We start from the raw sequence: 57,671 nt of genomic DNA, 5'->3' as shown, positions 1-57,671 counted from the left end.
ATATCCGGTGCTGCCTGATAGATTTCCTTTCGCAAATCCACTACCGTTCCAAGCGGCAAAGTATCCTCCATTATATCCAACATGGTAACCAGCATATGCCGAAAGCTTTCTTCTGCAAAAGCAACCTCCTGGTCTTCTATGATAAGATAGTAATCTTCTCCTTCTCTTTCATATCGAATGTGATTCCCTTCATCTTCATAAAAACGATCCTTTTCTACAAAGGCCTCATAAATCTTAAGTAATGTCCCTATATTTTCAGAATACCTTTCCCCAATTTCCTTTAAGATTCCTCTTTCTAATTCCGATCTGCTCTTATCGCTTCCTAAAAACTCATTCCACAAATTCATACGATATTCTTGTGCTTTCATCCTCCACCTACTCCCTACTTATGCTCGATAACTTTTACTTTTCTATTTTCACCCCGCATAGAGTAGTATCCCCATTCCACGCTTCTGTTTTCTTCTCGTATACCTGTATAAGAAAAGACACTTTGTTCCTTAATATTTCCAAGAATTAAACCGCCCTGACTTTCTACCAAAAGAGTCAGGACTTTATTCGTCCTCGCCCGAAGCTTGGCATCCGCACTTGCAACCAAACGAATCCCACATTTCATAGCACTCACAAACAGTTGAACAATCTCTTCGTTGTCATCGATGGTCTCCATAAACTCTTGTATTACATCAATCACAATGTATTGTGATTCCCGCTGATGAGTTCCCTCTATTAGAGAATGCTCCTCTCTTTTTTCCACTTCCTTGGCAATCTCTTCGAAAAGTGTTTCATATTCCCTACGTGTTCCTCCATATAGATGCTTTGGGTACTTCTCATGTTCTCGCAGTTCCTCATTTCTGGCATCAAACAGATATACTTTCTCATCTTTTAGATGGTTTAGTATGTTCTTAATTCCATTTGTTCGTCCCATTCCCTGTCCGCCGATTAGAAGGCCTGTTCCTCTTTGAATATCCAGATACCGCACCTCTAAAGTCTCTGCATCAATACCCACCGGTATTTTGTCTGCATCCTTTTGGTATCCCGGATATCTTGGCAGCATATCGTAAGTCAGAACTTCCGGCAGTGTTGCGATTTCTTGCGCCCTCTCCTCACTGCTCTTTTGAGCGACTTCTTCAATTTTCTTTTTCAATTCCTCATTGTAATTTAACTCATCAGTAAAGGGCACCGCCAAGTAAAGCTGCATCTGATGAATCTGATCTGTTTTAATTAAGACCCTACCTTTATCTTCTTCCTGAAGACTGATTGAACTTCGCCCAATAAATGCAAAGTTTTCTCCTTCTACAAAATTAAATCCTGCAATTCGTTCCTTGAAGTTTCCTTTTGTCGCTCCCCGCATTACATTGTCTCGAGTCATCGTAACCGCCAAATAAATTCCAAGACTAGCGCCATCTCTGGACACCTTTTGAATAAAAGCCACTACCTCATCTCCTAATTCACTTACCACATCATATTGATCCACCAGAATAACAATGGCCTTCATCTTCTCTTCCTGACTCTGGTTGTAAACATGGAAATTCTGTGTCATGGTCTTTGCAAGACATCGTTTTCGATCCGCCATTTCATCTAAAATCATTTTTTGAAATTTTCGAAGCTTTTCTCCGTCATCAAATCCCATATAATCTGCTACGTGAGGCAAGCCTTTATAAGGAATTAATGCACTATTTCCTAAATCAAGAATATACATATTTAAGTTCTGAACAGCATTTTTCATTGCAAGACCAAGTATAATCTGACCTAAGAACATGGATTTCCCATACCCTGATGAGGACATATATAGAAGATGCCCTTGCTTTTCAAAGTCAAGGAAATATTCTCTTTGATCCTGTTCCTCCGGAATGTCTACTCGTCCAATTCCAAGTGTTAAATCTAAAACGTTAAATGAACTGCTGTCTCTTACTTCCTTGGTGTAAGGGGAAAGAAGAGCGCCAGGCAAGGATGGCAGCCAGGGCTTTTTCACCTCTACCGTCTCCATCCCTTGATATACTTCATGAATATGAGAGACAATTGCATCTAACTGTGTTTCTTTCATCTGGTTGCTTTCTCTTGTTCCTCCAAGGTCTTGATTAATCAGTTCACCCTGTCCAATCTCATTGATTTCATAAACCCGGTCATCTTCCTTCGCTTCCTTTGAGGCTTCCTTTTGATAGGTAGCACCACTCCATGCGGACTGAAACAGCTCATAGATTTCATTATTCCCCACCTGTAAATAAGCACGGCCGGCCTGTGTAATATTGGCTGCATCCGGTGTTTTGAGCATTTCTTTACTGTCTCCGGCATTTTGCACCTTTAAACAGAGCTTAAACTTACTGTTGGTCCAGATTTGATCATCTACTACACCACTGGGCTTTTGTGTTGCTAAAATCAAATGGATTCCCAGGCTTCGTCCGATTCGGGCTGCTGAAACCAGCTCACTCATAAATTCCGGTTGCTCCTTCTTTAACTCAGCAAACTCATCACTAATCAAAAACAGATGCGGAAGAGGTTCTTTCACTTCTCCTAAACGGAAAAGCTGATTGTATCCATTGATATGGTTTACATTATGCTCTCCAAATATTTTCTGTCTTCTGGATAATTCTGCTTTAATAGAGACCATTGCCCGCATACTTTCTGCCTTATCTAAGTTGGTGATGGTTCCAAGAAGATGAGGAAGGTCAGAAAAAAGATTCGCCATTCCTCCTCCTTTGTAGTCAATGAGCAAGAATCCCACTTCATAAGGATGAAAGTTTGCTGCTAAGGATAGGATATAAGATTGAACAATTTCTGATTTTCCCGAGCCAGTGGTTCCGGCAACTAACCCATGAGGACCGTGAGCCTTTTCATGAAGATTTAATTCCACATAATCTTCCTTTGCACGGACTCCCAAAGGTACAGACAGGGATTTGTGAGACTGATGACTCTCCCATCTTTTTTGAATCTCCAATTCGTATGGATGTTCAATTTTATATAAATCAAAAAAAGTAATCGATTCTGGTATCTGGCTTTTCATTCCCTGCTGATGCACAATACCACTGAGACGTCTTGCCATTTTCTCCAGCTCAATGTCCTCCAGATGTTGGATTGCAAACCGCTGATTCACATGCTCTCCTTGATTTAAGAGAAGTCTTCCTTCTTCTTTGTTTTCAATAAAACAAAGTGTCTTTACATTTTCCGGGAGGTTCTCCTGTTGATCTGTGGTATAGATAAAGCTATAGCCTAAGTTTAATTCTTTTTCCTGAAGATATTCCATAATGGTATGATTCACAATCAATGATGGCTCATCAATAATGAACAGAAAATGAGGGCTAAAGGTTACTGCTGCCTGCTCTTCTTCCTGTTTTTGTTTCCGTTCCTTTAAAATCTGTTGAATGCTGCCAACAATCTGATCTCTTGCCTGTTCCTTACAAATCTCTCCCGTTACATTCAGACTTTGAATCTGAAGATGAGGGTACCATTTGAGATAAGAAAACTCCTCCTGGTAACGCTGGTGATAAATCATTATAATCTGCAGATCATGGTAACTATGGAAAAAGGTAAGCTGTAAAAGCAAATATTTAATCTGCTCATGTACATTCTTTTTGTATCCAACCAATCCTAAATGAGACTTTCCCAATTCCACATTTAAGGGTAGGTAAGGTACTGCTTTATACTCCTTGGCAACTTCTTTTGCTTCCAGACTTAATTCGTCTACTTCCAGTTCCAGCTCTTTGTTATCATAACCAACCGCTACAAAGGATTCTCCTTTATAGAAACCGAGATTGACTTCCAAAAAATCCTCCTCTAAAGGTGTTCGTTCATAGAGACGGCTGCTGTACTGCTCTACCATACGCTCTATGGTTTTCGCTCTTGGATACTGATAGGCAAAAGATTCTTCTTCTTTTTTTCGTTTTTCTTTAATGGTTTTCCTCGTATTTAAAAGATATTCTCGATAAACCTCTTCTCGTCGCAGATTGGATGCTTTCATCTCTTTTCTCTGCTTGATAAAATTTTGGACAGAAAAAATGGTGGTAATCACAGTCATACCAACACTCATATAGATGTAAGGTCCTCTCTTTAACATAAATCCCATCAAAAGCGTAAATGCCATCGTACTCAGCGTCGGAACTAAGAGCGTAAGTATTCCACCCTTTTCCATACTTTGCTTCCTGGGCGGCGCCTTCAATTCGATTTTATCCTGTGTAATGGTATGAATCACTCTTGGAGAGCGCTTGTAGAAGGGATACTCCGGAAATCTTCCATCCTCCTTTGGCATAGGAGCAAGAGTTGTTTGAATGTCTTTTACTCCTTCACCCTCTATCTCGATGCGATCGGCAAAAAAAGTGAAACGAAGACCTGCAATAAGGAATTCATCTCCCTTTTGGATTTGGATACGTTCTTGGGTTACCGGCTTTTGATTGTGAAGCAGTATGCCCATCATTTCTCTTTTCAACTCCATATAAGAGCCATCTATTCTTAGGGTAATCTCCTCCCCATTTGGAATGAGGATATCTACAAATGGATCTTTTGCATTCCCTGATAAAATCATCTGTTGTTTTCGCTCAAACATCATCCCTTTATTTCTCCTCGTTATTCTCTACATTCTCTTCATACTTCTTCCCAAGTTTATTGATATTATCCTCCAAGGTCTGGATACGCTGGCTTTTTTCTTCTCCTGCTATTTTCGTGTTCGTTTCCAATAAACTCAATTCCTTCATATAGGCATACATCAATAGCTGATCATCGGAAAGAGCCTGCGCCATGTCCTGAGCCTTATCCGACTGTAAACGTCCCAAATAAATCCAGTACTCCAATTCTTTTTCATTGCTTGAGGTAGAGAGCTTTGCCACAATACTTTCTATTTCTTCTTTTTTCAAACTCTCACTTCTTGCGTAAGAGGTTGCCAGGATATATTTGGTGGATGCATCCATCTCCTCTACCTCTGTTTCCTTCATCTGGTCAATGCAGCCAACAAAGTCTCTTGCGATAAAGCTTTCATTGGCCTGAATCAATTGCCTTTGCTTTGGCAGTATCTTTAAGCTTAAATAACCCATGCCTACCAAGCATCCAATTAGAAGCACTGTTGATAGAATGGAAACTGTTGTTTTGATTCGGTTTGAACTCTTGGTAATTACAACCTTTTTTTCTTTCATCTCCTTTTGCAGGGCATCTCGCTTTTCCCTTAAAAGCCCCGCCATCTCCTCTGGCGTCTGTGCGTTTAGATAAGGAATAAAATCTTGTTCTTTCTTTAGAAGGTTGCTTCCACTTTGCAGAAGCATCGTTGTCGTATACTTCTTCCCAAGAACACCTCCCACATATGCACGATACACTTCCATAAAAGCTTCTTCATTTCCCTCCACTCCTTTGGAATAGAGGTCTCTTTGTTGAATTAAAACCAAGAAATTTTCATCATAGAAAAGATTTCCCGGTGTAAAGGAAATCTCATAAATCTTTGTAAGAGACGCCAGTTTTACCATATTAATAAGCAGACGGTATTGATTCTCCCGACTCTCACCTTTAATTTCTGTAATCGGCTTTAATCCTTCCATCTCATAATGAAAAATAAGCTCTTCCAGTTCCTCCTCATATCTTGCTGGAATAAATCCTTCTGTTTTATGTACCAGTCTTTCATAGTCGTAAAACTCTTTGGCATTTAGACTGGATTTCTTTACTCTATTCTCCATCTCTTCTGGCTCCTTTATATCTGACATAATAGGTTGTATCGACTTGTATCTAGCTCGGATATCTTATTATCAATTAGCATAATCTGATAGGAAATATCTCCTGCTACACTGGCAGCATTACTCACCCCGTTTGTAATATTATTCACTAATTCGGACATTGATTGCCTAAGGGACTTTGCCATCTCTCCTTCGAACTGAGATTTCTTCTCGATTTCTTTTGCATCACTATTCCCATTTAGTCTTTGGAATGCATTCGACCAGGATTCTCTTCCAGGCTCGAAGCTTCCCTCTACCCATGCCACATCTTCTCTCGCCCCAGTATACATCGCAATCTCATCCTCTATGTTGGCTACTTCCTGATAGATTTGCGCTACTCTTTCGGCCTCTCTTCTTTCCGCCTCTCTTCTTTCTGCATTCCTTCTTAGTTCAATTGCATCAAAATCCATATTTGTATCCTCCTTTTACCATTTTGAGTATCTTATCTTTGAAAAAATTTCAGATTCTATGTCCGGATCTTTTAAATCTCTTAATAATCCCATTAAATAGAGTGAAACAGGATATCCACTATAATATATTTCAAATTTCATATCGGATGAAAAAAGCTCTTCTTGCACTCAAATCTAACTTTGTTTAAATCTAATCCTATTTTCACAATCTTTTCACGAAAATACTCTTTCAACTGTTCCTCTTTCATCGATATTTTGTTCATAGGACTCTTGTTAAATGTAAATCTAATTAGCCAATGTTCTAATGCTGCTATATCATGTTTTATGATTTCTATTGGATTATCCAGTTCATCTATCTTTGACATAGCATAATTAAATCCAACATAGTCATTTACGTTAAAATCATAGTTCTCAAACTCTTTAATTAATCCCTTTTCTTTCATTCTTCCCTTTATTAGGGGATTAAGACTATAATCATCATACGAAACTTCTATGTATATACCATTTGATAGTTCATTCCATCCATATATCTTTAGACGTGACATGTCTATATCCTCGAAATTTTCTTACATGAAATTTATTAAATCAACCTCTTTAATAGACTTATTTCTCACATATATTCCGTAAACATCCTCCTCTGATTTTTCTGTATCTCTTCCACATAATCTAGGGGATTATGAATTCTACTTCCAGCTCTCCAGAACTAACCTTTATCTCTTCAATTTATGCTTTTTTTGATTTATAGACTTCTACTGGAATACCCCTCTCTATCATTTGCTCTACAAACCTTTGAAATGGCATATTGTCACTGAATTTAATGATGGTCTTTGTTCCTACATAAACCTTAAAACTACCACTTTTCGTGTATTTCCCACTCGTTATCATCGCAAATGTGTATCTTTTTGTGACCCCTATAAAAGATCTATATATTATCTCATCACCCTTTACTTCTACATAGTAAAGTAAGCATTCAACTAGTCCGTATAGACTCACTAAAAACATTCCTCCAAATACTACTAATATTCCTGGACTCGTTTGTTTCGTCCATACAGCCAATACGATAAGTGCACCAAAAACCACAACACCTACTCCTCCGATAATTAGTATCAGGCCACTGTTCTTTATAATATAATCACTTTTCTGTTCCATTTTTTTATTGCTCTTATGTTGTAAAATAAATAATAATCTAATTACAACAACTGCTCCTATCCATGGTAATACTCTTGCTATACTTCTCCACATAATTTCCTTCTTCTTTTATGATGCACACTTGACTTCATTCACCAATATTTTTAAATCCTTTCACAATATCCTCACTGATAAATCTACCCACCTGTGGCAAATACTCTCTCACCTGAGCATAATAAGTTCCAGCAATCGAATCCTTCTGATACCCGGTATAAGTGAATGGCTGTGGTATCCTTGGTTCATCATCTGATTTCCAAACTCTTCATACTGATTTTTGCTTTGCCTATTCTTCTAATTCAATATCCCAGTCTTGAGGTGAGCCGGTTGCATCCAAATTCTCGTAATACCAAAAATATTCCTTTTCCCCAAAATAATCATATATAATCACTTCGGTTGGTTTTTGGTTCTCTATCTTTAAATCCCTCACCTTCTCTGTTCGGCTAATACCCCAAATAAACTGTTCATCGGGATTAGCTCTAAAATCTGTTTCGAGATAACTGGTGTTAATAAATTTACGTATCAAGTTTTCATTTGTACCTATTCTTATTCCCTTTCTACTACCACTAATAATAATTATCTTCTCTGCCGCATAAACATATTGATTGTCTTCATTACTTTTTTTACTGATTTTTGCACATATTAATTCTTCAGTGTTTTTATCCTTTATTACTGTATAAAAGAGGATGGCGTTATTTTCACCTTCAAAGCGTATTATCTCCTCTTTGATATCAATCCGATATTCATATTCTTCTGCCACATTCCACAACTCCATGGCTTTATCTATTGAATCATAATATTGCGCATTTTTATGGGCTTCTTCACTTTCTTCTATTATCTGGTCTATACTCTTCATTTCCATGTTTGCAAAAGATTTATATATTCCACAAAAAAGGATTGTTAGAATGCCAAAGCCACATACAATTACTATGATTATTATATTTCTGTTTGTTTTATTCATTTATACTTCCCCTCTCTCACCCAGGAATTACAATCGCTCGTATCTTTTAGCCCCAAATATTTAGGCGCCTGCTTAAGCATTATCTCTAGTACATCAATCAAAAGTTTTACACCGCCTGTTCCTGCTACACCCACAAGTGCGGGACTAGCACAAGCCAACGCAGCACAGCCAGCTGCTACTATCGGCGCTACAATACAGTATCCTCTTACAAAATTTGTGATAGGTGAATGGCTGTGGTATGCTTGATTCTTGACTCATCATACTGATATATGTCCTCTTGTCCATTTAAAACGAAAAATCTTTTCCTTTTTAGTACTATGTACTTCCTTTGTAATTAATTAAATTTTTTCTTCACCTATTTATTCTTCTAATTCAATATCCCAGTCTTGAGGTGAGCCGGTTGCATCTAAGTTCTCATAGTACCAAAAATATTCCTTTTCACCAAAGCAGTCATATATAATCACTTCGGTTGGTTTTTGGTTTTCTATCTTTAAATCCCTTACCTTCTCTGTCCGGCTGATGCCCCAAATAAACTGTTCGTCGGGATTAAATCTAAAATCTACTCTTGAGTAACTAGTATCAATATAGTCGCGTATCAAATCTTCATTTGAACCCACAATTATTCCTTTTCTATTATCACCAAAAATCAGCATCCTTTTCCCAGCATAAACAGGTTGACTATTCTCATTACTTTTTTTACTGATTTTTGCACATATTAATTCTTCAGTGTTTTTATCTTTTATTACTGTATAAAAGAGAATGGCGTTATTTTCACCCTCAAAGCGTATTATCTCCTCTTTAATATCAATCCGATATTCATATTCTTCTGCCACATCCCACAACTCCATAGCTTTATCTATTGAATCATAATATTGCGCATTTTTATGAGCTTCTTCACTTTCTTTTATTATCTGGTCTATACTCTTCATTTCCATACTTGCAAGAGATTTATATACTCCATAAAAAAGAATTGTTAGAATGCCAAAGACACATGCAATTACTATTATTATTATTATTATTATATTTCTTCTTGTTTTATTCATTTATACTTCCCCTCTTTCACCTAGGAATTACAATCGCTCGTATCTTTTAGCCCCAAATATTTAGGTGCCTGCTTAAGCATTATCTCTAGTACATCAATCAAAAGTTTTACACCGCCTGTTCCTGCTACACCCACAAGTGCGGGACTAGCACAAGCCAACGCAGCACAGCCAGCTGCTACTATCGGCGCTACAATACAATATCCTCTTACAAGATTTGTGAAATCATGTTGAGTTGTTTTTACAGATATCGTAGCCCCTAATGGAATATTCGGCAAATCATCTAATCCAGGTATTTTCAAATCTCCTGTATGATAGGAATCCGAAATTTTACCATAAAATTCAGATTTATCCCAACTGATTTGCATCCCAAAAGCCGTTGTAACCTGTCCCTCGTTCATAGATAAGGAAGAGGATATTCCACATTTTTTCCAATCATTAAAGTTCACATTTGCTGATGCGGAAGCCTTGAATTTCCACATTTGGGGAGTACTGAAATTTACTGAATAACCTGTAAACCTTTTTTTAGTATTAATATTGGCTACTACTATATTTCCACCTTGATGCGATGTGATACTTATATTAGTTAGCTCACCATCACTATCTTCATAGTGTGTCCTCGTCACTCCAAATACATTTTGTACCATAAACTCGGTAACTTCATCTTTTAGAACCTTCATGTTTTCAATATCGGCTATACTAATATCTGGCATCCGTCCATCCCGATCCACCAAATCCATCGGCCGATTCCAACAATAAGCATAATGATTCATTGTAACTGGATATACTCCATTTCCCTTAATCACATCCTCACTGATAAACCTACCCACCTGTGGCTGATACTCTCTCGCCTGAGCATAATAAGTTCCAGCAATCGAATCCATCTGATACCCGGTATAGGTGAATGGCTGTGGTATACTTGATTCTTGGTTCATCATCTGATTCCCAAACTCATCATACTGATATACGTCCTCTTGTCCATTGGAGCTCAGTAGGTGAATTGGACTCCCCAAATCATCCTGGAAGTAGAAGAAGCTCTCTTCCTTTTTCCTTCCACTTACCACCTGGAAGTCCCAGGTAAAGCTAGTGTGTTCCTCTCCTTCACTTCTTTCCAATAAGTTATGATAGTCCTTCGTTAAGTCCAGGATATCCAAGACTTCCTTCTCTCCAACTCTTTTTCCAACCCGATGTCCCAGACCATTGTAAAGGTAGGCTGCAGATTGATTAACTTCATTATTTTTTTACTAATCTTTGCACATATCAATTCTTCTGTATTTTTATCCTTTATTACCGTATAAAAAAGAATCACATCATTTTCACCTTCAAAACGTTTAACCTATTCTTTAAATGATAGTTTCATATCTATATGCTTCTTCTTGTTTTATTTATTTATTTATTTATGCTTCCCCTCTTTCTATCTTCTGTTTGTATATCAAGCTTTTCTCTTACTTCTTCTAATGTAAGTTCAGATAAATCAATTTGGTGAGGCTCTTGACTCCAATCCTATACATCGTAATACCAGAAAAGTATATTTTATCCGCAGACTGATTTATCATAGCCGACTCATTTCTATAATAGATATTTGATTCGCCTAATAAGGAAACACATTTTCACTCTAATCGTACATACTTACTTGTCCGGTTCGTTCTGGGGAAAAGGAAGTCATATCAGCCATCATAACCAAAATAATTACTATTTCTAAATCAACCTTTTCATCAACAAATTCGATAGCCAATTCCTCGTCCTTTCTTCTTTTAGTAATTATGGCCACCTTATGTCCAGTACTTGTTTCAATAGTCCATTCATAATCTTTGCCCGGACGTTTTACGGATGTATTTCCAGCCTTATTGATATATTCAATACCATTTACCATTACTCTTTCTCTTTCCAAAATCCGTCCTACTTTGACCATATCGGAATATCCAACCAACTTATCATCTAATAAAACTTCATATTTCCGACTATAAAACCAAGCATAAATTGTATTTATCACAGGAATAAATTCCAGAAATCTATAATATTTATTTTTTTGCTTTACTTCATATCTATGGTTTATCTCAGCGTGCCAATATATATATGCCGCACCTCTATGATAGTTTGTATATGAATACATCATTGGAAAATCACCTATAAAGTATTTATAGAGACTTCCCATATCACTTTCTTCCCGTTTACGAACAATGCTATATATCTTTTTCATAGTTTATTTTCTCGTTTCTCTGATACTAAATTCATTCCTACATATGTTCCTGTAGTAACTCCTATTGCAATAACCATATCTCCATCCACTTTTGATAATATGATAATTGGAAGCATACCCAGTACAGAAATGAACATAACAATTCGAATTGTTGCAATATAGAATTTAACAAAATCAATTTTGAAAAGTTTATCAAGTACTTTGTCAAGACACCATACCACAACAATAGTCCCTACACTAGCAATAATTCCAAAGATTAATGCTAGTAAAACATATAGCCATATCCCATAATAACTAAATGATTTAATAATTATGGCACAAAGTTCAAATACAAGCACCACCATAAAACATGCAAATTGTTTTTTTCGCTTAATCCACCTCACACTCATCGTTAACTTGTCCCCTCTCTTCCCATGTGATATTAATCGCAAATCCTACCCCTTCTGAAGCTCCCATTGTAAATTCCTTTTTTTTGATATCCAAACTGGCCTTAATACCTACAGAAAAAAGATCTAAATCTGCACCTATATAAATTCTTTTGTCCAACACCTCTAATGCAAGTACCTTTCCACGTAAAGATACCAATGTCCCATACAACTTTGCTCCCACATTTTTAGTATTTATTCCTATATTGGCTCCCCCATGAACAACTTCTAATTCGAGTATCGATTGCAACAATCCTTTATTATCCTTATAACTAACTTTACCTATTCCTCCATCAACGCTTATAATGTTTAGTCCTATTGTTGAATCTTTTTTAACCTCCTTACCTATATCAACTGTACTTGGCTTAATTTTTAAACTTGGTCCTTTAACGTCACTATGATATAACACATCATCATCATACCCTCCCGGGCCATTTCCCTCGATACTATATGGCACCAAATACTCTGGATGTTCATAGAACATTATTATGTCATCATGGGTTAATCCATCCGGCATTTTTCCATCTCGATCCACCAAATCCATCGGCCGATTCCAACAGTAGGTATATTGATTCATTGTAACTGGATTTATTCCATTTCCCTTAATCACATCCTCACTGATAAACCTACCCACCTGTGGCTGATACTCTCTCGCCTGAGCATAATAAGTTCCAGCAATCGAATCCATCTGATACCCGGTATAGGTGAATGGCTGTGGTATACTTGATTCTTGGTTCATCATCTGATTCCCAAACTCATCATACTGATATACGTCCTCTTGTCCATTGGAGCTCAGTAGGTGAATTGGACTCCCCAAATCATCCTGGAAGTAGAAGAAGCTCTCTTCCTTTTTCCTTCCACTTACCACCTGGAAGTCCCAGGTAAAGCTAGTGTGTTCCTCTCCTTCACTTCTTTCCAATAAGTTATGATAGTCCTTCGTTAAGTCCAGGATATCCAAGACTTCCTTCTCTCCAACTCTTTTTCCAACCCGGTGTCCCAGACCATTGTACAGGTAGGCTGCAGATTGATTTAAGGTGAAGTTCTGTGCCTTCTCCAGACGATTCATCGCTCCGAAAGTATACTGATGAGTCAACTGGTTGTTTTCCGTTATCGCCTTTAGGTTCCCCCGTTTATCATATGCGTATTCTTTTTCCAATACACCATCCGTCTCTTTGATGAGTTGGTTCTGGCTGTTATAAGTATACTCCGTCTTCTGATTTTCTTGTATCTTACGGATGCGATTGCTCAGATGGTCATATGCGTATTCCCGGATTTTATTTCCTGCTTTTTCCACACCTAGTAAACGCCCAATAGGGTCATAGGTATAGGATAATTCTTCCTCATTCTTATGAACCTTGCTCTTTAATCCCATTTGATTGTAAGCATAAGTGTAAGAGTCTAAAACCTCTTCTCCCTTTTGATGGACGAGGCTTTCCATCTGTCCCTTTTGATTATACGCATAAGAGGTCGCAAACCCGAGATTCGATTTCTTCTCGATAAGATTCCCTCTCTGGTCATAAGCATAGGTCAGCTCTTGTTCTTCTGATTTTAATCCCTTTAAGCGCAAGCTCTTGTCATAAGAGTAGAAAACTTCTTTCCCATCGGGGTACCGGATGCTTCTTCGCTCTCCCGATGGTCCATAAGTATAAGACACTTCTTTTCCGTCCGGATAAGTGACCTTTTTCGCTCTTCCTCTGGTATCATTTTCAATTCTGGTGATTCCTCCCCAGTCTTCGATTTCTTTCAGATGTCTCAGGGCATCGTAGGACAGCTTAACTTCCTTTCCATCCTCATAAGTAATCTTTTGCAGGTCTCCCTCACGGTTGTATGCATAAGAAGTCAGGTAACCTTCTTGATCCACTTTCGAGAGAAGCAAACCTCTTGAATCGTAGTGATAGCTTTCTTCATTTCCCACTCCATCAATTACCTTTGTGATGTTCCCCATTAAGTCTCTTTGATAAGTGGTTCCCGGAACACTTTCCAATCTTCCCACTGCATCATAAGTATACGTGGTTTCATGACCTAAGGCATCTACCACTCCCACTAATTGTCCTGACGGTGAATACCGGTACGTTGTTGCATTGCCTTCTTCATCCGTAAAGCCTGTTAAGTTTCCAACAGCATCGTAGGTATACGCTCTCGTCTCTCCTTGTGCTCCTTCTATCTTGATAAGCTGATGAAGGCAATCATAATAATAGGTATAGACATACTCCTTCCGGTTCGTATAGGTCTCCACCTCTCCCACTTGATTATACGTATAGATTTCCTTCGTTTGATCCGGGTAACTTACTTCTCTTAGCTTCCCTCCAAGAGTATAGTCATACTTCGTAACGCCTCCTGCTTCATCCCAAATCTCTGTAATGACTCCGTTTGCATTGTAGGTGTATTCCCGCTTCTCTCCTTCTCGACCTTCTTCTCTTATAAGGTTTCCCATGGCATCATAAGTAAGGGTCAGGCTGAGTCCCAAAGCATCCCGCACCTCGATTAGATTCCCTTCCCCATCGTAGGCGTAGGATTCCTTTACTCCCTTCTCATCCTTTACTTCCACAAGGCGGTTTAAGGCATCATAAGCAAAGAAGGTTTGATTCCCTTCCTCATCCTTGATGCTGGTGCGGTTTCCCACTGGATCATAGGTGTAGCGAATGGCCTCTCCATTCCCATTTCGCACCCGTCCCAGAAGATTGTCTTCATTGTAAACGTATGTGGTCTTCGCTCCATTTGCCTCCGTTACCCTTGCCAGGTTCCACATCCTGTCGTAATGCAGGAGGGTTTCCCTGCCTTCCTGATCAATGATTTTACAAGGCTTTCCAAGCTCATTGTATTCTCTTTTTAAGATGGTCTTATCAAAGTCACAGATCTGAGTGACCTTGTTCCCTTGATTGTATTCATAATGACGCTTTTCACCCTTGGCATTTTCCACCTCCAATAGGTTGTCTTCTGCATCATAAGTATATTTGGTGGTGTTTCCGAAAGCATCCTTCGTTGCGATGACACGGTTCTGGCAATCGTACGCATACTCCGTGGTATCCCCATCAGCTTCTACAATGCGAAGGATGTTTCCTCTTTTGTCATAACAGAGGGTAATCTCGCCTCCGTTTGGCATCTGTATCTTTTGAGGGAGACCCGGCTTTTCGTATTGGAAGAGCTGACGGTTTCCTAAGGCATCAATGGTCTGTATCAAGTTCCCGGTTTCATCATACCGGTTACGAAATTTCTCCTGTCCTCCAATGCGTAAAGAGGTGGGAAGATTCTTCTCATTATAAGTAATCTCTGTCTTTAGCCCCAGAGGATTGATGATGCGGGTGAGGTTTCCTTTTTCATCGTAATTGTACTGAGTCTTTCTTCCCAGCTTATCCGTTACAGAGGTCTTCTGATTCAGCTGATTGTAGGTGAACTTCTCTTCCCCGTTGTGGTATACGTGACGGATATCCCGAAACTTTTCATCATGATAATAGGAAACCTGACTTCCGTTTCTCTCCGTTAAGGTTACCTTCCGCTTCTCATCATCGTAATCATAGGACATACTTCCCTCATCGGGGAATGCCTGGTGGATGGTTCTATTTCCTTCATCGAAGGTATTTTCAACCAGAGTGATTCCTCTTGGATTAATGACTTTTTGAAGCTTTCTCTTGGAGTCATACTCATATCGGTATTGATTCCCCTTTGGGGATACAACGTTTTTTAGAAGTCCCTTCTCGATTTCATAGGTAACAGTTCGCTGATTATGATCCGATACAGTCTGCAGGTATCCATCTTGCTCATAAGTAAAGGCAAAGTATTCTCCCGTTTCTTTTTCTACTTTTGCTACTGAGAGACTCTCTCCTGCATAAGTATATTGAAACAGTAGTCCTTTTTGATTCTCAACCTTTTGACACCGTCCCTTTCCGTCGAAGAAGTATTTCATTCCACCCTTTTTCTCATAAATATAGGTGTCACCGCTCTTAGATAATTCTCCCTTACTATGGTAAATAGAGAAAAGCTTTTCTTTCCCTTCTTGTAGGAGAAACCGTTCTTCCTTTCCCTCTTCCAACAGAAGAATTACTTCTTCCCCTTCAAACAGAAGGCGTACCTCATAGTTGTGGTTCCAGTCTCTTCCAAGACTCCCCTTTCGCCGATTGATGCTATTATAGAAACGCCGGAAAGTAAAAGGAACTGGGTTCTGTATCTCCAAATCCGTTTTATCATAGATAAAGTTCCCAGTACTTAAGTTTACCGGGTCCTTTGAAAAGATTGCACTGATAGTCTCTGCACCTTTTACATTGGAAAGTATAGTATCAAGGGCAGCATCTGCATCCTCCATTACTTGATTCCACTTCCTTTGCTCCACATCAAACTTCGCCATAAAGTCCGGTGAATTCAAAGAAGTAGTAACCAAGAACTCCCCCATGGAAGCAGCTCTTTCTTTAATCTGATTAATGGTCTGTGTTAATGCTTTCGTCTCTGCTGCGTACTGGGTATCCATCCTTTGGATAAGCCTGGCATTCTCACGGCAGTCATCCAGCTTGTGAAGCATCGAGTCGATATCAATTGCGTCAATTGCCTGGCGCAGTCCGCTTATGGATGTGTACGCGTTATTATTACGGACATCCGCTGGGACTCTTCCGATTACTGCCTCTACTTCCCCTGCTAACTCCCTTACATACTCCATGGCATCTTTGATTTCTTCTAACGCACTTTTGGCCTGAGAACAGGTCTCATTAATATAGTCTTGGTCAAACACTCGATCCATTCTTTTCTCCTCTCTTTCCCTCTTCCTATTTCATACTCTTTGCACCGGAAGCATCAAACTTCTTAAACTCATTGGACGCAAATAGCACACTTGTTGAAAATCTCTGCAAAAAAGTAGCGACTTCTGTCATCATTCTTTTCTCGGCTCTTTGCAGTTCTTTCAGTGCATCAGCTTCTTCACCACGGGATATACTGAAATATCCGATTAATTGATTATAGATTCCATTGATTTCTGATTGTTCCGATGCCAGGCTTGCACGGAGCGAGCTAATCACTGCTTCTATTTCTTCATAATTTACATTCAAATTTCCCATTTTTATCCCTCCATTAACAGATAGAATCGCATTCGTCAATTGATCTTTGAAAACTGTCTACTACTTCCTCATGTGTGTGATATACATTTTCCAGTTGTCCCTTTAATCGATTCAATTCTCCTATAACTCGCTGTATCTGAGGTGTAATCTTCTCTGTATCAAATGCTGCTCCTGGGCCATTTAGACCACCAATTTGGGATATTGCATTCTCCACTAAAGAAACACTATTGTTATGTGCACTTTTTAGGCTTTGTACCACGTTTGCATATTCTTCTTCACTTAATCCTACTTTATTCGCCATATTCTCCTCCCTTTTCCTCCACTACCAGGATGGCTCCCGTGTATATACCGGCCTCCTCATAAGTTTCTCTTATATCGACTTGTCTTCCTGTTTCCTTTATTCGTACTGTTTCTATATTTGATAAGGGTATAAACCCTTTTCTATTCTCATTTAATACCCCAAGGGTCGTCTTCATTCGCTGTTCTTGATTTACTCTTATATCAATTTTGTTTTCTCTTGTTGGAACCTCAATGGTTATCTTGATATTCATGGCTCTTTTTACCCTTCTTTAGTCGTTTATCGATTAAGTATAGAATTCCACCTGTCAATAAGGCTCCTAATAGAGCGAATCCAAGATTCTCTGTCAAGCTTCTTCCCTCTACTTCTGCAATTGATTCTTCCTTTACGATGCCCACCGTCTCTGCCCGCATTACTCTCTGAAAGGTGGCTTCTGTTTCCGTTTTCTTTGTTCCCTCAAACACCTGATGCATCTGAGCTGTCTTTTCTTCTTTTTCTTCTCTTTTCTTTCGCTTTACAGCTTCCTGGAATTCTTCGCTAAACACAGGGTAACCGTACTGACTCCCGAGAGACGTCGTTGTACTTCCCTGCTTTTCAATTACTTCCAAATCCAATTCAAACTCTGTTTCCATATCTTTCCCTTTCAAAAAAGAGGCTGTACTATTAAAAATACAGCCCTCTCTTTATGTTACATCTGACCTGCCATGTCCACATCAGCACCTCGGAAGTTATCAGAGATTTTCTGCATTTGCTCGGACATTTCACGAATAAGTTCACGCACTTCGTTTAAGGTCTTGCTTGCTTCGTTGTATTGCTCTACGTAACGATCACAAGTATCTGCCTCCCAAATATCCGGTAAGCCATTTACCACACTTGTCATAGTACCAATACAAGATTCAAAAGTATCACCTTGCTCGCTTAATGTTCTTGACGCATACGCCAGAGCATCATAATCCACTCTTAACATGTCTTTTCCTCCTAATTTTTTTTATAACGAAACACATAATTGTGTTGTTACCTTGATTAAAATTCTTCATTTTCCTTTGGTTTCTTGCTGATTTTATAAATCCCCCCACCCATCAAAATGAGTGCTACAGCCACAGCCAATAGTATAAGTAACGTGTTGCTTTGGCCTTCCTGTACTTGGTTTCCAGTACTTGTTCCAGTTGCGGCACCCATCGATTTCTTCTCTACTTCTTTCGGTACATCCTGACTCTCTGATTGATTGATAAGCACAACAGGTTCTGCTATAAAATCATAGACTTCCTTGTTCTCGATTTCACCGATTCGGGAATAGGGAAAGCGCGTGGTAAAATCACTGAGAACAATACTATTCGCTCGATTGCTCTCTTTTCTGGAAGCTTTCGCTCCTGCTAAACCATCCTCTAACTTTTCTTCTGATTTCTCTTGCCCTTCACGGATATTCTCCTGAAGCTTCGTGACCTGGTCACCTGTACTTGTTAACACAGCTGAAACATAAGTTTCATATTCTTTGTTTTGCTCTCCAATGGCTTTTTCCATATCTCCCTGATTTCCATTCAAGCTGCTCATGTGTCCATTAATTTCACTACTGTCTATGTAAGAAAGCAAATCGAATTTCTCCAAATTCCCAGTTAATACATTGTAACTTTCCTTCTGGTTATCAAACCCTTCCGCCAATTCATTTTCTTTTGTCTTTACATTTTGAATCTGTGGTGTTAATGCCGCCAAAGTGCTTCTTCCATTATTTCCAATTTCGACTCCATAATTTACAACGCCATCAATTTTCCCACTTAGTTCGTCCTCTTTTACACGGACCTGTGCTCCTGGCCAGCTAGGAAGACTTTCCATTGTTGGTTTCGTTATATTTATTTCTATACTTGCCGGCACATCTGGAGGTGTAATTGGTTCTGGTGGTACTTCGTGCACTTCTGTTGGTGCTTCAATCTCACTTCCATACTCATCTGTTGGTTTCGGAATTTCCGGGATGCTTGGCATCACTGGCCAACCAATAGCATCAGTACCTAACACATAGTATTCTATAGCGTCTTCTCTCGTTTCCTCTGGCTCGTCTGCAAACACTTCGTAATTATCCATTAACCGATTTACAATGGCCGCTTCTAAATCGGCCTGATAAGTGTCCAATTCGGCCTGATAGATACCCATATTTACTTGATAAGCTTCAATCGAAGCCTGATAAGCCTTTACGCTCTTCTCATAATCCTCTACTGCATCTTTATAGGCGGTTACTGCATCTACATATTCTGTGATTTTATCGGTCTCTTCAATCCAGTTTTCCTGATGCTCTTCCATCTGTCCTTTTGAATAGGCCTCCAGTCTCGTCCCCTCTTCATCCGTCACTTGAAAATCTGTTTCCAGCTCTTCAATAAGAGTCTTATAGTTCTGGATCTGTACATCTGCTTTGTCCTGCTCTTTTTTAATCTCTGTATTCTTCGCCAAGACATTAGCATTATAAGAGGATATATCAGTTTTTGCTTCCTGAGACAGACTTTCAAGCTTTACCTTCTCTTCTTCGCTGGTGTCTGCAAAACTATCTGGCAGCGTTCCAACCTCGCCTTGTAAATTACTGAGACGCGCTTCTACATCGTTTAATGTTCCTGTCGTCACCTCGGAAAGCTTCCGGATTTCATCCACTCCCATATTCCCTTCCCTTAAAAATTTTTCATAGGAAGCATCAATCTGATCCACATCACTTTGACTCTTTGCATAATAGGTCTCTAAGTTCAGCGGTGGAATATTCTTATCTACACGCTCCATTACGGGAATCACTATGGTGTCTCTTAAATCATATCCCCTAATTCCGTCTAACGTGTCCAAATCTCTTTGATCTCGTGCCATCAACGCACTGGAGGAATCTTGAATTTGATGAACTTCTTTTAGTATTGAGGAGGTATAAACCTGACTTAAGTTTCTACTAAAAGATTGATAGATCTCATATACCTCGGCAATTGCTTCTTCTCTTTCTTCTCCATGAAGTGTTGGTGCGATTGCATAGGTAAGATTGGATTTCTCCGGCTTTGTATTCAGCGAATTCACATGACTCGAAAAGGTATTTGGAATAATCAGATAACCCAGATAACTCCCCTCTTCGGTTCCTCTTCTTGCATCCTCCAGCCCAGTTACACTGATGTCCTTTCCTAAAAGATTTAAAAGGCTGCTGCCATAATTTTGTAACACCCCACCTGTCACAATTCCTTCATCCAAGTTCACCACTGCAAGCTTTAATATTTCTTTTGCCTCTGCTGCAGGTTCCTTTAACCCAGACGCCAATAGCATACTAAAGCATAGCGTAATGACTACTGCCGACCATACTCTCTTCATCCTTTTTCTCCTCTCTCAAAACAAAAAATTTCCTTCAATACTCTTTGTATATCATATATTCTGCAAATTTTATCCGTCACTTTTTAAATATATTCTATCTTCATAGTAATGTCAACAAATTATTTTATCCATATATTCTTTATTTTTTTCTATTTGGTTTTTTTTTCATATATTTCGTTTTATTACACTAAAATAAGGAAAGAGTTATACTCCTTCCTTATCATTCTAAAATCCTATACTATTGTCGCTCTGCTCCCGGCGCAATCCCAAAAATTTTGCGGTACAGCTTATAAAAATTAGCAATACTGGATACGCCACATCTTTGAGAGATATCCAATATATTGTAGTTTGTTTCTTTCAATAATTCTTTTGCCTTCTCCATCCGCAGGCCGGTCACGTATTCCTGGAAATTCTGACCCATCGTCTTCTTGAAAAAGCCTGAAAAGTAGTTGGGAGACATGCAGACTAAAGATGCCACTTCTTCCAGGGTCACTTTATTTTCATAATTATTTCGAATGTAACAAATCGCCTGCTCTATTCGGTGTATGTCTTCCCCTGCATCCTTCTTTGTGCCTCCTTGAACCTGCCGGTAATGACGCACCATAATCGTAAGAAGCCTTAAAATATCTGCCTTAATCATAAGAGAGCTTCCAGGCTGCTGAAGAATGAATTCTTCCAAAATCTCCTCCATCATCACCTTCATTTCCGACACAAAAGGTTCTTCCTTGGAAATTTTGTTCTTAAAATTACTTCCTCGTTTCAAAAAAGGGATAAGATATTCCAAATCCATCGCATTCATACTCTCGTTTATAATTCTTGGTGAAAAAGTCAGAATCATCAACTCCAACTCCTCTGCTTCAAGCTCCCAGTAATGAGACTCCATATGATTAAATATAATCATATCTCCCGATGAAACGAAATAAGCATTTCCGTTTACGTAATAAGTTGCCTCTCCCTTTTCGATATAAGTAATTTCCATAAAATCATGCCAATGAGAAATTGGTGTCACCTGCATCTTTCTTCTCTTTTCCTTATACCGCTGTATCTCTACCGGAAATTCCTTCGGCAGCTCCTTTTGATCTTTTACAAGCATACGTCTATCGCCTCTCCCTGATAAATAAACTCACTTTTCGCTTCCTTTAAGATTGCTACACACTTCCTATTTACTAGTCCATTTTCAAATCGATGCTTTGCTTCCCCAATTGTAAGAATACTCTCGGCATCATTCCATTTCATTGGTATTGCATTGTAGATGCCCTCTTCATACGCGTACCCGTCCCCAGCATCCTCATAGTATAAAAACTCTGCGTCCGCCCCCTCATAGATGTGAATTTCAAAGGGTGTATCCACTTTTTCCGTTGCATAAGTCAATCCCACCTCCATCGGAAGGATTGCTCCACTTCTTACAAATGCCGGAACCTGTCCCAAAGGAGCGGATACCGAAATCACCTGTCCTCCCTCGTACTTCTCTCCCGTGAAAAGATGGGTCCATTGACAGCTCTTTGGGAGATAACATTCCCATTTTTCATCTTTTTCTAGTGATTTTGTAACTGGACAAACCAAAATATTTCGTCCCAGCAAAAAAGTATCGCTTCTTTGTGCCGCCTCTTTGTCGTGAGGAAAATCAAAAAGTAAACTGCGAAGCATGGTCTCATGATTGAAATGTACTCCTCCTGCCAAAGAGTAAATATAAGGCATCAATCGATATCTCATTCTGATAATGGATGCTATGGAATCGTAAAACAGATCACCCTTCTCACCAAAGTTCCAGATTTCCCGCGGTGTATCTGTACCGTGAGAACGAAACATCGGAAGAAATAGAGCATATCCTAACCATCGCACATACAATTCACGATAGGCCGGATCGGCAACTCCTTCTTCATAGTCTCCCTGCCAAAACCACTTAGGTGTAGAATCCGTATTACAATTGCAGCCTCTGTTTTTCCACTTTTCATGTACTGTAAAAAAACCTCCTACGTCCAGTGTCCAATAAGGAATCCCACTCATTGCCATATTAAGACCTTCCCTTATTTGCCTTTGAAGGGTGTCCCATGTTGCAGTGATATCCCCAGACCAAAGAACAGCACCGTATTTTTGAATGGAAGCGTAGCCAGATCTTGTTAAATTTAGCACTCGTTTCTCTTTCTTTTCTTTTCTTTGATTCTCATATATTCCTTTGCTATGAAGTGTGGCATAAAAGTTTGCCTTTTCTGTCCCCAGAAACTTCTTATGCTCTTCTCCTACCAATTGAAAACGTTCCCAGGGTTCTCTTAAAAACTCTCCATTCCAGTCCGGACCTGAAAATGGCTCCGTAGAATCACACCACCATGCATCAAAGCCTCCGCTAAAAAGTTCTTCGTTTGCCTGTTGCCAATAAAGAGTTCTCCCTTCTTCCTTAAAAGCATCATAGGTTGACAGGTCATTCAAAAGACATCCTGCCTTTTTCATCTGGGCATAATTTTCGGTTCCCGAATTCGTATTTGGCCAAACAGAAACCATAGAGTGCACATTCATGTCATGAAGCTTTTGATTCATCTCACTTAAGTTGGGATAACGTTCTTTATCAACTTTTTTATTTCCCCATTTCCCCTCCTCCCATGTGTTCCAATCCTGAACGATTAAATCAAGAGGGATATTTCTCTTTCGATACTCTGCTGCCACCTCAAGAACTTCTTTCTGCGTGTGATAAGCTTCTTTGGACTGCACATAACCAAAAGCATACTTGGGCAGCATAGAAGCCCTTCCTGTAAGTTCCCGGTATCCTGCAATCACTTCATCCATCTCCGTCCCTGCAATAAAGTAGTAATCTAACTGACGGATGGCATCCAGATACATATAGCTCCCTCTTTCATCATCATTAAAATACATCAAACTTGTAGTATCAAAAAGAATTCCATATTGATTAGATGATACAAAAAAAGGCATAGGGATTCGCATATTATGTTGATAGAGGTACTGCGTTTTTCCTCTATAATTATAAATCCCTTCTTCTCCTTGTCCCAATCCGTGAATCGATTCCTCCTCTTGAAACTTGAATTTGAGTTTCCCTTTATAAATACTTCCCTTTATTTCTTCTCTTAAATTCCTCACGAAGTTTCGTTCACCGTCTACCGTCTGTACCGTTTCAATATCCGGCTCTTCTCCTCCTGTGGTATACACTGCCAGAGGGATTTCTCTTAGTTCTTTTCCATCTTCCTCAAGAAGCATTTTCCCGGAACCTTTCTCCTTCCATGTGAAGATTCCAGTCGCTTTCTCGATTTCCAGAAAAATTCTTTTCGTCTGCACATAGAATTTCTCTTCCTCTTCCTGTACCATCAGTGGTACCCCTTCGCCTCTTTCAATTCCGATTGGTGACAAATCCTCTTCTTCTCTCTTTGTACAGACACAGCGGATGATATTTTCCTGCACCCCATATAAACGAAAGCTTCCCTTTAACGTATCTATTTTTATTTTCATACTTCACCTAACCCTTCACAGCACCGGCAGTTGATCCGCCTACAATATACTTCTGGCAAATAATATACATCGCAATTACCGGCAGACACGTAAGAAGGATATCCGCACAGATTAGATTCCAGCTCTTTTCAAACTGTCCGAAGAAATTGTAAATTGCTAAAGTCATCGGCCATTTTTCAGAAGAATTCAAAAAATAAAGTGGCATTACAAACTCATTCCACGTATTCAAAAAACATAGGACTGCTGCCGTAATCAGACTCGGCTTTAAGAGGGGTAAAATAATATTAAAGAACAAACGAATCGGACCACACCCATCGATAATCGCCGCCTCATCCAAATCTGTGGGAATCTTTGATACAAACCCATAAAGGAGAAATACCGTAAAGGGCAATTGAATCGCTCCATACAGCAAAATAATCCCCGGCATTGTATTATTCAAATGGGTCACCTGCATTACCTTCATCAGTGCCACATAATTAATCGGTATTACAATCCCCAAAACAAGATACATGTATATGGCATTCATTGCTTTTCCACGTCTTCTGGAAAAAACATAGGCCGCCATTGAGCCTAATATTACGGTAATAACCGTTGCACTGCTGGCATAAACCAAACTATTCAAAAAACTTCTTCCCAGCTTTCCTTTTTCAATAACAGTAGAAAAGTTTTCTAGTGTAATGTTCTTTGGCAAGGCAAATGTCATGGTAAAACATTCCTCTGCCGGTTTAAATGCATTGATTACAATCAGTGTTAATGGAATAAGCATAATCAATGAAATAATCCATGCTAAAATATTCTTAAGTCCATAGTTTACAATCTTTTTATGTCTTGCATTCATTATTCGACCACCTCATCCTTCGTCAGTATTTTAATCATAAAGAAACCAATTATCACCATAAACACAAACATTACGGAACTGATTGTTGTTCCCTCGGCATAGAGGCCTTGAGAGAATTGTTTGAACACAGCCGTGTACATTACTTCTGTTTTGTGCCCCGGTCCTCCATTCGTCAAAACATAGACCAAATCAAAGACCTTCAATCCGTATAAAACATTTAACACGATTGTCACGGCAAGAGTGGGCTTAAGCATTGGAAAAGTAATGCTCTTAAACTTCTGAAACCCACTTGCCCCATCAATACTTGCAGCTTCATAGTAAACATTTGGTATTGCAAGGATTCCTACAATCAGAATGGTCATAATATATCCCGTTCCTCTCCAAATATCCACTCCCATCACAGACCCAAATGCAATTGCTGGGTCGGTAAGCCATTTTTGTGTGAAAGATTCTAATCCTATCCCTCTTAATAATTCATTTAAAAATCCTGTTTTGGGATTTAAAATGGAAGTAAATACCAAGCCCACAATTAAAACAGAAAGAACGGAGGGCATATACATAACACCTCTATGAAAGTTCTTTGCCTTTACATTTCGGCTGAGAGCCAACGCTAAAAGTAATCCCAGTCCCGTTTTCGCCACCGTCGTTACACCGGTAAACAATAACGTGTTTTTGATATATCCCAAGTAATTATCGTCTGCACTAAACACTTTTTTAAAGTTATCCAGCCCCACAAAATTCACCTCTTTGGAATATGCTGACCAATCCGTAAAGGAATATCCAATTCCAATAATTCCCGGCACCACACACAGAGCCGTATAGAGCAAGATTGCTCCCAGAGCAAAGTACCATGGATAAAGTTTCGATTTTTTCAATTTCCATTCCTCCCATTTCTTATATTTGAATCAATTCTACCTCTGCCATCCCTTAATTTACATGCAATTCCCATTCCACTTTATGTATATTTTTAACCATTCACCCATAGATATTTTTGAATATGGTATACTTTATCTATGAATAAAACAGGAGGAAACATGATGGCAAAAGGACCCAAAAGCATTCAAAGCATTTTGAAATCCACCTTGCTTGTAAGCATGGTTTTTCTTATCGTGCTTTTTACCTGCGTCTTTTCTCTTATGGAATATACCAGTCAGAAGAACTTCTTAGAAAGTGAAATGCAGCGCACCTGTAACGCCATAGCTAAAGACATCGACTTACAACTCCAACAACTGGATACGGTCTGTCTCAATACCATTAATTCCACTTCCATGAAAGATAGCTTTTCGAATTACATGAACAGTGCTGACTCATCTTCCTACGAAATCAGTCTTTTTCGGAATGAGCTGTCCAATGTCCTTATATCAATTCGTGGTGTTGATACTTCTATCCGTCAGATTAACGTTTTTAATACAGATGGAGAAGGATTTGGTGCCGGAAATTATACCGGTTCTCTTCAGACAAATGTAGACAAGCTTCCCTGGTTTGATGCAGCCACAAAGGCGCAAGGTCTTCGTTATTATCCCGGAGCCCGGAAAAACCAGATTTATTCCGAAGGAGTTGGAACCAATGAGAATCGGTATTATTTTTCCCTGGTTCGCATGTTTTACGGTGACTACCATACCCCCAAAGGCTACGTAGAAGTATTGAAGTATTATGATATTCTCTTCCACCGTGCTTATGAACCTGAAACCAACTATCCTATTAATGTAACCATATATGACGAAAACAAGAAGATTGTTTTTCCCCTTGACCCCTCCAAAGAACAGGAGGATTGTCAGCTTTACTATGCAACAACAGATTATTCAGACCTCACTGTAGTTACAGCAATTCCCTCCAGAGAGTTTTTCTCTACAATTTATCAGAAATTATTGCCTATTTTGATCATATTAATTTCCGGAGTGGCTGCTTGTTACTTTATTTCAAAAATACTTTCCAAACGATTAAGTGCTCCGATTAAAAACATTTACCGTCAACTGCAACGGCCTGAGTTTAATGAGCACTTTGAGGAGATTGCATTAGAGGACTCCCATATTATTGAGATTGAAAAGCTTAAAAATGCGTTGAATGATTCTCTTACCTTCCGACAAGAAAGCATGAACTCAATGATGCTTCTAAAAGAACAGGAACTTCAGGCACAGATGCTTGCTTTTCAATCACAGATGAATCCCCACTTTCTCTACAATTCACTGAATACCATTAGTGCAATGATTGAAGAAGGGTTATACCCGGAGACGATTCAGATGAGTCGAGATATTACCTCTATTCTCCGCTATATCTCCTCCAATAAGGAACAGACCTCTTCTCTGGAAGAGGAATTGGAACATTGCGAATTATATTTAAAATGCATAAAGCTGCGCTACGCCGATATCCTTTCCTATTCCTTCCATGTGTGTGATGACATCTTAGATTTACAGGTTCCAAAGCTCTGTATTCAGCTTCTGGTTGAAAATGCCTGTAAGTTCACATCCGAAACGCTCCCTCCCTGGCACATCTCTATTGAAGGAGAGATAAAGGATGGATTCTGGTATGTGGATGTAAAGGATAACGGACCCGGATTTGATGATAATACTTCCCTTCGATTACGGAAAAAGATGGATGAGATATTAGCCAACGGCTTACTTCCAAGCCTTGAGCTTGATGGAATGGGGATTCTAAATGTTTTTATCCGCTTATATCTTTTGTATGGCATTGACTTTGTATTTGATTTTGGAAATTTAGAGAACGGTGGTGCCGTTGTCAGAATAGGGGGACCTTATGAAGAAAATCAGTAATTACAATATCCTTCTTGTAGAAGATGAACCGCTTATTTTAAAATCCTTAGAGCGGCATATTAACTCCCTGGAAACTTGCTTTAAGGTCGTCGGAAAAAGTTCAAATGGTGTTGAGGCTATTGATTTTTTAAATCATGAAAATGTCCATGTGGTCATTACCGATATCCGCATGCCCCTTATGGATGGTTTGACTCTTGCCCAGACGATTCATGAACGCTTTCCTCATATTTTAACCATTATTATGAGTGGATATGCAGACTTTGAGTATGCCAGAAAAGCATTGAAATATCATGTATTTGAATATTTGCTAAAGCCATTAAATCCAGAGGAGTTAGAAGATTGTCTCAACAAAGTACGGGTTCACCTGGATGATTCCTTCTCGATTGAAGAAGATGTATCCTTGGGGCGTGATACCCAGCGAATCGTAGAATATGCTGCTCTTTATCTACGGGAACATTATATGGAAGCAATTGATTTTTCAACCGTATCCATCAACATGGGATTTAGTTCCGCCTATCTGACAAAACTCTTCAATCGGTACATTGGAGAATCTCCCCTTAAATATCTCACGAACATAAGAATTAATGAGGCAAAGCATCTCCTGATTAATACCTCCTTACCAATACAAAAGGTAGGGGAAAAGGTGGGCTATCCTGACCAGTTCCATTTCAGTAAGACCTTTCGGAAGCTTACCGGTGTAAACCCCACCTGCTACCGCAAAGAACAGACCGCAAAAAATAGTTAATTTAAAAAGGCGCTTCACATCAAATATATAATGTGAAACGCCTTTTCCTATCTTACCAGGCTTCATCACCTGCTGCTTCCGCCTGTGTTGCTCTTCTGTCATCAATTCCTTTTAACACTTGTTCCGGTGTCATATCTTCAATAAACATGGATACCATGTCTTGTCCAATTTCCATCCATTGAGGATTTAAGTACTTAATTGAATCCTGAAAAACCACTCCTCTTTTGTCGAAGGATTCTAAGAACTTTTCGGTCTCTTCACTGTATGCCGGAGTTTGTCCTGCATCGTAAGGGAGGTTTTCAACTCTTGGTTCATTATCAATCATAGATTGTATGCTATCTTTTTTCGTAATATACTCAAGGTACTGCTTTGCTTCCTCTGCATTTTCAGATCCAGAATAAATAAATCTGGATGGTCCACAAGGATGCTCATTTAATACGTCATTATCCAGTACAGGATAAAGGAAGAATCCAAAATCCTCTTCTGTATAAGCCCCCTCTGACGCTGCGACAATTTCGGCTATTGCTCCTGCTTTACAGGCACTCATTGCAAATTCACCACTGCCCAGGTAAGTACCCATATCTGAAAATTCGTCAGATAGATAATTGTCTCCGAAATATCCCTTTTGTGCCAAACCATTTACTTGCTCTAATACTTTCTTGAATTCATTGGTTTCGGCGAAGGTTGTTTTATTGTTATTTAAATCATCTACAATATTGGGAACCAGTTCCTCGTATTTTCCACCGATTTCACAGAACCACATTACGTGATGCCACCCATCCCCAACCGGTTGATAGAATGGAGTAATCCCTGCATCTAAAAGAGTCTGACAAGCGCTTTCAAATTCAGAGAAGCTCTTTGGTACTTCTAGATTGTTTTCTTGAAACAGCTTCTTATTATATACAATGTAATAGTCTGTTGTAGTGTCATAGAAGGTTGCTCCATACACCTTCCCGTCTACAGAAGTTTGCTCCTTCGCAAATTCATCATAGTACTCTACCCATGGTTGATCGGATAAATCCATCGCATTATCCTGAATTTTGTACTGAGATACTAAGTCAAAGCTTCCGGATTGTCCACCGAATATATCCGGACCTTCCCCACTGTTTAGCTTTGTCATCAAAAGATTATAATACTGATCTGCCGGTACAATCTGATAATCAACCTTTATCCCCGTCTCTTCTTCAAATTGCTTGCCTAGCTCCATCTCTGCATCATATACCCAGTCCTGACTTGCCATAATCGAAATCGTCTTTCCCTTTTTGCTGTCCTTTTTCTCTCCATTATCTGCTTCCCCGCTCTTATTGCTGCATCCTGCAATTACAGCGGCGGTCATGGAAAGAATCATACATACCGCAACAATTCTTTTCTTCATATCTCGTTCCTCCCTTTGTGGTTTTTTCCATCATACCAACTCTTCTCCCAAAACTACATGTAAGATTCTTCCAAGTTTTTGTCACTTTTTAACCATTAATATCTTGGACAATATTCTCCACCAACTCCTCGTAGTCTTTATGGATGGCCAGCCGAAAGAAAGGTTCCCCCTTCATCCCCTTTAGTAAATAGTTAGAAGACTCAACCTTAAAGAAAGGTTTCTTAAGCATTGGCATATAAAGCAGTGAACCGAACCTTTTCAGGTTCTTGATAAATTCTTCGTCTATGTCTTCATCCAGCAAAATATCATACGCATACCATCCTGCTTCCGTACACCGTTCTTTTGATTCTGTTTTTCCAATTACTTTCATACGTCACCCCATGCTCCTTACAATATCTTTTATTGCGCTTAAAAAAGCTTCCACATCATCCTCCGTTGTGAGATCTGAAATGCTCACTCGACAAGTACCCTTTGCTTCACTTCCAATGTATTGATGAATTAAAGGTGCACAGTGTAAACCTGCCCGGATTACAATATTGTATCCATTTTGAAGAATATAAGCAACATCCGATGGGTTTAGTCCATTGATATTAAAACTCAGTACAGGACCTTTGTTTGTCTGATGGCTTCCATACAAGGTGATTTCTTCTATGATAGCGAGTCTTTCGTAAATCTCCCTAAGCAGCCCCTGCTCTTTGATTTTAATATTTTCAATTCCACGCTCCAACACATAGGAAACCCCTTCATTTAATGCAATGATTCCCGGAGTATTCTGCGTACCCACCTCGTATTCATAGGGAGGCTCATAATAGATAATCCGGCTGCTGTCCAGTCCTGTGCCTCCATAGAGAAGAGGCTTTAATGCAATCTCCTCCCGGAGATAATAACCTCCCATTCCCTGACTTCCAAACAAGCTTTTGTGTCCGGTAAAGATAAGTCCATCAACTCCCCACTCATCCACATTAATCGGGATACAGCCTGCGCTTTGCGATGCATCAAGAATCAGAAGGACTCCTTTTTCATGGGCAATCCGACTGATTGCTTCCACGTCCTGTATCATCCCTGTAACATTGGAACAGTGATTTAGAAACACTGCTTTCGTATCTTCTTTGATTCCTTTCTCAATTTCCTTTGGATCTACCCGGCCTTTTCCATCACATCCCACTATTGTCGTATACTTTTTGCCTTCCTTCCGATTCAAAAGAGGACGCAAAATGCTATTGTGCTCCGTTGCCGTTGTTACCACATGCTTTTGCAGGAAATCCATTCCATGAATCAAGACATTCGAAGCTTCTGTGGCTCCCGAAGCAAAGAAAATGCGGCTGTCTTTTTCGATTCCAAAAAGCTTCCCTAAATTTTCTCTACACGTATCAAAAATGTCTTTTTCCGCTGTAAGACTGCTTCTGTACTGCCCCACAGGAGGAGCAGATAGTGAGGCAGCGTGTGCTATTTGCACACGCTGTGGTTTTGGATAAGAAGTTGCAGCCTGATTTAAATAAATCATTCTATCCCTCCAATACTTCAAATCCCATTACTTTTCCTACTTTTTTAATCATATCGATATAGTCACCAAATATCAAAACTTGATGATGTCCAAATCCCGCCAGATTATGCATATACGTTCTTACATCATCCATTTGAATGTAGTAATAAGGACTGCAATATACTTCGTCATACTCCGATCTTAATACTTCCCCTTTTTTAATACAGATGGTATCCCCTGCCGGATTGAATCTTCCCAAAGTTACATAGTCTTCATCATTTTCTGTAAAATCAACTTGAAGCTTTCCGCCAAAGCCTTGTCCAGTAAATGCCCACAATTTATATTGAAGCTTTTTGGTTCCAAATCCATTCATGCAAAGAGCTGGTACTGCATGATGAATACGTAACAATTCATCTGTTTCATGATTGGGATTTCCCATAAAGGCTGGACGATGTGCACCATACTGCATAATCATCATTGCCATCATGGCATTCAAATCTTCTTCACACCCACTTGGAATTCCTTCATCCTTCATAATGGAATGACATACACAGGGAGTGAACTTTCTATTCTGTGGAATCTCAGAGGTACACAGCTCATGGCATGCAGTAGAGAAAGCATTACACTGATAAACATCCATCATCTTTTTTGCAGCCAGGTAATATTTGATATCGTTGATAAACCACTCGGTGTTTACCTTTGTATCATTGGAACCATTAATCAACTGATCTGCAATTGGTTTTGCTTCTTCGTCTGTGATTTCATCCATGTATTTGAAGATGTCATGGAAAGGAAGTTTAATTACCTCGAATCCATATTTTTGACGTAGTACTTCCGGGTCTCTTATCAGACTTTGGATTCCAAATGTTGGCTGTCCGCCTGCTGTTAAAACTAACGCCCTTGTATTTGCCACTGCTTTTCGCACCCAGAGAATGTGTGCAATTTCATTTAAGTCCTGCATATCCATTGCAACATATGCTTCGACACCAATGTTACGGCAGTATGCAGCAAAGTCGATTCCTTCATTTCCATTTTGCATAATGACGATTGGTTTTTTGTACCGTTCCAGCTTTGGTATTCTCCAGTTCATGCATAGAAAGAAGTCTACCTTATCCATGTCCTCTTCAATTTGTGCAAACACATCTTCGCCCACTACAAATTTTTCATCATATCTTGCATCAATTGGATTAAGAAGTTCTACTTCATCGATTACACCTTTTAATATCTCCTTTGCCTCTGCAAATTTCTCATCTGCCTCTTTTGTTTCTGCTTCTACGGTCATGTTCTCTGCACGTCCTGCGCGACAAGGTCCTTCCCAGAAGTGGGAATGGGTCAGGCATCCTACAATTGGTCTTACAACAATTTTTTCGTCCATTGCTTTTTTCTTCATTTTATTCAACCTCCGCTATACTTTTCTATGAGGTGAATATACCACAATGAATCCAGACCTTACTTCCACTATCCTACGATATATTTCCACTTTTTTCAGATAAATATTATTCAACCCATTTTTGAGCCAGCTCTTCTTTTAACTCAATAAACATACTATAGTACACATCCTTTGTGGCTTTGATAATATCTTGTGCAATCAACTTATTATATGCATGAGAAACGTTGTTTCTAGACACTAACGCCGCCAACCACTTCTCTTGGTCTTTAATCATTCCAACGCTATACGCCAGCTTCAAAATTTGTCTAGGCGAGCCTGTCTGGCTCTCTTCAAAACCATTAAAAGACAATATCTCTTTCATTGCCTTCCATGACTGTTCAAAGCAAATTTCATATAAACCTACAAGCCCGGTTAAAACGACGGTGTTGTATGGTTCCTCATAATCGTATATATCTTTTAAATTGATTAAAGCCGAAATAAAGTTATCATATTTTTTCATAAATCATCTTCCCCTCTCTTTGAATTTCCTTCTCCAACTCCCTCTCTATACTTCCATCCAGTGATACAACATCAAACTCTAATAGCGTTGCTGTTTGCTCGTTAACCGCTAGCGTAAAACCTACAATATTGCCTCCTGAAACTGCCAGATCAATATCACTTGTTGGATAACAATCTCCTCTTGCCCTTGAGCCAAACAAAATCACTTTATGTAACGCAAATTGTTTTGCCAAATCAATTATCTCTTTCAATAGACGCTCCTCCAAGCTCACTTCGAAATCAGTTTCTTCTCTATTCATATTTCTCTATACTCTCCTTATTGCATTTTATATATCATAACACAAAAAGAGAAGCTTTCGCTTCTCTTTTGTTCCAGTATTGTGTAATCACTTACCGCCTTGGCCATAATAAGCATTCGCACCATGCTTTCTATAATAATGTTTGTCCAGTAAATATTGAGGTGCAGGCTGTATCCTTTGATTAATCATTTCGCTTCGGGCTGCCATCTTTGCCACCTCTTCCACAACAACTGCATTATGAACCGCTTCATGAGAAGATTTTCCCCAAGTAAAAACTCCATGATTTTTACACAAGACCGCCGGTACTGCTTCATAGTCCAATTCCTGTCTGTCAAAGCTATCTACAATCAGCTTCCCAGTATTCTTCTCATATCCTTCATCCACTTCTTCCTGTGTGAGATTTCGTACACAAGGGATGGAACCATAGATATAGTCTGCATGGGTTGTGCCATAACAAGGAATTTCCCTTCCGGCCTGAGCCCAACTTGTTGCCCATGGTGAATGGGTATGGACAATTCCATTAATCTGAGGTGATCGCCTATACAACTCTAGATGCGTTGCTGTGTCTGAAGATGGATTATATTCCCCTTCCACGTGATTGCCTTCCAAATCTAAAACAACCATATCCTCTGGTTTTAAATTATGGTACTCAATCCCACTGGGTTTTATCACTACCAAATTCTTTTCTCTGTCAATACCGCTAACGTTTCCCCATGTAAAAGTAATTAACTTATAGTCTGGCAAAAGCATATTTGCTTCATACACTTCTTTCTTTAGCTTTTCTAACATACTACTTCCTCATGTTCTCTTTGAATTCTATTTAAAATTTCCCGCATTTTGGTATTTGCCGCTTTCAAGTCATCTCTCCACTTATTATCTCCAATATACCAAAACTCTGTTACGTATCGCCGAACCCCTACGTCCCAGGCTGCACGTATTACTTTCTCAAAATCCACATGGCCTGTACCATATGGAACCTCCCGAAAAAGTCCCGGCATTGTTTCCTTTAGGTGAAGAGAGCTGATATGCCCCTTCCCAGATCGGATATCCTCTTCCTCGTCTCCTCCAAGAGCCACCGCTGCATTTTTTATATTTCCAGAATCCGGATATACACCTAAATATACCGATTCTATTTTCTTAACATAATACATCGCCTTCCATACTGTGTTCATAAAATTATTTTCCATTGTTTCCAATTCTATCAACACACCGTAGGAAGCCGCCATCATTACAACTTTTTCCAAATTTTTCCCAAACCTTCTTTGGGTTTCCGGTGTGGATTTGTCATAATATACATCATAGCCCGGTATCATAATTAATCGGATTCCAAGATCATCTGCCAGTTCAATTGATTTTTCAATAATCTCCATGCCCCGGCTGCACATATTCTCATCCTCATTTCCCAGAGAATATTTTGTCAGAGCACTTACACACATAGACCTTACATGTATGCCTGTCTCAAACATACTTTGCAGCATATTCAACCGTTCTTCTTTCGACATATAGATACGATTAATCTTTTCCTCCGTTTCGTCAATACTAATTTCCACATAGTCATATCCTGCCTCTTTTGCAGCCTCTAATTTTTCCTTCCAGGATAACTCCTTCGGCATTGCTTTCTCATAAAGACCTAACGAATATTCCTTCACTTTATTCTCCTTGATTACTGATATCTAGAAAGGCGTCTCTATATTCTTTGCACTGCATTCCTGTAATTTCTTTAAACATTTTGCTGAAATAATAAGGACTTCCAAATCCTACCTGCTCGGCCACTTCATAAATCCTATAATTCGTCGTTTGTAAAAGTTTTTTTCCTTTCTCTATACGTATCTGATTTAAATAAGTCACCAGATTTTGCCCGGTTTCCTGTTTAAAGAGCATAGACAGATAGTTCTTACTTATCCCTACATAATCAGCCATATCCTCCAACGTGATATTATCCTTATAATTTTTTTCAATATATAAAATCGTCTTTTGAACGCTGGCATTGTACCCAGGTCTGGATTTGTTCTTTGCATCTACTATATTCGTATAAATAGCAACGATATAGTCCAAAACCTCTCTTGCTGAATCTAAACAATACCAATTGTCATAATCCAGCTTTTTCAGTGCCGTAGCCATATCTTCATCTTTCAATTGCTTGATATAGCTTTTTGCAATTGATAAAAAGTCAATAAACACATGGCGCATTTGAAAGTAGGCTCTTGCCTGAATCAACTCCTGGACCACTGCTTCAACGTATTCTTTCATGCCTGCAGTATCATTATTTGCCATATATTCTGAGATTTTGGCTATACTCACACTGTAGCTGATATCGGTAGACATTTCGCTATCCATCGACGAATTATATATTTCAAAATTCTTTTCTCCAAAAAAGCATAACTGTCTGGAGGTTTCTGCCTGTTTAAATAATTCCGGTAGTGTATCTGCTTTTCCAGTCAGACTAATTCCACCTTTTAATGCTACATCAAAATAGTGCTTTATCTTTCTTTTAATAAACTCGCCTTTTTCTTTGCAATAGTTTTCAATATCTTGTTGTCGTTCAACCGGGTATACAACCATAACATAGAAGTTTTTTTGAATCGTTGTTTCAAAAATTGCCGAATCAACAAATGCGTCTTCAATAAGAGAAATGAGCATGTTCTGCAGCATATCCTTACTCTTGTCATTCAAAAAACTTTCATTGCAGTACATTTTCATCGTAATATACCGGGCTTCTTTAAAAACCCCTTCTTTCGGAGCCTTGAGCTCTTCTAATCTGTAATTACCATTTCCATGAATTTTCGAAAAAATATCTTTAAGATATTCTTTCTTTTTCTGCTCAGACTGATCTGGTCTTACACCTTTTACTTCTCTTTCTGTTAAAACGGACTCCAGAGTTTTGAGTAATATTTCCCCATTAATTTCTGACTTTAGCATATACTGAGATACACCCATCTTCATTGCATCTTTTGCATACTTAAAGTCACCATAATTACTTAGAATAATGAAGGATACCTCTTGATTGGTTTCACGGACTTTTTTCATAAACTCTAATCCGTCCATAACAGGCATTTTGATATCCACAAGCACGATATCCGGATTTAACCGATGAACCATTTCCATGGCCTCTTTTCCATTGGATGCCTCTCCAACAACTTCATATCCATTTGCTTCCCAGTCAATTGTCGTCTTAAGACCTAACCGAACTAAGAATTCATCATCCACTATTAATATGCGGTACATTACTACATCCTCCACAGCTTTTCACGTTCATTTATCTGTGCTAATTGTATCATACACACTATTCAAACACTAGCGCCACCTTAAAATCTCCATTCTTACCAGTGGCATATTCAAAAGCTTTTTCCCACTCTTCAATTGTAAACTTACTGGATATTACTCCATCGGTTTTTAGATTTCCCTTTTGAATGTTTTCAATTACAAAAGGATATGCATAGGGACTCAGATGTGCTCCTAAAATGTCTAATTCCTTTCGATCTCCAATAATGGACCAGTCTACACTGGTAGGTGCGCTAAACACACTGAACTCAACAAATCTGCCCAGCTTTCTTATCATTCCAAGCCCTTGTACCACACTGGAGGGATGTCCCGTGGCTTCAATGTAGACATCACAGCCATAACCTTCTGTTAAATCTTCAATCTCTTTTACCACATCAACTTCACCTGGATTGAATACCATGTCTGCACCAAACTCTTTGGCTTTTTTCAATCTTTCTTCTACCATATCCAAAACAATTAACAGCTTCGGATTTTTCATTCTTGCATAGGTAACCATTCCTAAGCCCAAGGTTCCAGCTCCCGATATTACCACTACATCTTCATTGGTAATACTGCCTCGATCCACCGCATGTTTTGAGCATCCATAAGGTTCAATAAGTAAGGCGTCATCAATACTCATTTCCTCTGGAACCCTACTGATTACTGCTGTCTTAGGGAATCGTACATATTCTGCCATTCCACCGTTATTTTCCTTTTGAAACCCAAAAATATTATGGGGCTGGCACATCCAATAGTGACCATCCTTACAAAAACGACACTCTCCGCATGGAACAATCTGATCAGCAATAATGCGATCTCCCAGCTCATAGCCCTTTACATTTTCTCCCATTTCTACAATTCTTCCAAAAAACTCATGTCCTGGAATAAAGGGGGGTTTTACCCATGATGGCTGTACCTCATCTCCCCAGAACATTGCCGCACCATGACTGCATTTTAAATCTCCAGCACATATTCCACATGCCTCTGTTTTAATAATGATATCGTCTGGTCCACATTCTGGTGTGGGGTACTCCATTTCAAGTACGTATTTGTCTTTATCGTATGCCACTAATGCTTTCATTGTTTTTGCTTTCAAAAATAATACCACCTTTCCCTTTTATTACACAGTAAATTCACTCCACACGGTGTCCAAGGCCCCGCTTACCTTCTTGTACTTTTCATATTTTTTTTGGTATATTTTTACATTCTCCGGATTTGGCATTATCCTTTGAGAAATGTGTACCATCTTTTGTGCTGCCTCTTCATAATTTTCATAAACCTCTGCTGCTACCGATGCCGCCATTCCACACCCCAAGGCTCCCAGTTCTTTCACATTAACTGTTTCAATTGGCATGTTTAAGATATCTGCAAACATCTGAACCCAGACTTTCGAGTTCACTACTCCTCCTGCCATTCGTATACATTCCGGCTTATCTCTTGCCGATAAGAGACGATCAATATGTGTTTTATGAGAATATGCAACGCCCTCATAAATTGCTCTTACAATATGTCTTCTTTTGTGGAACAAAGTCATTCCTACAAAGCTTCCTTTCCCTAAGGGATGTGCATTTGATGCATAGAGAAAAGGAAGGAAATAAATATCTGTTTCCTCTGGTTTTGTCTCGGATACCCACTGATTAATTTGATCATAAGTCGTATCCTCGTCTAAAAATTCCTTGATAAACCACTCCAGGTTTCCCGCACTGGTTGCGCTGCACTCCTCCACAAGATAATATCCCGGTATTGCATATAATGAATTCATCGCAATACTTCCATCCATAACGGGTGCTTTCGCAATATACTCATTGATGCTCCAGGTTCCTGCTATTGTGCACATTTCCCGTGGAGTTGTTACACTAAGTGCAATTGCAGATGCATCAATATCAAACATTCCACCTGCAACGGGAGTTCCCTTTAATAAACCTGTGTTTATTGCTGCTTCTTCTGTAATGCTTCCACATTTTTCATAAGAATATTTGATTGGAGCAAGTTTTTCATATACCTCATCAATTCCATATTTTTTAAGAAGCTCCTTATCAAACCGTGCATTTTTTACATCCATCAAACCAGATCCCGAAATATCTGTAGCCTCGCAATAAGCTTCTCCAGTCAGTCGAAACCGAATGTAATCTTTGACAGAAAAAACCCATTTGATATTATCGTAAACTTCTCGTTCATTATCTTTTAGCCAAGCTAACAGTGAAACTTGCTGGCAGGCCATTAAGTCTTGACAAATCTGTGGATGTATTTCTTCATACGTTCCATCTTCTTTCCATTTCTTCGGGTATTCCCAGGCTCTTCCATCGGTTGATACAATACCCATTCTTGCAGGTGCGTCCTCTTTTCCCCAAGCATATAATCCCTTTCCATGTCCGCAAACTGCAATTCCGATTACATCTTTTGCCTCAATTATCCTGCTGTCAATTATTTCTTTTACACATGCACAGTTGCACTGCCAGAGATACTCCATATCCCGTTCGGTATATCCGGATTTTGGAGTAAGAATGGGGGTCTGTCTCGATGCAACCATTATCTCTTTGCCACTTAAATCAAAGAGTGCAGCTTTTATAATTGTTCCACCATTATCCAATCCAATTACATACTTATCCATTATTGCTCTCCTCTTGGGCGTATGCGTTCACCTGTCTCCGGGTCAAACAAATGGGTTCTCTCTTCTTGGAAAATCAATTGAACCTCTTCTCCCGGTGTATAATATACGTCTTCTGCCGTTGTCATACTAAGAAGCATATCTCCAACCCGGACAGATATTCTTCTCTCATCACCGAGATTTTCAAATATGGCAATTGGAACGGGAGTAGAGTTTACCGGCGTCTTTGCAATAATTACATCTACAGGTCTTACTCCTAATGTAATCTTCATTCCGTCCCTTACCACTTCCGTGTATCTTTTGGGAACCTCCACCTTTAGTTCACTATTTTCAAATGTAAACATAAACCCTTTATCGCTTTTCACAATGGTTGATTTCATAAGATTCATAGGCGGCTCTCCTATAAATCCAGCCACAAATTCATTTTCCGGATTATCGTAAACCTCCAACGGTGTTCCAATTTGCTGAACCTCTCCATCTTTCATAATTATAATTCTATCTGCCAAGGACATCGCTTCCATTTGATCATGGGTAACAATAATCGTCGTACACTTAATTTCATGATGCATTCGTTTGATTTCCTGTCTTAGCTGCTGGCGCATCTTTCCATCCAAGTGGCTCAGAGGCTCATCAAGCAATAAAAGACCCGGTCTTCTAACAATTGCTCTGGCTATATTCACACGCTGCTTTTGTCCCCCCGATAACCCTGTCGGTTTTTCATTTAGCAAATCATCAATTTTCATTAAAGGTGCAACGTAATCAATTGCCTGCTTAATTTCTTCCTCTGATTTATTTTTTGCCCGCATATTAAAAGCCAGGTTTTCATACACACTCAATGGTGGATACAGAGCATAATCTTCAAAGGCAAGGCCGATGTTTCGATCTTTTGGAAGCAGATCATTAATTAAAACATCTCCAATATACATCTCTCCGTTGGTAATGCTTTCTAAACCTGCAACCATTCGAAGGGTTGTAGATTTTCCACACCCTGAAGGACCTAGTATTCCGATAAACTCGCCATCCTCACAGGTATAGCTTACGTCCTTTACCGCAAAATCCAATACTTTTTTCTTTTCAAATATATTTTTTTTCTGATGTTCATATCGTTTAAAAACATTCTTTAGGACTAATTGTGCCATCCTCTATTGCACCCCCTTTCCTTGCTTTTTGAAACTATCAATATTGTGTCTGGTAATAAACTCTTCTGTATTTCCATCAAAAATCAATGCTTTTTTTAGATTTAACTTTATGTACACATCCTGATCCATATCAGCAACAGTATCATTGGGACAGGTTATTGCAATTTTCTTATCTGCAACCATAATTGTCATAATTACCTTATTTCCAATTGGCTCATTCGCATAAACACTGCCCTTAATCCATTCATCTCCTAAATCTTCAAAAGCAAACTGTATATCATTTCCTCTAATTCCAATATGAATATTATCTGCTCCGTGCTGTGCCAGTACATTCCGTACATCTGCTTCTAATTCTAAAGCTTTATCACTTCCAACAATACTTAAGCTCATCTCTCCGGTTCTGCTGCATACACATTTCTTCCCTTCTAACAGATTGATCTCCGGTTCTCCAAACAAACAGGCCACGAACTCGTTACAAGGGGTGTAATACATTTCCTGGGCTGTTCCTATTTGTACAATTTCCCCGTGATTTAACACTGCAATTCGATCCGCAAGAGACATAGCTTCCATATAATCATGGGTAACGTATATGGTTGTAGAATTAATAGAGGTCTGCATCTCTTTTAACTCGCCTCTCATGAAATGTCTTAATTTTGCATCCAGATGCGCTAATGGTTCATCCATTAAAAATACATTTGGTTCCCGCACTAAGCATCTCCCCAGAGCAACACGTTGTCTTTGTCCGTTGGACAATTGACTGGGACGACGATCTAATAAATGATTGATTTTCATCATTTCCGTAACTTTATTCACGGCTTTTTTTATGTATTCCTCATCCTTCTTATACAATTTGCTTCTCATTGGTGAAGCAATATTGTCATAGACCGAAAGATTGGGGTAAAGAGCATAGTTTTCAAATACCATGGAAACATTTCGATCCTTTGATTCCACATGATTTACAATCTTACCATCAATTCGAACCAGACCTTCCTCTGGGAATTCTGCCCCGGCAATTGTCTTTAGCAGTGTGGTTTTCCCAGCTCCTGCCGGTCCAAATAAAACAAAAAATTCATTGTCTTCTACCTTTAAATTTATATTATTAAGTGCGCTGATTTTCCCGAACCTTTTCGTGATTCCTTCCAGCTCTATTTGTGCCATTTTATTTCCTCCTGTCTGGGACATTATCCTTTTACTGCACCAAAGCTCAACCCTCTAACTAAATGCTTCTGAATAAATAGTGCTACAATTACTTCCGGTAATACTGCGATTGTTGATGCTACCGCGACTTGTCCGTAATGAACAGTGTCTGATGCAATGTATCTTAGTGCCGTAATTGTTATTGTCTGAATCTTAAAACCACTTAAGATAAGCGGAAATGTAAAGCTGTTCCATGCAAAAATAAATGCTAATAATGCAGATGCAACCAGTCCTGGCTTAATCAATGGTACTAAAGTTTTCAAGAAGATTTCATACCAGGCATAACCATCTAACTGGGCTGCTTGTTCTACTTCTACACTAATGTCTTCGAAATAACCTCTTACCACCCAAATCAGTAAAGGCATTGTAATAAGCTGATACACCCAAATCAATCCAAAATAAGTGTCATATAAATGTATCTTCTGAAAGATTAAGAAGATCGGAAGAATAACCATAATTTCCGGTGCGAATTTAAAGGATAAAATCTGAAAAGCCACATCTTCTTTTTTCTTAAAGTTATATCTTGCCAGAGCATAAGCACAAGGAACTCCTGCCAGCACCGTAATAATAACGGCACCACCTGCCACTATAAGGTTTTGAAAAAACGCTTTAAAATAGTCGGTTCCCACTAATACTGCTTTGAAGTTTTCTAACGTTGGCGTAAATCTAAAAACGGTATTGTACATCTGTGCATCTGACTTAAAGGCACAAATCACCATCCATATAAGAGGAAATAATGCAAACATGGCAAATAAGGTCAACCCCAGATTTCTACCGATTGCTTCCAGTATATTTCCTATACTTACTTTTCTCTTTTCCATTTTCTCTCCTCCATCATCTGCCTGCTGCCTGATTTGCTAAAAATCTTTGCCGTTTAACCAGGAACTTTGCCGTTTTGTTAATAATGAACCAGAGCACCAATAAGTAAGGCAGAGCACCTGCAAGCTTCTGGTATGTAAATCCATTGATATACCCTGACAGTGATATATTCATCAAGGTATCTCCAGGACCACCTTTTGATAAGGCATATATGATTCCAAATTCCTGTAACGAAGCCATAAGCCTGAACAGTAATGCAATATACATAAATGGCTTCAGCATAGGAAATGTTAGGGTTTTGAATGTAAACCATCCGCCCGCACCGTCAACTGCTGCCGCCTCGAACGGTGATTTCGGAAGAGATTGTATTCCCGCTAATACTAAAAGAATTACGAAAGACGTGTTTACCCACGCGTCAATAAGTATTGCCGTAAACATTGCCGTACTGTGAGATGCTGCCCATGGGAAGTTATAGACCCCAAAGATATTCAAGACTTTCTCCAATACTCCAACTGTATTCGAAGTCATCAGCTGCCAAATCAGCACTGCAATTGCTGGTGCCACCATCAGTGGAAAAGTAAAAAGCACTTTTAAAATACGACTATACCTTGTATCCTTTCTTAATAATAGTGCGACTCCTGTACCAAGGAGCATCTCTACACCTGTTGCCAGGATTCCATACTTTAACGTCACCCATACTGCATGGTAGAACTCTTTGCTTTTGAACATGTTAATCCAGTTCTTCAATCCCACAAAACCCCATTTAGGAAGTCTGAAAGAATAGTTAGTAAAGGATAGAAAAATTGCTGTGACAAAGGGAATTAATATCCCAATCAATATGATTAGTCCCGGTGCAATAATATAATATGGGCGTCTTCGAATATGAGCCGGAATTTTATTATAATTCACTTCTCCGGATACTTTCTTTTCACTTTTTACGAACATGTGTTACCTCCAATTCGTCCTGCTTTTTTAATCGAGCCGCATCTTGTTCGGATGCGGCTCGCCTTTGTAAACACTTTAATTTATTTAATACTGGGATAAATCAATATCTTCTACAGCTTTATCCATTTTTGTTTTTAGCTGATTAAGGCCTTCTTCCGCAGAGCTGTATTTGCCTGCGACAATGTCTTGAAGTGTAGCTGCCCATTCAGTTGTTGTCTCAAAAAAGTATGGCTGAGGAGTAAACAGTATCGTTGTGTTTTCAATTGTTGCCTCATACGCCTCTATATAACCGGGCTGACTTTCCATCATTTTCTTAAATTCATCTGATTCCCATACAGAGGTACGGGCTGGATCCAGACTATTTCCCTCTATTGTTGCGTATTGTGCGAATTCCTTGCTTGTAAAATACATGATATAATACCAAGCCGCACCTTTATTTTGAGAAGCAGAATTCATCGCAATTGACCATGTCCAATAATTTGAAATCTGTGGATCACCTTCTTTTGCAACCGGCAATGGTGCATACGCAATATTTCCAGCTTCTTCCGATGCGCCATCCCAATTCTGATGAACCGGATTATTATCCGCATCTAATACAATCGCAGCATTTCCTGTTCCTAAATCCACACCACAATCGTACCATGTATATTTTGACCACGAAGAGCTTCCACCTCGTTTAATCATATCTACATAGAACTCCGTCATTTCAATTGCTTCTTTTGAATTTACTTCAGATACCAATTTATCATCCTTTACTTCAAAATCTTTTCCGCCAAATGCAGAAAACATACTCATATATGCTGGATGTATCGTTCCCCAGTCTCTTGCGCCTCGGACTGCAACAGCATAGGAGTTTTCTCCATTCCATTTTTGAAGAGCATCACAGACTGTGAGAAGTTCATCATAGGTTTTTGGAACCTCGAGACCATTATCCTCTAATGCTTTCTTGTTATAAGCCATTGTATAAACTTCAAACGCCAGGGGAAGGCCTAATTGCTGTCCACTACCTACTGCTTCTCCCGGAACTCCACTCCATTTAAGAGCATCTACTGCACTTGCCACAAAGTCATCTGCATCGTAATCTTCTGAAACCATTGAAGCGTTTTCCAAATACGGAGTAAGATCTTCTACATATCCAGATGCTGAATAATCCCATAATTGATAAGCTCCTGACATAAATAAATCTGGACTTCCTGAACCACTGGCCAAAGAGGTTGACACCTTATCAAAATAACTGCTTTCCGGCGTAATTGAATACTCTACCTGTATACCTGTCAACTCTTCAAATTCTTCTAGTTTATTTACCATAGCCTCTGAAGCAGTATGTTGTACCATTTGAATTTCAATCGTCGTCCCTTCGTATGCCCGCCAATCAAACTCGCCGCTTTTTTCTGCCGCTCCTCCTTCGGAGCTTCCACTCTCTGACTTTGGTCCACATCCTACTAATAGTCCAAGGCTCATAACTGTTACTAATGAAAGTGAAATCAATTTCTTAACAATATTATTTTTCATTTAACCCTTTCCTCCTATTTACTTTAGCGCTGTTCAATGCATTGAATGTAAGTTTATTATATAAACACTTCCTCATTATCAAAATAGATAATTCATCAAAAATTAGAAAAATTCTACAGTAATATATTTTCAAAATGGTGTTTTGAAAATATATTACGATTTTCGTAAAATAATTCAACAAATTAATACGGCTATATCTAAGATGCAAAATAAAACACCTCAGATATAGCCGTATTTAACAAACAGATAGACTATGATTTTTTAATTGGCAAAATGACCTCTGCAATTGTTGCCACGTTTGGCCGGCTATCAAATATCAAGTTGGCCTCCTCACCAAAATATAATTGGATTCTCTCCTTTATATTTGTTACTCCTATTTTGCTGAATCTTGTGGTCTTTTTGATACCTTGATTTAATTCATCTGTACTGGTCTTATCCATACCAACTCCATTATCGATGACTTTAATATGCAGCATTCCATCCAAAATCAATGCTGCAATATGTATTCTATAATTGCCACGCTCTTCATTAAATCCATGTATAATCGAATTCTCTACCAGTGGCTGCAGAATAAATCTAAGAACCTTACAGTCCTCCGCTTCTGCGTCAATCATCGTTGTGAATTCAAAGGTATCTGCATAACGATATTTTTGTATAGTGATATAGTTTTTAACACTCTCAACTTCGTTTTTAAGGGTGGTCTCTCCTTCTACCTTTCCCAAATTATATTGGAGCAAATTAATAAGTGCCGTGCTCATTTCTGCTATATTATCAGTTCCCTGCATAACCGCCAACCATTTTATTGAATCTAAAGTATTGTATAAAAAATGGGGATTAATCTGAGCCTGTAATATCTGATATTCCATCTCGGCCTTTCTTTTTTGATCTCTTCTTTCCTGATCAAACAAGTCATTAATTTTTGTTATCATACTATTAAACACATCACCTAATCTCCCAAATTCATCATGTCGCTTAAAAGATACGTGAGCACTAAAATCACCTGTTACCACCTGACCACAAACTCTCATTAACTCCTTGATTGGTTTCGTAATCGTTCGCGTCAGCCATAGCGTATAAATCAAAGAAATAACAGCCATTGCAACAATAATTATTTTTATACTACTTAACATTTGGCGAAATGATTCCGTTGCCGCATCTCTTTGTACAAAGCGAACCAGCATCCAGTCGGATAAGTCTATGCTTTGAGATACAATGATTACATCTTTATTAAAGAGCTCCCCTTCAATCTCTCCACTTTTATCAATGACCTGGGGGAAAGTCTCTAAAACCACCTTGTAATCAGTTGATAGAGGATATTGAAACAAAACATCTCCTGTACTATTTACAATCACAGCCTTATCTTTCAATCTTATCGATGATGAGGTAAATAATTTATGTAAGCTTTCATAAGAAACATCCATCACAACGATTCCGTATATTTCTTTTGTTTCACTATTGAAAATAGGCCGTATATAAGAGGTACTGCTTAAATATTCATCTCCTTGTGTCGTATGAAACTTTGTCCATATCGCCCTTCGGTTATCATTCATTTCATACTGTTCCAAAAAACCTTGGTAAAATCTGTAATTTGTCTTTTCTTCCGTGGAAATCATAAATCCATTTTTCCCCAAAATAGTAACTTGATTTATATTTTCATTTACACTGGCAATCGCATTTATATCCACCTGTATTGTGTCTTTGTCTTCCGTCTCCGCTTCGCTTTTAACCGCCTGCCGCACAATCTCACTGCTTACCAAGGAGTAAGAATATCCGTCAATAACATCTGTCAAAACATTGAACTGTTCAATGGTACTATTGGTCGTTTCAATATGATAGTCGATTTCCATCTCTTTAAGCTTTTCACCGTATATACTGGTGGTTACGTAGATAAATATTCCCAATATAAAAGAGAATAAGATAAATACTCCCACAAATATGCGTATTGATATAGACCCTTTTAACATTCCTTTATTCATTCTTTTCACTCATCTCTCCATTTAATTTGACTAGATGTTAACACAATATGCCCTTTAGGACAATAGCGCAAAAAAAGTCAGAAGGACTATAAGAGTCACTTCCAACTTTTTCTTTACTCATATTAAAAAACTAAGGCCACTTTAAAATCCCCATATTTACCACTGGCGTATTCAAAGGCTTTTTCCCATTCTTCAATAGCAAACTTTCTTGAAACAACACCATCGGTCTTTAGGTTTCCATTTTCCATATTTTCAATTACAAACGGATATGCATAAGGACTTAGATGAGAACCTAAAATATCCAATTCCTTTCGATCTCCAATTATGGACCAGTCCACTGTAGTTGGTTCCCCAAACACACTAAACTCTACAAATCTCCCCAGTTTTCTAACCATGCTAAGTCCTTGGACAACACTGGAAGGGTGACCCGTCGCTTCTATATATACGTCACACCCATAACCATCTGTTAAGTCCTGGATTTCTTTGACCACATCGACGGTACCTGGGTTAAACACAAGATCTGCACCAAATTCCTTTGCTTTATTCAATCTTGCTTCAACCATATCAAGAACGATTAATCGTCGAGGATTTTTCATTCTTGCATAGGTAACCATTCCCAAACCTAAGGTTCCTGCCCCCGATATTACAACTACATCTTCATTCGTAATATTTCCTCGATCCACAGCATGCTTAGAGCAACCGTAAGGTTCAATCAGAAGTGCCTTCTCGATACTCATTTCCTCTGGAACCCTACTGATTACAGCAGTTTTGGGAAACTTAACATACTCAGCCATTCCTCCATTATTTTCCTTCTGAAATCCAAAAATATTGTGAGGCTGGCACATCCAATAATGACCATCCTTACAGAAACGACACTCTCCACAAGGAACAATTTGATCCGCAATAATACGTTCTCCCAATTCATATCCCTTTACATTCTCTCCCATTTCTACAATTTTTCCAAAGAATTCATGTCCTGGGATAACTGGAGGCTTTACCCATGCTGGCTGTATGTCATCCCCCCAATACATCGCTGCTCCATGGCTGCACTTTAAATCACTTGCACAAACACCACATGCTTCTGTTTTTATAATAATATCATCCGATCCACACTCCGGTGTAGGATAAGCAGTCTCAAAAACATATTTTTCCTTATTGTATGCCACCAACGCCTTCATTGTTTCTGGTTTTGTTCCTCTTGTACTCATAGCTTCACCATTCGAATGACATTCCATGTTGCTTTATTTAGAACACTCGTCATATATCCTTTATCTATTTTCGATCTTTCTACCGTTTTCGGACTTACCACTTGCTCTCCTGCAGAATTATATGCTTTAAAATCACTATTTTCCAGCACAATATGCTCAGCCAATTTATATCCCTCTAATCCTCTGATATCTGTAGTAAGCTCAATATCATCTTCTAGGTTTCGATTAACTGCAAAGATTGTCACCTCTCCCTTTTCTTCATTTAGAACTGTTATACTCTCTATATCACTTATATTCTCATGTTGAAGAGTATCGTGAACTGGCGTATTGATTATTGGCATCAAAACAGTTCCTCGCCCATACTTAGATGCATGAAGAAATGGATAGTATATTGTTTGCTTCCATGCTGCCCCACCGTTTTGGTCTGTCATAATTGGTGCAATAACATTAACCAATTGGGCTAAACATCCAATTTTAACTCGATCTGCATTTTTCATAAACACAATAAGCATAAGACCTACAAGTAATGCATCTTCAAAATTATAGATATCCTCTAAAATTGGAGGTGCAATTTGCCATGGATGATTTTGTACTGTATCAAACTCCACACTGCGGGAATGATACCAAACATTCCATTCATCAAAACTTAAATTGATTTTCTTTTTGCTTCTCTTCTTCGCTTTAATATAATCGCAAGTTGCAATAACTGATTTGATAAAATCTTCCATATCATCAGATTTTGCCAAAAAGTCTGCCGTGTCATTTGCTTCATTTCCATAGTATTGATGTAAAGACAAGTAATCAATATGTTCATATGCATAATCCAAGGTTGTTGCTTCCCACTGAGGAAATGTGGGCATTTCCCGATTCGAACTGCCGCAAGCCACTAACTCAATGGAGGGATCAATTAACTTCATCGCTTTACCTGTTTCTTCTGCAATCCTGCCATACTCATCCATAGTTTTGTGTCCAAGCTGCCAATCTCCATCCATTTCATTTCCCAGACACCACACCTTCACCTTATGTGGCTCTTTGTAACCATGGGCAATGCGCATATTACTATATTTCGTACCACCTTCATAATTACAGTACTCTAAAAGATTACATGCTTCTTCAATCCCTTTCGTTCCTAAATTAACAGCCATCATCATTTCCGAGTTCACCTTATTGGTCCACTTAGAAAATTCATTAAGCCCTACTTCGTTTGTCTCCATGCTACGCCAAGCCAGCTCCAATCTTTTTGGTCGCTTGTCCACTGGACCTACACTATCCTGCCAATCAAAATTAGAGACAAAGTTTCCACCTGGATAACGTATAATTGGCACATCCAATTCCTTAACTAATTCGATTACATCCTTTCGAAAACCATCCTCGTCCGATAATGGATTCCCTGGTTGATATAATCCGTCATATACTGCTCTTCCAAGATGTTCAATAAATGAACCGTAAATTCTTTTATCTATTTCTGCAACCGTAAATTCCTTATCAATCACCATTTTTGCTTTCTTCTGCATAGCTTCCTCCTAGTTTCTTTCCACTTTCGGAAAATATTTTTTAAATATAGGCAGCAATATACTGCATTCTCCATAGGCAATAATTCCTGCCAAAAATAGCATTACCACTCCGTATCCCCTTATAAACGCAGACACCGATATAAACAGCAATAAATAGGGAATGCTATGAATTAAAATTACTACGATAGTTTTTGGCAAATGTCTTACACTGATTAAAAGTGCATTTTTTAACATTGTCATCGTACCATTTGAAAATGTTGCTAATAATGGGAAAACGTATACGCCCGTCATCATACAAATTATTCCCAGCACTAAAATAATCATTACAAAGATCGTCGCCAACTGTCTGGAAAAGCCCGGGGCAATCAAAAAATCGACAATTAACACTCCTGATACTACTGCTACAAACAACCATATGACGGTTCCCTGCTTAAAGTTCTCGCGAAATGCTCTTTTATAATCCACAAGAACTTCATAGCGTTCACCTTTTACCATTCTAAATACCACTGTGTAAAGAGCCGTGTTAGCCGCTCCAATGGTTATCAACGGAATGCATGTAACCACATAAACAATATTCAAAATGAAAATATCACACAACCAGCTAAGTTTACTTCCTAAATTTTCTTTTATTATTTCCATTATCCCTTTACTCCTCCTGCTGTCATGCCTTCAATAAAGTATGATTGGAAACAGATAAACAGAATAAGAATCGGTACAATTGCAAAGCAAGATCCTGCAATCAAAATATCATAATTATTACCATATGGTGACAGGAGACTTTGCAAACCAACAGGCAAAGTAATCTTCTCTTGAGAACGAATCACTATCATTGGCCACAAAAAATTATTCCAGCTTTGCATTCCCTGATAGATACCCATTGCCGCAAATGATGGCTTCATTAGCGGAACCATTATTCGTGCAAATATTCCATATTCCGAGCAACCATCTACACGAGCCGCGTCCAAAAAGTCTCTTGGTATCCCCGATAAATACTGACGAAAGAAAAAAATCAACATCGGTATAACGAGATAGGGCAACATAATTCCCCACATATTATCCATGATTCCCAGCTTTATAATCAGCTGGTACAAAGGTAAAATAATCACTTCCGTAGGAATCATCATAACAATTAAGACACCTGCAAAAATCAGATTCTTAAATTTGAAATCATACATAGCGAAGCCGTATCCCACAAATGCACTTAATAACAATGCCAAAAAAACTTGTACAACAGTAATAACTAAACTATTCTTATACCAGATAAAGTAATTATTCTGTCCGCTAAAGAGTAGACGATACGTATCAATATTGGCATTTGCAAAATCAATATTAAAGTTTAACCCATAGCGAATCAGTTCTGCTCCTGGTCTAAAAGATGAAACAAACAGTAATAGCAACGGCAGCAATGTAATCAAAGCCAATACACTAAAGAATATCACCAAGAGAATAGTTTGCGTATTTTTTTTCTTCTTCATTTTCTATTCTCCTTTCTTAAAGGTTCCATTAAGAGCCAGTTGAATCACATTTAGCAATAGAACAATAATCAAAAGTACTACTCCTATAGCACTACCGATTCCTATATTATTTTGCTGCAATCCTACTCGATAAAGATATCCTACAATAGTAGTCCCCACATTATTTGGCGAGTTATTGCCATTAAAAATCAGATAGGATTCCGTAAACATTGCAAGTCCACCAAAAATCGAAATCGTAAGAACATAAATTGTTGTGGGCTTAAGTAAGGGCAATGTAATGTAACGGAACTGTTGAAATCGTCCTGCACCATCTATGTCTGCCGATTCATATAAGTCCTTTGGAATCTGCTGCAGTCCTGATAGATAATACATCATATTCACTCCGGTCCACCGCCATATACACAGTGCAAAGAGTACAATCCATACGGTAAATGGACGTCTTAACCAAACCAAAGGATCATGACCAAACAGTCCCAATATCTGATTCATAAAAGAACCTGATACCTCTCCGAACATTAAGCGAAATACAATACCCGCTACAACCACAGAAGTCAATGCCGGGATAAACATTACAGAACGATAGAATCCCTTTCCTTTCATATGACGACTATTAAGCATAGTGGCTAAAATCATAGGTATTGGAATCATAATGGCACAAGTAACAACCATATAAAACATGCTATTTTTAAGTGCTTTAATGAAAACCGGATTCGTTAATGTTTTATAATTTTTTAGTCCTATAAAAACCGTTTCTCCTCCACTAACCTTGCAAAAACTCATATAAATGGTACTAATCACAGGATATGCAAAAAAGATTAAGAAGGTTAGGACAAAGGGTAAAACAAAAACATAGGGTGCTACTTTTTGAGAATATAAAAATCGACTGAATACACCTTTCTTCTTCATGTTTTTCTCCATTCTTTTTGAAAAGGAGACGCATTATTTTATCCGCCTCCTTAATGACCTATTCTTCGTAAATAATTGTTGATTGTTCCGTTTCTAATAACTCTTTTGCATCTTGATCCGTCGCATTTTCGAAGGCATTCGTATATGTTGTTGATACTAAAACGCTATATGTCGCTGAGTAAGCTCCAGAAATATTTGGTGCTGTTAAATCCGTACCATTCTTTTTCAAGATATCAAATGGATTGGTTGTAAAATATTTCAAATATTTATTATCTGGATTTTCTGTAATCGCAGGATCATCCCAAAGAGAGGTACGAATAGGGTCAAATCCTAACACTTCCCATTCATAAGTACAACCTTCTTCAGATAATTTACAAAAGGCTAAGAATTCCTTCGCCAAGTCCTCTTGCTCTGTGAACTTAAGAACTGATGTCCCCGTTCCTCCTTGAAGCACTTCTCTTGTATCTCCCTCATTCCAAACCGGAATTTCATAAATCCCTATTTTACCTTCTAAATCACCACAATAGTCCGTAAAACGCCCCATGTACCACAATGGCATTGAAATCGACGCTACTCCTCCATCATTAAGATGTCCATACCATTCCTCTGCATGGAAGAATCCGCCTGGTGCGATTTCACAAATTCCTTCATCAATCATCATCCGTATATAATCAATAACCTCTGCATGATCATCATTAGCTATGTTTGGTTGTCCATCATCTGTTACATATTGGGTTTTCTTTTCCAGCATCATTAACTGGGGCAAAAACAAGTCTGTAGACTCTACAGCACACATTGGTTTTCCTGTTTTTTCTTTGACAACTTTTCCCGCTTCAACATAATCATCCCAAGTTACTATCGATGCAGGATCGACTCCTGCTTCATTCATAATGTCCATATTGTAGTAGGTAACGGATGCACCCAGATGGAAATCTGCTCCATACCAGTTTCCCTCATTGTCTCCATACATCTCAACACGAGACATAACAACTTCATCTTCATAAGGCTCGACTACATCATTAATTGGCAGTAGATAGTTATCCTTCATAAAGGATCCATAATAACCCACTTCAATATCTGCAATATCCGGAGTTCCTTCACCTGCCTGGCAAGCAACCAGCAGCTTTTGATGCAGCGAATGAGATTCTCCTGTAGTTACTGTTATATTAATGGGCTTATCTGGATTTTTTTCATTCCATACATCAGCCATTTCAGTATAAAATCCAACATGTAATTCCTGGAAAGTCCACAAAGATAAATCTGTGCCACCATCTACATGATTGTTTTTCCCTTGAGTCATGCCAGCCTCAGTTCCACTGCTGCTCTCTCCTTCACTACTAGTATCCGCACTTTTTTTGCTACACGCACTCATAAGCGACATTGTCATTACTAAACAAAGTAAAACACTGAGAATTCGTTTTTTCATTTTTCTTTCCTCCGTCAAGTCTTCTTAGCTTCCTCCGAGAAAATCCTGCAGTATTTTCTCAGATTTCCAATACATGTATTAACAAAATGTAAACATCTTTTCTTTTTATATATTTACATTTAGGTTAATTTAATTATAGTGTCCATTGTATCTTACGTCAATTAATATAATTATCAAGTGAAATTTTTGTATAATATTCACATTTTTATTCCTTGTTTTTTATAAATAACTCTGATATGATTAATGCAAACATTAATTCTACCCACTTTTGAGCATTCTGTTTTATGAATAAAATATTAACTTTAAAAAAGGAGATAATTATGGATATTTGGGTTTCAGAGGAAAATTTGCCATTTTTCGAAGCACTAGCAAGCTCTGTTCGCATCAGAATCATCGAACGCTTAGCCGAAGGGGAGGCTAACATAAAGGAACTCGCTACACACATTGGTATATCAAGCGCTATGATGAGTAGCCATATAGCAAAATTAGAGCAAGCAGGCTTCATTATCACCACGCGTTCTAAACAGCACGGAAAGGTCTGTGTCTTAGTCAGTACATGGTACAATTTGCGCATGCCTACCCACGCCTACCACCACATTCAACATTATGATATCTCACTAGGTGTTGGACAGTTTGTTAAAGCTGATGTAACCCCCACTTGCGGACTAGCCACACCTGATAACATTATCGGTGGCTATGACAGCGCCGTTTATTTTCACGACCCCAAAAGATTCGAGGCTCAGCTAGTTTGGTTCACAGATGGTTATGTGGAATACGAAATTCCTAATTACATCCCGCCAAATTGTAAAGCTCTTGCTCTTGAAATCTCTGCCGAAATGTGCTCAGAATATCCCGACATCAGGAACAACTGGCAATCCGAAATCAATATTTACCTAAACGGCAAGCTTATCTGTCCTTGGATTTCACCTGGTGATTTTGGCGACCGCCCTGGAAAATACACACCAAGCTGGTGGCTCTCAGCACAATACGGCGTGTTAAAATGTTATGAGATTAACCAAGAAGGCGTGTTTCTAAACAAGGAAAGAAAAAGCAAAGATACCATCGAGAATTTCGATTTAGACAGGGATCACTGGACCTTACGCTTTGAAGTCTCAAAAGAGCATATGCGCCCCGGAGGTCTCACCATATTCGGCGAATCTTTTGGCGACTATCCTCAAAGCATCCAGGTAAAGGTTGACTATGAGAAACCTAATATAAGCAAGTCAACCCGTAGCAACAAAGTTCTTATCGATTCGCCTCAAAAATATTCCGAAAAATAGTAGCGCCTTTCGGCACTTCACCTCTCCCTGCCCCTCAATCTTTGAGGGAAAGGGTTTTCTTTTGCTTCAATTTATCTCATAATAGTCATATGAATATATTGCAGCGTATTTTCAATGACTATTTTGAAATCATAAATACTCTATGTATCCTCGTCCGGTTGAACTAGAAAATATCGAGAATACATTTTAGAGCATTCAACTAAAATGGCTTTTAAGCTTATTTGCCTGCCCGCTATTGCTGGCTTTTTTAGTCAATTCCGCCATTTGGCGGAATTTCTTATTATAAAATAAACGGTAGTCCTCTCAATTTTAAATCAAGAAAACTACCGCTTTGGTTATTTAAATCAGAACGCTAACATTACTTACCACTAAAAACAGGAAATGCACTATACTCTCCATAATCCCTAATAGAATTCATTTCCTTAAGCTGATCCATATCAGCTTCAGAAATCTCAGTGTCGACCCGCGCATTGCTCTGCATGTGTTCAGGGTTTGCCGTTTTAGGCAACGGCAGTGTACCAATCTGCAGCGCATAGCGGATACATAACTGCGGAACCGTCATGCCATACTTGGCGGCCATGGCTGTCACCTTGGAATTTTTGAGCATCTCCCCATGTGCAATCGGTGAATATGCCTCAACAAGAATATTTTTGCTGTGACAATATTCAATCAGTTTCGTCGGTGTATTCCCGATATGCACCAGCAGCTGGTTCACCATGGGTGCTACTGTACAGGAATGCAGGATATTTTTAATATCTTGTTCAGTAAAGTTGGAAACGCCAATCGCCCGGAGTTTTCCCGCCTTATAAGCATCCTCCAAAGCTCTCCATGCTTCCCTGTTTCCCTCTGCATAGTCACCACCCCGGAAGTCATCCCATGGCTGCGGACTGTGAATGAGCATCAGGTCAATCGTTTCAAGCCCCAGCTTCTTTAGAGAACCATCAATGGCAGTGACTGCATCGCCATCTTCAATAAACCATGTTCCCAGTCCAAGTTTCGGTATCTTTACGCTATTGGAAAGCGTATACGTTTCGTTTAAAATCATACTTTCTCTCCTTATCCCAATTTTCTATATTCCTCATCCGATACCGGTTCACACCATTCATTCCGGGTATCATCCCCCGGAATCTCAACGGCAATATGGCTGAACCAGGAATCGGCTTTTGCCCCATGCCAGTGCTTCACTCCGGCAGGGATCGTGATTAAGCTGCGGTCACGGAGAGGAAGTTCCTTTTCCCTCGCCCAGACTTCACCAAACAGCACATCATCATTCAGCTGTGCAAACTTAGGAGCAAACGCACCAAGAGCCTCTCTTCCTGCTGTTACTTTTTCCATTATTTACCCTCCCTCTGTTTCACTTTATAACGTAGCCTACCGAAGCACATTGCTTTCCCATCCCAGCTTTCCGGAAGGGTCTACCGAAACATAGTGCATCACTGCATCCGCAACTGCTACAAATTCCCCGTCCGGTATCGGCTCCTCCTAATCCAAAATAGACATAAACCATTCCACCGTTTGCGGATCCTGATGGGAGAAGAATAGGCTTTCCCCAGTATCAAGTGCCTCAATCCGGCTCATATCTTCCTCCGAGAGAACGAAATCAAATACATCGAAATTTTCCATCATCCGCTCTTTATGAGTCGATTTTGGTATCACCACAATTCCCTGTTGAATCAGAAAGCGCAGAGCTACCTGCGCTACTGTCTTTCCATATCTGGCACCCACTTCTGCCAATACTGGATTCTGAAAGAAATCATTCTTTCCCTCTGCGAAGGGTCCCCATGACATCATTCTGGCATCATGTTTTTTTATCACTTCATGTGCTGTTTTCTGCTGCTGGAATACATGCCCTTCCACCTGATTTACTGCCGGTTTAATTCCCGCAAAATGAGATAGGTCAATAAACCGATCCGGATAGAAATTGCTGACGCCGATAGCTTTTACTTTACCAGCTTTATAAGCCTCCTCCATTGCACGGTAAGTCCCGTAATAATCATTAAAAGGCTGGTGAATCAGCAGCAGATCAATATACTCCGATTGAAGTTTTTGCAAGGATTCCTCAATTGATTCTTTCGCTTTTTCATAACCGGCATTGCTAATCCAGACCTTAGTAGTGATGAACAGTTCTGACCGGGAAATCCCACATTTTGTTATAGCTCTTCCTACGCCCTCTTCGTTCCCATATGCCTGTGCCGTATCGATAGAACGATATCCGATGCTGATTGCATCCAGTACACATCTTTCACATTCTTCAGGAGTCACCTGGTATACACCGTAACCCAGTACGGGCATCTTAACGCCGTTATTTAATGTTATATAATCCATAAAAATCTCCTTTCTCTAAATCCATTGTTTTATAGCTGCTCTTGAATCCTTGACCCTGCCGCCCTGAATTGCCAGTCCCTTGTCTATTCGGGCACCGGCGCAGAGCCTCTTGATGTCTGTCTGGCTGCTGCCCATGCCACTGCCTTCATGGGTGCAGAAGGGCTTGATTATTTTGCCAGAGAAGTCGAACTTTTCTAAGAAGGTAAAAACCGCCATCGGCATAGTTCCCCAATAATTCGGGTAACCAAGGTAAATAACATCATATGGTGACAGACTCTTAGGATAACCTTTCAATTCCGGACGGGCATCCCTTTTCTGGTCAGCCTGAGCCTGGGCAATACATTCATTGTAGTCCTTTGAATATGCCTGTAATGGCTCGATCTTAAACATTTCTGCCCCAGTCAGCTCCTGGATGATACCGGCAGCCACCTCGGTGTTACCGATGTCCAGTGTTTTTATCATGCCATTTACATAATTTTCATCCCGACGTGAAAAAAATACAATTAATTCTGCCATCTAAAAACCTCCATTTCTTTTTTTTATACTCTTATTTTAACGTAGATTCCCTGTCAATAACTTATGAAAATGTCACTTTTTGAGAGCGACATTAACTTGAGAAAATGTCACTTCTTAATTAACTACTTGAATTTTAATTATTA

At 39.0% G+C, this 57,671-nt stretch carries 53 protein-coding genes (1 of these 53 running past the window's edge); 3 read left to right on the top strand and 50 right to left on the bottom strand.

Going from position 1 to position 57,671, the window contains the following annotated elements; translation table 11 throughout:
- The 23 genes from NHH15_RS11735 to NHH15_RS11630 all read right to left on the bottom strand — a co-directional run.
- Nucleotides 1-368, bottom strand: partial view of a DUF4176 domain-containing protein gene (locus NHH15_RS11735; protein WP_262066866.1) — the 5' portion only. It extends 310 nt beyond the left edge of the window; the window shows 368 of its 678 coding nt (coding positions 1-368); it begins with the start codon at nucleotides 366-368; its stop codon lies off the left edge, out of view.
- A 14-nt stretch (nucleotides 369-382) separates the two neighbouring features.
- Nucleotides 383-4,537 carry a type VII secretion protein EssC gene (essC, locus tag NHH15_RS11730; protein ID WP_262066865.1) on the bottom strand — a complete coding sequence of 1,385 codons (4,155 nt, stop codon included), beginning with the start codon at nucleotides 4,535-4,537 and terminating at the stop codon, nucleotides 383-385.
- Between the two features lie 4 nt (nucleotides 4,538-4,541).
- Complete coding sequence (locus NHH15_RS11725; protein ID WP_262066864.1) at nucleotides 4,542-5,648, bottom strand: type VII secretion protein EssB/YukC; 1,107 nt, start codon at nucleotides 5,646-5,648, stop codon at nucleotides 4,542-4,544.
- A gap of 14 nt (nucleotides 5,649-5,662) precedes the next feature.
- A complete protein-coding gene (locus tag NHH15_RS11720; RefSeq protein ID WP_262066863.1) occupies nucleotides 5,663-6,094 on the bottom strand; it encodes a hypothetical protein in 432 nt (143 codons plus the stop codon).
- 137 nt (nucleotides 6,095-6,231) lie between these two features.
- Complete coding sequence (locus NHH15_RS11715) at nucleotides 6,232-6,639, bottom strand: hypothetical protein (RefSeq protein ID WP_262066862.1); 408 nt, start codon at nucleotides 6,637-6,639, stop codon at nucleotides 6,232-6,234.
- A 178-nt stretch (nucleotides 6,640-6,817) separates the two neighbouring features.
- Nucleotides 6,818-7,336 carry a DUF6560 family protein gene (locus NHH15_RS11710; RefSeq protein WP_262066861.1) on the bottom strand — a complete coding sequence of 173 codons (519 nt, stop codon included), beginning with the start codon at nucleotides 7,334-7,336 and terminating at the stop codon, nucleotides 6,818-6,820.
- Between the two features lie 34 nt (nucleotides 7,337-7,370).
- A complete protein-coding gene (locus NHH15_RS15890) occupies nucleotides 7,371-7,514 on the bottom strand; it encodes an RHS repeat-associated core domain-containing protein (RefSeq protein ID WP_416386582.1) in 144 nt (47 codons plus the stop codon).
- A gap of 51 nt (nucleotides 7,515-7,565) precedes the next feature.
- Entirely contained in the window at nucleotides 7,566-8,240 is a 675-nt protein-coding gene (locus tag NHH15_RS11705; RefSeq protein WP_262066860.1) for a hypothetical protein, read from the bottom strand.
- Between the two features lie 359 nt (nucleotides 8,241-8,599).
- On the bottom strand, nucleotides 8,600-9,283 hold the full coding sequence (locus NHH15_RS11700) for a hypothetical protein (RefSeq protein WP_262066859.1): 684 nt from the start codon (nucleotides 9,281-9,283) through the stop codon (nucleotides 8,600-8,602).
- 20 nt (nucleotides 9,284-9,303) lie between these two features.
- The gene (locus NHH15_RS11695; RefSeq protein ID WP_262066858.1) at nucleotides 9,304-10,434 is read right to left on the bottom strand and encodes an RHS repeat domain-containing protein; all 1,131 of its coding nucleotides are present in this window, start codon (nucleotides 10,432-10,434) and stop codon (nucleotides 9,304-9,306) included.
- A gap of 461 nt (nucleotides 10,435-10,895) precedes the next feature.
- Complete coding sequence (locus NHH15_RS11690) at nucleotides 10,896-11,480, bottom strand: hypothetical protein (protein WP_262066857.1); 585 nt, start codon at nucleotides 11,478-11,480, stop codon at nucleotides 10,896-10,898.
- Complete coding sequence (locus NHH15_RS11685; RefSeq protein WP_262066856.1) at nucleotides 11,477-11,869, bottom strand: hypothetical protein; 393 nt, start codon at nucleotides 11,867-11,869, stop codon at nucleotides 11,477-11,479. Before NHH15_RS11685 ends, NHH15_RS11690 begins: the two co-directional genes overlap by 4 nt.
- A complete protein-coding gene (locus tag NHH15_RS11680) occupies nucleotides 11,850-16,634 on the bottom strand; it encodes a DUF6531 domain-containing protein (RefSeq protein ID WP_262066855.1) in 4,785 nt (1,594 codons plus the stop codon). The genes NHH15_RS11685 and NHH15_RS11680 overlap by 20 nt, the downstream gene beginning before the upstream one ends.
- A 25-nt stretch (nucleotides 16,635-16,659) precedes the next feature.
- Complete coding sequence (locus NHH15_RS11675) at nucleotides 16,660-16,947, bottom strand: hypothetical protein (protein ID WP_262066854.1); 288 nt, start codon at nucleotides 16,945-16,947, stop codon at nucleotides 16,660-16,662.
- Nucleotides 16,948-16,960: 13 nt separating this feature from the next.
- A complete protein-coding gene (locus tag NHH15_RS11670; protein ID WP_262066853.1) occupies nucleotides 16,961-17,248 on the bottom strand; it encodes a hypothetical protein in 288 nt (95 codons plus the stop codon).
- Nucleotides 17,238-17,498 (bottom strand): hypothetical protein, encoded by a 261-nt coding sequence (locus NHH15_RS11665; protein ID WP_262066852.1) that lies wholly within the window; start codon nucleotides 17,496-17,498, stop codon nucleotides 17,238-17,240. Before NHH15_RS11665 ends, NHH15_RS11670 begins: the two co-directional genes overlap by 11 nt.
- Nucleotides 17,476-17,877, bottom strand: coding sequence for a hypothetical protein (locus NHH15_RS11660; RefSeq protein WP_262066851.1), 402 nt, complete (start codon nucleotides 17,875-17,877; stop codon nucleotides 17,476-17,478). The genes NHH15_RS11665 and NHH15_RS11660 overlap by 23 nt, the downstream gene beginning before the upstream one ends.
- Nucleotides 17,878-17,933: 56 nt before the next feature.
- Entirely contained in the window at nucleotides 17,934-18,212 is a 279-nt protein-coding gene (locus NHH15_RS11655; protein ID WP_262066850.1) for a WXG100 family type VII secretion target, read from the bottom strand.
- Nucleotides 18,213-18,268: 56 nt separating this feature from the next.
- Complete coding sequence (locus NHH15_RS11650; protein WP_262066849.1) at nucleotides 18,269-20,566, bottom strand: YhgE/Pip domain-containing protein; 2,298 nt, start codon at nucleotides 20,564-20,566, stop codon at nucleotides 18,269-18,271.
- 238 nt (nucleotides 20,567-20,804) lie between these two features.
- Nucleotides 20,805-21,659 carry an AraC family transcriptional regulator gene (locus tag NHH15_RS11645; protein ID WP_262066848.1) on the bottom strand — a complete coding sequence of 285 codons (855 nt, stop codon included), beginning with the start codon at nucleotides 21,657-21,659 and terminating at the stop codon, nucleotides 20,805-20,807.
- Entirely contained in the window at nucleotides 21,650-24,022 is a 2,373-nt protein-coding gene (locus tag NHH15_RS11640) for a glycoside hydrolase family 31 protein (protein ID WP_262066847.1), read from the bottom strand. The genes NHH15_RS11645 and NHH15_RS11640 overlap by 10 nt, the downstream gene beginning before the upstream one ends.
- A gap of 7 nt (nucleotides 24,023-24,029) precedes the next feature.
- Nucleotides 24,030-24,860 carry a carbohydrate ABC transporter permease gene (locus NHH15_RS11635; RefSeq protein ID WP_262066846.1) on the bottom strand — a complete coding sequence of 277 codons (831 nt, stop codon included), beginning with the start codon at nucleotides 24,858-24,860 and terminating at the stop codon, nucleotides 24,030-24,032.
- Entirely contained in the window at nucleotides 24,860-25,735 is an 876-nt protein-coding gene (locus NHH15_RS11630; RefSeq protein WP_262066845.1) for a carbohydrate ABC transporter permease, read from the bottom strand. Before NHH15_RS11630 ends, NHH15_RS11635 begins: the two co-directional genes overlap by 1 nt.
- 159 nt (nucleotides 25,736-25,894) lie before the next feature.
- On the opposite strand from NHH15_RS11630, the gene NHH15_RS11625 reads away from it, so the two are divergent.
- Nucleotides 25,895-27,631 carry a sensor histidine kinase gene (locus tag NHH15_RS11625; protein ID WP_262066844.1) on the top strand — a complete coding sequence of 579 codons (1,737 nt, stop codon included), beginning with the start codon at nucleotides 25,895-25,897 and terminating at the stop codon, nucleotides 27,629-27,631.
- Complete coding sequence (locus NHH15_RS11620; RefSeq protein WP_262066843.1) at nucleotides 27,615-28,376, top strand: response regulator transcription factor; 762 nt, start codon at nucleotides 27,615-27,617, stop codon at nucleotides 28,374-28,376. The genes NHH15_RS11625 and NHH15_RS11620 overlap by 17 nt, the downstream gene beginning before the upstream one ends.
- Before the next feature lie 52 nt (nucleotides 28,377-28,428).
- On the opposite strand, the gene NHH15_RS11615 is transcribed toward NHH15_RS11620, so the two are convergent.
- The 23 genes from NHH15_RS11615 to NHH15_RS11505 all read right to left on the bottom strand — a co-directional run bounded on the left by NHH15_RS11615 (nucleotide 28,429) and on the right by NHH15_RS11505 (nucleotide 53,407).
- Nucleotides 28,429-29,751 (bottom strand): ABC transporter substrate-binding protein, encoded by a 1,323-nt coding sequence (locus NHH15_RS11615; protein ID WP_262066842.1) that lies wholly within the window; start codon nucleotides 29,749-29,751, stop codon nucleotides 28,429-28,431.
- A gap of 88 nt (nucleotides 29,752-29,839) precedes the next feature.
- The gene (locus NHH15_RS11610) at nucleotides 29,840-30,121 is read right to left on the bottom strand and encodes a hypothetical protein (RefSeq protein WP_262066841.1); all 282 of its coding nucleotides are present in this window, start codon (nucleotides 30,119-30,121) and stop codon (nucleotides 29,840-29,842) included.
- Nucleotides 30,122-30,124: 3 nt separating this feature from the next.
- Nucleotides 30,125-31,255 carry an aminotransferase class V-fold PLP-dependent enzyme gene (locus NHH15_RS11605; protein WP_262066840.1) on the bottom strand — a complete coding sequence of 377 codons (1,131 nt, stop codon included), beginning with the start codon at nucleotides 31,253-31,255 and terminating at the stop codon, nucleotides 30,125-30,127.
- 1 nt (nucleotide 31,256) lies between these two features.
- Nucleotides 31,257-32,624 (bottom strand): hypothetical protein, encoded by a 1,368-nt coding sequence (locus tag NHH15_RS11600; RefSeq protein ID WP_262066839.1) that lies wholly within the window; start codon nucleotides 32,622-32,624, stop codon nucleotides 31,257-31,259.
- Nucleotides 32,625-32,730: 106 nt separating this feature from the next.
- Nucleotides 32,731-33,123, bottom strand: coding sequence for an HI0074 family nucleotidyltransferase substrate-binding subunit (locus tag NHH15_RS11595; protein WP_262066838.1), 393 nt, complete (start codon nucleotides 33,121-33,123; stop codon nucleotides 32,731-32,733).
- Nucleotides 33,110-33,421 carry a nucleotidyltransferase family protein gene (locus NHH15_RS11590; protein WP_262066837.1) on the bottom strand — a complete coding sequence of 104 codons (312 nt, stop codon included), beginning with the start codon at nucleotides 33,419-33,421 and terminating at the stop codon, nucleotides 33,110-33,112. The genes NHH15_RS11595 and NHH15_RS11590 overlap by 14 nt, the downstream gene beginning before the upstream one ends.
- Nucleotides 33,422-33,508: 87 nt before the next feature.
- A complete protein-coding gene (locus NHH15_RS11585) occupies nucleotides 33,509-34,210 on the bottom strand; it encodes an L-ribulose-5-phosphate 4-epimerase (RefSeq protein WP_262066836.1) in 702 nt (233 codons plus the stop codon).
- Complete coding sequence (locus tag NHH15_RS11580) at nucleotides 34,204-35,070, bottom strand: L-ribulose-5-phosphate 3-epimerase (RefSeq protein ID WP_262066835.1); 867 nt, start codon at nucleotides 35,068-35,070, stop codon at nucleotides 34,204-34,206. The genes NHH15_RS11585 and NHH15_RS11580 overlap by 7 nt, the downstream gene beginning before the upstream one ends.
- 1 nt (nucleotide 35,071) lies before the next feature.
- The gene (locus tag NHH15_RS11575; protein WP_262066834.1) at nucleotides 35,072-36,646 is read right to left on the bottom strand and encodes a response regulator transcription factor; all 1,575 of its coding nucleotides are present in this window, start codon (nucleotides 36,644-36,646) and stop codon (nucleotides 35,072-35,074) included.
- Between the two features lie 58 nt (nucleotides 36,647-36,704).
- Nucleotides 36,705-37,763, bottom strand: a complete 1,059-nt coding sequence (locus tag NHH15_RS11570) for an alcohol dehydrogenase catalytic domain-containing protein (RefSeq protein ID WP_262066881.1) — start codon at nucleotides 37,761-37,763, stop codon at nucleotides 36,705-36,707.
- Between the two features lie 39 nt (nucleotides 37,764-37,802).
- On the bottom strand, nucleotides 37,803-39,293 hold the full coding sequence (locus NHH15_RS11565; RefSeq protein WP_262066833.1) for an FGGY-family carbohydrate kinase: 1,491 nt from the start codon (nucleotides 39,291-39,293) through the stop codon (nucleotides 37,803-37,805).
- Complete coding sequence (locus tag NHH15_RS11560; protein ID WP_262066832.1) at nucleotides 39,293-40,429, bottom strand: ABC transporter ATP-binding protein; 1,137 nt, start codon at nucleotides 40,427-40,429, stop codon at nucleotides 39,293-39,295. Before NHH15_RS11560 ends, NHH15_RS11565 begins: the two co-directional genes overlap by 1 nt.
- A gap of 3 nt (nucleotides 40,430-40,432) precedes the next feature.
- Nucleotides 40,433-41,587, bottom strand: a complete 1,155-nt coding sequence (locus tag NHH15_RS11555) for an ABC transporter ATP-binding protein (protein WP_262066831.1) — start codon at nucleotides 41,585-41,587, stop codon at nucleotides 40,433-40,435.
- Nucleotides 41,588-41,610: 23 nt separating this feature from the next.
- Nucleotides 41,611-42,447 carry a carbohydrate ABC transporter permease gene (locus tag NHH15_RS11550; protein WP_262066830.1) on the bottom strand — a complete coding sequence of 279 codons (837 nt, stop codon included), beginning with the start codon at nucleotides 42,445-42,447 and terminating at the stop codon, nucleotides 41,611-41,613.
- A gap of 13 nt (nucleotides 42,448-42,460) precedes the next feature.
- Nucleotides 42,461-43,390 carry a carbohydrate ABC transporter permease gene (locus NHH15_RS11545; protein WP_262066829.1) on the bottom strand — a complete coding sequence of 310 codons (930 nt, stop codon included), beginning with the start codon at nucleotides 43,388-43,390 and terminating at the stop codon, nucleotides 42,461-42,463.
- Nucleotides 43,391-43,474: 84 nt separating this feature from the next.
- Nucleotides 43,475-44,902 (bottom strand): ABC transporter substrate-binding protein, encoded by a 1,428-nt coding sequence (locus NHH15_RS11540; protein WP_262066828.1) that lies wholly within the window; start codon nucleotides 44,900-44,902, stop codon nucleotides 43,475-43,477.
- A 251-nt stretch (nucleotides 44,903-45,153) separates the two neighbouring features.
- On the bottom strand, nucleotides 45,154-46,878 hold the full coding sequence (locus NHH15_RS11535) for a sensor histidine kinase (protein ID WP_262066880.1): 1,725 nt from the start codon (nucleotides 46,876-46,878) through the stop codon (nucleotides 45,154-45,156).
- Between the two features lie 122 nt (nucleotides 46,879-47,000).
- The gene (locus NHH15_RS11530; RefSeq protein WP_262066827.1) at nucleotides 47,001-48,086 is read right to left on the bottom strand and encodes an alcohol dehydrogenase catalytic domain-containing protein; all 1,086 of its coding nucleotides are present in this window, start codon (nucleotides 48,084-48,086) and stop codon (nucleotides 47,001-47,003) included.
- On the bottom strand, nucleotides 48,083-49,600 hold the full coding sequence (gene arfA, locus NHH15_RS11525; protein ID WP_262066826.1) for an arabinosylfuranosidase ArfA: 1,518 nt from the start codon (nucleotides 49,598-49,600) through the stop codon (nucleotides 48,083-48,085). Before arfA ends, NHH15_RS11530 begins: the two co-directional genes overlap by 4 nt.
- A 9-nt stretch (nucleotides 49,601-49,609) precedes the next feature.
- Entirely contained in the window at nucleotides 49,610-50,239 is a 630-nt protein-coding gene (locus tag NHH15_RS11520; RefSeq protein ID WP_262066825.1) for a YesL family protein, read from the bottom strand.
- Nucleotides 50,239-51,075, bottom strand: a complete 837-nt coding sequence (locus NHH15_RS11515; protein ID WP_262066824.1) for a carbohydrate ABC transporter permease — start codon at nucleotides 51,073-51,075, stop codon at nucleotides 50,239-50,241. The genes NHH15_RS11520 and NHH15_RS11515 overlap by 1 nt, the downstream gene beginning before the upstream one ends.
- A 3-nt stretch (nucleotides 51,076-51,078) precedes the next feature.
- Nucleotides 51,079-51,981, bottom strand: a complete 903-nt coding sequence (locus NHH15_RS11510; RefSeq protein ID WP_262066823.1) for a carbohydrate ABC transporter permease — start codon at nucleotides 51,979-51,981, stop codon at nucleotides 51,079-51,081.
- 58 nt (nucleotides 51,982-52,039) lie between these two features.
- A complete protein-coding gene (locus tag NHH15_RS11505; RefSeq protein ID WP_262066822.1) occupies nucleotides 52,040-53,407 on the bottom strand; it encodes an ABC transporter substrate-binding protein in 1,368 nt (455 codons plus the stop codon).
- Nucleotides 53,408-53,727: 320 nt separating this feature from the next.
- On the opposite strand from NHH15_RS11505, the gene NHH15_RS11500 reads away from it, so the two are divergent.
- The gene (locus tag NHH15_RS11500) at nucleotides 53,728-54,687 is read left to right on the top strand and encodes an ArsR/SmtB family transcription factor (RefSeq protein WP_262066821.1); all 960 of its coding nucleotides are present in this window, start codon (nucleotides 53,728-53,730) and stop codon (nucleotides 54,685-54,687) included.
- A gap of 358 nt (nucleotides 54,688-55,045) precedes the next feature.
- Here NHH15_RS11500 and NHH15_RS11495 read toward each other — a convergent pair whose 3' ends face one another.
- From NHH15_RS11495 to NHH15_RS11480, 4 genes are all read right to left on the bottom strand, one after another.
- Nucleotides 55,046-55,732 carry an aldo/keto reductase family protein gene (locus tag NHH15_RS11495; RefSeq protein WP_262066820.1) on the bottom strand — a complete coding sequence of 229 codons (687 nt, stop codon included), beginning with the start codon at nucleotides 55,730-55,732 and terminating at the stop codon, nucleotides 55,046-55,048.
- 11 nt (nucleotides 55,733-55,743) lie between these two features.
- Nucleotides 55,744-56,022, bottom strand: coding sequence for a carboxymuconolactone decarboxylase family protein (locus tag NHH15_RS11490; RefSeq protein WP_262066819.1), 279 nt, complete (start codon nucleotides 56,020-56,022; stop codon nucleotides 55,744-55,746).
- Nucleotides 56,023-56,169: 147 nt separating this feature from the next.
- Complete coding sequence (locus NHH15_RS11485) at nucleotides 56,170-57,012, bottom strand: aldo/keto reductase (RefSeq protein WP_262066818.1); 843 nt, start codon at nucleotides 57,010-57,012, stop codon at nucleotides 56,170-56,172.
- Nucleotides 57,013-57,027: 15 nt separating this feature from the next.
- Nucleotides 57,028-57,528 carry a flavodoxin gene (locus tag NHH15_RS11480; protein ID WP_262066817.1) on the bottom strand — a complete coding sequence of 167 codons (501 nt, stop codon included), beginning with the start codon at nucleotides 57,526-57,528 and terminating at the stop codon, nucleotides 57,028-57,030.
- Nucleotides 57,529-57,671: the final 143 nt, after the last annotated feature.

Source organism: Aequitasia blattaphilus (genome assembly GCF_024721305.1).
Taxonomy (GTDB): Bacteria; Bacillota; Clostridia; order Lachnospirales; family Lachnospiraceae; genus Aequitasia; species Aequitasia blattaphila.
This window is presented reverse-complemented; position numbering and strand designations above follow the sequence as displayed.

What these genes read in the sequence shown, in the direction of transcription:
- NHH15_RS11725 (WP_262066864.1), bottom strand. Translation starts at nt 5,648, where the DNA reads ATGGAGAATAGAGTAAAGAAATCCAGTCTAAATGCCAAAGAGTTTTAC.
- NHH15_RS11520 (WP_262066825.1), bottom strand. Translation starts at nt 50,239, where the DNA reads ATGGAAATAATAAAAGAAAATTTAGGAAGTAAACTTAGCTGGTTGTGT.
- NHH15_RS11710 (WP_262066861.1), bottom strand. Translation starts at nt 7,336, where the DNA reads ATGTGGAGAAGTATAGCAAGAGTATTACCATGGATAGGAGCAGTTGTT.
- NHH15_RS11660 (WP_262066851.1), bottom strand. Translation starts at nt 17,877, where the DNA reads ATGGAAACAGAGTTTGAATTGGATTTGGAAGTAATTGAAAAGCAGGGA.
- NHH15_RS11685 (WP_262066856.1), bottom strand. Translation starts at nt 11,869, where the DNA reads ATGAGTGTGAGGTGGATTAAGCGAAAAAAACAATTTGCATGTTTTATG.
- NHH15_RS11700 (WP_262066859.1), bottom strand. Translation starts at nt 9,283, where the DNA reads ATGAATAAAACAAGAAGAAATATAATAATAATAATAATAATAGTAATT.
- NHH15_RS11570 (WP_262066881.1), bottom strand. Translation starts at nt 37,763, where the DNA reads ATGAAAGCATTAGTGGCATACGATAAAGACAAATACGTACTTGAAATG.
- NHH15_RS11505 (WP_262066822.1), bottom strand. Translation starts at nt 53,407, where the DNA reads ATGAAAAAACGAATTCTCAGTGTTTTACTTTGTTTAGTAATGACAATG.
- NHH15_RS11680 (WP_262066855.1), bottom strand. Translation starts at nt 16,634, where the DNA reads ATGGATCGAGTGTTTGACCAAGACTATATTAATGAGACCTGTTCTCAG.
- NHH15_RS11495 (WP_262066820.1), bottom strand. Translation starts at nt 55,732, where the DNA reads ATGATTTTAAACGAAACGTATACGCTTTCCAATAGCGTAAAGATACCG.
- NHH15_RS11600 (WP_262066839.1), bottom strand. Translation starts at nt 32,624, where the DNA reads ATGAAGAAAAAAGCAATGGACGAAAAAATTGTTGTAAGACCAATTGTA.
- NHH15_RS11665 (WP_262066852.1), bottom strand. Translation starts at nt 17,498, where the DNA reads ATGAATATCAAGATAACCATTGAGGTTCCAACAAGAGAAAACAAAATT.
- NHH15_RS11595 (WP_262066838.1), bottom strand. Translation starts at nt 33,123, where the DNA reads ATGAAAAAATATGATAACTTTATTTCGGCTTTAATCAATTTAAAAGAT.
- NHH15_RS11675 (WP_262066854.1), bottom strand. Translation starts at nt 16,947, where the DNA reads ATGGGAAATTTGAATGTAAATTATGAAGAAATAGAAGCAGTGATTAGC.
- essC (WP_262066865.1), bottom strand. Translation starts at nt 4,537, where the DNA reads ATGATGTTTGAGCGAAAACAACAGATGATTTTATCAGGGAATGCAAAA.
- NHH15_RS11480 (WP_262066817.1), bottom strand. Translation starts at nt 57,528, where the DNA reads ATGGCAGAATTAATTGTATTTTTTTCACGTCGGGATGAAAATTATGTA.
- NHH15_RS11605 (WP_262066840.1), bottom strand. Translation starts at nt 31,255, where the DNA reads ATGATTTATTTAAATCAGGCTGCAACTTCTTATCCAAAACCACAGCGT.
- NHH15_RS11690 (WP_262066857.1), bottom strand. Translation starts at nt 11,480, where the DNA reads ATGAAAAAGATATATAGCATTGTTCGTAAACGGGAAGAAAGTGATATG.
- NHH15_RS11655 (WP_262066850.1), bottom strand. Translation starts at nt 18,212, where the DNA reads ATGTTAAGAGTGGATTATGATGCTCTGGCGTATGCGTCAAGAACATTA.
- NHH15_RS11550 (WP_262066830.1), bottom strand. Translation starts at nt 42,447, where the DNA reads ATGGAAAAGAGAAAAGTAAGTATAGGAAATATACTGGAAGCAATCGGT.
- NHH15_RS11705 (WP_262066860.1), bottom strand. Translation starts at nt 8,240, where the DNA reads ATGAATAAAACAAACAGAAATATAATAATCATAGTAATTGTATGTGGC.
- NHH15_RS11575 (WP_262066834.1), bottom strand. Translation starts at nt 36,646, where the DNA reads ATGTACCGCATATTAATAGTGGATGATGAATTCTTAGTTCGGTTAGGT.
- arfA (WP_262066826.1), bottom strand. Translation starts at nt 49,600, where the DNA reads ATGCAGAAGAAAGCAAAAATGGTGATTGATAAGGAATTTACGGTTGCA.
- NHH15_RS11500 (WP_262066821.1), top strand. Translation starts at nt 53,728, where the DNA reads ATGGATATTTGGGTTTCAGAGGAAAATTTGCCATTTTTCGAAGCACTA.
- NHH15_RS11625 (WP_262066844.1), top strand. Translation starts at nt 25,895, where the DNA reads ATGATGGCAAAAGGACCCAAAAGCATTCAAAGCATTTTGAAATCCACC.
- NHH15_RS11515 (WP_262066824.1), bottom strand. Translation starts at nt 51,075, where the DNA reads ATGAAGAAGAAAAAAAATACGCAAACTATTCTCTTGGTGATATTCTTT.
- NHH15_RS11670 (WP_262066853.1), bottom strand. Translation starts at nt 17,248, where the DNA reads ATGGCGAATAAAGTAGGATTAAGTGAAGAAGAATATGCAAACGTGGTA.
- NHH15_RS11585 (WP_262066836.1), bottom strand. Translation starts at nt 34,210, where the DNA reads ATGTTAGAAAAGCTAAAGAAAGAAGTGTATGAAGCAAATATGCTTTTG.
- NHH15_RS11555 (WP_262066831.1), bottom strand. Translation starts at nt 41,587, where the DNA reads ATGGCACAAATAGAGCTGGAAGGAATCACGAAAAGGTTCGGGAAAATC.
- NHH15_RS11640 (WP_262066847.1), bottom strand. Translation starts at nt 24,022, where the DNA reads ATGAAAATAAAAATAGATACGTTAAAGGGAAGCTTTCGTTTATATGGG.
- NHH15_RS11620 (WP_262066843.1), top strand. Translation starts at nt 27,615, where the DNA reads ATGAAGAAAATCAGTAATTACAATATCCTTCTTGTAGAAGATGAACCG.
- NHH15_RS11615 (WP_262066842.1), bottom strand. Translation starts at nt 29,751, where the DNA reads ATGAAGAAAAGAATTGTTGCGGTATGTATGATTCTTTCCATGACCGCC.
- NHH15_RS11545 (WP_262066829.1), bottom strand. Translation starts at nt 43,390, where the DNA reads ATGTTCGTAAAAAGTGAAAAGAAAGTATCCGGAGAAGTGAATTATAAT.
- NHH15_RS11610 (WP_262066841.1), bottom strand. Translation starts at nt 30,121, where the DNA reads ATGAAAGTAATTGGAAAAACAGAATCAAAAGAACGGTGTACGGAAGCA.
- NHH15_RS11530 (WP_262066827.1), bottom strand. Translation starts at nt 48,086, where the DNA reads ATGAGTACAAGAGGAACAAAACCAGAAACAATGAAGGCGTTGGTGGCA.
- NHH15_RS11715 (WP_262066862.1), bottom strand. Translation starts at nt 6,639, where the DNA reads ATGTCACGTCTAAAGATATATGGATGGAATGAACTATCAAATGGTATA.
- NHH15_RS11535 (WP_262066880.1), bottom strand. Translation starts at nt 46,878, where the DNA reads ATGAATAAAGGAATGTTAAAAGGGTCTATATCAATACGCATATTTGTG.
- NHH15_RS11650 (WP_262066849.1), bottom strand. Translation starts at nt 20,566, where the DNA reads ATGAAGAGAGTATGGTCGGCAGTAGTCATTACGCTATGCTTTAGTATG.
- NHH15_RS11720 (WP_262066863.1), bottom strand. Translation starts at nt 6,094, where the DNA reads ATGGATTTTGATGCAATTGAACTAAGAAGGAATGCAGAAAGAAGAGAG.
- NHH15_RS11540 (WP_262066828.1), bottom strand. Translation starts at nt 44,902, where the DNA reads ATGAAAAATAATATTGTTAAGAAATTGATTTCACTTTCATTAGTAACA.
- NHH15_RS11490 (WP_262066819.1), bottom strand. Translation starts at nt 56,022, where the DNA reads ATGGAAAAAGTAACAGCAGGAAGAGAGGCTCTTGGTGCGTTTGCTCCT.
- NHH15_RS11565 (WP_262066833.1), bottom strand. Translation starts at nt 39,293, where the DNA reads ATGGATAAGTATGTAATTGGATTGGATAATGGTGGAACAATTATAAAA.
- NHH15_RS11485 (WP_262066818.1), bottom strand. Translation starts at nt 57,012, where the DNA reads ATGGATTATATAACATTAAATAACGGCGTTAAGATGCCCGTACTGGGT.
- NHH15_RS11635 (WP_262066846.1), bottom strand. Translation starts at nt 24,860, where the DNA reads ATGAATGCAAGACATAAAAAGATTGTAAACTATGGACTTAAGAATATT.
- NHH15_RS11510 (WP_262066823.1), bottom strand. Translation starts at nt 51,981, where the DNA reads ATGAAGAAGAAAGGTGTATTCAGTCGATTTTTATATTCTCAAAAAGTA.
- NHH15_RS11645 (WP_262066848.1), bottom strand. Translation starts at nt 21,659, where the DNA reads ATGCTTGTAAAAGATCAAAAGGAGCTGCCGAAGGAATTTCCGGTAGAG.
- NHH15_RS11590 (WP_262066837.1), bottom strand. Translation starts at nt 33,421, where the DNA reads ATGAATAGAGAAGAAACTGATTTCGAAGTGAGCTTGGAGGAGCGTCTA.
- NHH15_RS11560 (WP_262066832.1), bottom strand. Translation starts at nt 40,429, where the DNA reads ATGGCACAATTAGTCCTAAAGAATGTTTTTAAACGATATGAACATCAG.